Source organism: Streptomyces sp. WI03-4A (assembly GCF_033792105.1).
In the GTDB taxonomy this organism is placed as follows: Bacteria; Actinomycetota; Actinomycetes; order Streptomycetales; family Streptomycetaceae; genus Streptomyces; species Streptomyces collinus_A.
The window spans coordinates 55,875-113,545 of the sequence record NZ_JARAUO010000023.1 but is presented as its reverse complement, the minus strand read 5'-3'; the positions used below and the strand labels follow the sequence as shown (position 1 = coordinate 113,545).

Here is a 57,671-nt window from a genome sequence, read left to right as displayed (position 1 = left end):
CACCAAGTACCCCTGGCCGCGCGGCGCCCATCCCACCGACCCGGCCTCCCGGAAGTTCGGCGTCTACGAGGACGACCGCCCGGTCTTCGACTGGGTCCGCAGCACCGCCCCCGGCACCCGTACCTGCTTCGAGGCCCAGGTCATGGACTGGTCCGACGACGTGGCCTACTCGGTGCACGACGTCGAGGACGGCCTGCACGCCGGTCACATCGACCCCACCTGCCTGCACGCCGAGCCCGAACGGCAGGCGGTGTTCGCCGTGGCCGTCGGCCGGTACGTGCCCGTCGGCACCGACCCGGCGGAACTCGCCGCGGCCCTCGACCGCCTCCAGGACCAGGAGTGGTGGCCGCACGGCTACGACGGCTCCGCGGCCGCCCAGGCCCGCCTCAAGGACGCCACCAGCCAGCTCATCGGCCGGTTCTGCCTGGCCGCCGAGGTGGCGACCCGCGCCGCCTACGGCGGCAGCAGGCTCACCCGGTACGACGCCGAACTCGTCGTCCCCCGCGAGGCCCGCATGGAGTGCGCCGTGCTCAAGGCGGTCGCCGACCGGTACGTCATGCAGCGCGCCGAGCAGGAGCGGCTGCGCGCCGACCAGCGGGTCGTCGTCGCCGAGCTGGCCGAGGCGCTCACCGCCCGCGCCCCGGACGGCCTCGACCCGCAGTTCCGGGCCCTGTTCGACCAGGCGTCCGACGACCACGCGCGCAAGCGGGTGATCGTCGACCAGATCGCCTCGCTCACCGACGCCTCCGCCCGCTCGCTGCACGCGAGACTGACGGGGCGTATCTGAGACGGTCCATGTCCGAGGCAGGGCATGTCCGAGGCGGGGCATATCCGAAAGGAAAGTGACCGAGGGTGGCCTGATCGGGTCACTCCCCCTTCCCGCAGCACGCCGGGTGCGGGACGCTCGCATGTGGCGGCACCCTTACGAGGAGGCATCAAGTGGTCGACGCGGATCAGACATTCGTCATCGTCGGAGGCGGTCTCGCCGGCGCCAAGGCGGCCGAGACGCTCCGGGCGGAGGGCTTCACCGGCCGGGTGATACTGATCTGCGACGAGCGCGACCACCCCTACGAGCGGCCGCCGCTGTCCAAGGGCTACCTGCTCGGCAAGGAGGAGCGGGACAGCGTCTTCGTGCACGAGCCCGCCTGGTACGCGCAGAACGACGTCGAGCTGCACCTCGGCCAGACCGTCGACCGGATCGACCGCACCGCGAGGACCGTGCGCCTCGGCGACGCCGGCACCCTCGTCCACTACGACAAGCTGCTGCTCGCCACCGGCGCCGAGCCCCGCCGCCTCGACATCCCGGGCACGGACCTGGCGGGCGTCCACCACCTGCGCCGCCTCGCCCACGCCGAGCGGCTCAAGGGCGTCCTCACCTCGCTCGGCCGGGACAACGGGCACCTCGTGATCGCGGGCGCCGGCTGGATCGGCCTGGAGGTCGCGGCGGCGGCCCGCGAGTACGGCGCCGAGGTCACCGTGATCGAACCGGCGCAGACCCCGCTGCACGGCGTCCTCGGCCCCGAGCTGGGCAACGTCTTCGCGGAACTGCACCGCGCCCACGGCGTCCGCTTCCACTTCGGGGTGCGGCTCACCGAGATCGTCGGCCAGGACGGCGTGGTCCTCGCCGCCCGCACCGACGACGGCGAGGAGCACCCGGCGCACGCCGTCCTAGCCGCGATCGGCGCGGCCCCGCGCACCGCGCTCGCCGAGGCGGCCGGCCTGGAGCTGGCCGACCGGGCGCACGGCGGCGGGGTCCTGGTGGACGAGCGGCTGCGCACCTCCGACCCTGACATCCACGCGGCCGGTGACGTCGCCGCGTTCCCCCACCCCCTCTTCGACACCCGCATCCGGGTCGAGCACTGGGCCAACGCCCTGAACGGCGGCCCGGCCGCGGCCCGCGCGATGCTCGGCCAGGACGTCACCTACGACCGCGTGCCGTACTTCTTCACCGACCAGTACGACCTGGGCATGGAGTACAGCGGCTGGGCGCCGCCGGGGTCGTACGACGAGGTGGTGATCCGCGGCGACGCGGGCAAGCGGGAGTTCATCGCGTTCTGGGTCCGCGAGGGCAGGGTCCTGGCCGGGATGAACGTGAACGTGTGGGATGTCACAGAGCCCATCCAGCGGCTCGTCCGTTCCCGGGCCGCGGTGGACACCGAAGCCCTCGCCGACCCGCACGTACCGCTCGACGGTCTCGCCTCCTGAGCCCCATGGGGACCGGCACTGTCCGACCGCCCCCGTAGAATTCACCCGTGGCAGGACGGATCAACGACGAGGACGTGAAGGCGGTACGGGACGCGGTCCCGATCGACGCCGTGGTCTCCGAGTACCTCCAGCTGCGCAACGCGGGCGGCGGCAACCTCAAGGGCCTGTGCCCGTTCCACGACGAGAAGTCGCCGTCCTTCCAGGTCAGCCCGAGCAAGGGACTCTTCCACTGCTTCGGCTGCCAGGAGGGCGGCGACACCCTCACCTTCGTCATGAAGGTGGACCACCTCTCCTTCTCGGAGGCGGTCGAGCGGCTCGCCGCCCAGGCCGGCATCACGCTGCGCTACGAGGAGGGCGGCTACAACCCCGCCCACCAGCGCGGCGAGCGCATCCGCCTGGTCGAGGCCCACAAGATCGCTGCCCAGTGGTACGCCGAGCAGCTCGCCACCGGCCCCGAGGCCGAGACCGGCCGGGTCTTCCTCGCCGAGCGCGGCTTCGACCAGGCCGCCGCCGTCCACTTCGGCGTCGGCTACAGCCCCCAGGGCTGGGACCACCTCACCCGCTACCTGCGCGGCAAGGGCTTCACGGACAAGGAGCTGATCCTCTCCGGGCTGTCGCAGGAGGGCCGGCGCGGTCCCATCGACCGCTTCCGGGGCCGGCTGATGTGGCCGATCCGCGACATCGGCGGGGACGTCGTCGGCTTCGGCGCCCGCAAGCTCTACGAGGCGGACAACGGCCCGAAGTACCTGAACACGCCCGACACGGCGATCTACAAGAAGTCCCAGGTGCTGTACGGCATCGACCTCGCCAAGCAGCACATCGCCAAGTCCAGCCGGGCCGTCGTCGTCGAGGGCTACACCGACGTCATGGCCTGCCACCTGGCCGGTGTCACCACCGCCATCGCCACCTGCGGTACGGCCTTCGGCGGCGACCACATCAAGATCCTGCGCCGCCTGCTCATGGACAACGGCTCGGCGCGCGTGATCTTCACCTTCGACGGCGACGCGGCCGGCCAGAAGGCCGCGCTGCGCGCCTTCGAGGACGACCAGAAGTTCGCCGCCGAGACCTACATCGCCATCGCGCCCGACGGCATGGACCCCTGCGAGCTGCGCCTGGCCAAGGGCGATGACGCGGTCGCCGACCTGGCCGAACCACGCACCCCGCTCTTCGAGTTCGCGCTCCGCCAGATCGTGGCCCGCTACGACCTGAACACCCCGGCCGGCCGCGCCGCCGCCCTGGACGAGGCCGCCCCGATCGTCGCCCGCATCAAGAACAGCGGCGCCCAGCACGAGGTCGCCGTCGAACTCGCCGGCATGCTCGGCATCCTCGACACCCAGTTCGTGGTCAAGCGGGTCGCCCAGCTGGCCCGCTGGGCCCGCGAGCGCGGCGGCGGCCGGGGCGGCCCGCAGCAGCAGTCCCGCGCCCCCCAGCAGCAGTGGGAGACCGGCCCCCGCGCCGCGGCCCCGTCCGGGCCGGCCCTCACCCTGCGCAACCCCGTGCACGCCGCCGAACGCGAACTCTTGAAGCTCGCCCTCCAGCGGCCCGAACTCGTCTCCCCGGCCTTCGACGCGTACGGCGCCGACGAGTTCACCGCCCCGCCCTACACGGCCGTGCACCGGGCGATCGCCGAAGCGGGCGGCGCCGAGTACGGCGTCCAGGACGCGCAGGAGTACCTGGTCCGGGTCCGCGAGGCCGCGCCCGACGACGCCGTCCGCGCGATGGTCACCGAACTGGCCGTCGAACCGATTCTGCGCCGCACCGTGGACGAGACGTACGCGGGCACGGTCCTGGTGCAGATCCGCCGCCGCGCCGTGGAGCGACGTGTCCGCGACATCCAGTCCCAGCTGACCCGGCTGTCCACCGGCGGCGACCCCGCCGAGCTGGCCGCCGTGCAGAACGAGATGTGGGTCCTCCAGCAGTACGACCAGGCCCTTCGGGAGCGGGGAGCGGAGGCGCTCTAGCGCTCCGGGCGCCCGGTCCTGCCCGCCACGATCACCAGTGGGTCACGGACCGGACGCAAAAAGTCACCGCACGCCCCTCGTGGCGGGGATGTGTCGTACTCCACACTGGGTGCGGTGCCCGAGTCCTCCGCTCCCGAAGTGCCGCTGCCGGACTGCTGAGCAGCGATCATCCTGGAGGTCGCCCCCGTGCAGACCCAGACCCTCACCCAGACCGACGGCAGTACCAGCGCCACCAGCACCGCCGCGGACGAGTCGGACGCGGAGCCGGACGTTCTCGTGGCCGTGCCGCCCCAGGGCCGAGCCCCCCAGCACCCGGAGGGGGTGCCCGCCGAACCGGCGGAGCCGCCCGCCGAAGCGCTCACGGAAGAAGCCGCCGAAGCCGCGGAGAGCGAGGAACCCGAGGGCCCCGGGGAACTCGACGACTCCGCCGAGCGCGCCGGGGCACCGCTCGCCGCCCGCGCCGAGACCGGCGGCCCCTCCGCCGACCTGTTCCGCCAGTACCTGCGCGAGATCGGCCGCATCCCGCTGCTCACCGCGGCCGAGGAGGTCGAGCTCGCCCGCCGGGTCGAGGCCGGGCTGTTCGCCGAGGAGAAGCTCGGCAGCACCCCCGACCTGGACAGCCGGCTCGCGCACGACCTGGACCGGCTCGTCGTCATGGGCCGGATGGCCAAGCGCCGTCTCATCGAGGCCAACCTGCGGCTCGTGGTCTCCGTCGCCAAGCGCTACGTCGGTCGCGGGCTGACCATGCTCGACCTGGTCCAGGAGGGCAACCTCGGGCTCATCCGGGCCGTCGAGAAGTTCGACTACGCCCGCGGCTACAAGTTCTCCACCTACGCCACCTGGTGGATCCGGCAGGCCATGTCCCGCGCGCTGGCCGACCAGGCCCGCACCATCCGCGTCCCCGTGCACGTCGTGGAGCTGATCAACCGGGTCATCCGCGTCCAGCGCCGCATGCTCCAGGAACGCGGCTACGAGCCGACGCCCGAGGAGGTCGCCGCCCACCTCGAACTGCCGCCCGAGCGGGTCGGTGAGGTGCTGCGGCTCGCCCAGGAACCGGTGTCCCTGCACGCCCCGGTCGGCGAGGAGGACGACGTCGCCCTCGGCGACCTCATCGAGGACGGCGACGCCGCGTCCCCCGTGGAGTCGGCCGCGTTCCTGCTGCTCAGGGAGCATCTTGAGGCGGTCCTCTCCACCCTCGGCGAACGCGAGCGCAAGGTCGTCCAGCTCCGCTACGGCCTGGCCGACGGCCGCCCGCGCACCCTGGAGGAGATCGGCCGGCTGTTCGGCGTGACCCGGGAGCGGATACGACAGATCGAGTCCAAGACCCTCAACAAGCTCCGGGACCACGCCTTCGCGGACCAGCTCCGGGGCTACCTCGACTGAGCCCGGACGCACGGGGGGCCGCCCACCTCGGTGAGCGGCCCCCGTGTCCGTCCCGCCGGCCCGGCCGACCCGGTCAGTCGACCTCGGCGACCGCCTGCGCGAACTGGGCCTTGTACAGCCGCGCGTACGCCCCGCCGGCCTCCAGCAGCTCGGTGTGCGCACCCTGTTCGACGATGGAACCGTTCTCCATCACCAGGATGGTGTCGGCGTCCCGGATCGTCGACAGACGGTGCGCGATGACGAACGAGGTCCGCCCGTCGGCGAGTTTGGCCATCGCCTTCTGGATCAGCACCTCGGTCCGGGTGTCCACGGAACTGGTCGCCTCGTCCAGCACCAGGATCGTCGGGTCGGACAGGAACGCCCGCGCGATGGTGATGAGCTGCTTCTCACCGGCGCTGACGCCCGTGCCCTCGTCGTCGATCACGGTGTCGTAGCCGTCGGGAAGGGTGCGGATGAACCGGTCCGCGTGGGCGGCCCGCGCCGCCTCCTCGATCTCGCCCGGGGTGACCTCGCGCGAGGCGCCGTAGGCGATGTTCTCCGCGATGGTGCCGCCGAACAGCCAGGTGTCCTGGAGCACCATGCCGATCCCGGAGCGCAGGTCGTCCCGGGACATCCGGCGGATGTCCACTCCGTCCAGCAGGATGCTCCCGCCGGAGACGTCGTAGAACCGCATCAGCAGGTTGACCAGCGTGGTCTTGCCCGCACCGGTCGGTCCGACGATCGCCACCGTCTGCCCCGGCTCCACGGTCAGCGACAGGTCCTCGATCAGCGGCTTCTCGGGCTCGTAGCGGAACGACACGCGCTCCAGGCGCACCCGGCCGCGCAGCTCGGCCGGCCGCTCGCCCGGCACCGGGTCCGCCTCCTGCTCCTCCGCGTCCAGGAGTTCGAAGATCCGCTCGGCCGAGGCGACACCCGACTGCACCAGGTTCGCCATCGACGCGACCTGCGTCAGCGGCATCGAGAACTGCCGCGAGTACTGGATGAAGGCCTGCACGTCGCCGATGGACAGCGCGCCCGACGCGACCCTGAGGCCACCGACGACCGCCACCAGCACGTAGTTCAGGTTCGACACGAACATCATCAGCGGCTGCATGACCCCGCTGTTGAACTGCGCCCGGAAGGAGGCCTCGTACAGGGCCTCGTTCTGCTCGGCGAACTGCTTCGCCGACTCCTCCTGCCGCCCGAACACCTTCACCAGGGTGTGTCCGGTGTACATCTCCTCGACGTGCGCGTTCAGCTTGCCCGTGGAGCGCCACTGCTGCACGAAGTGCGGCTGCGACCGCTTGCCCACCCGGGTGGCGACCACGAACGACAGCGGCACGGTCACCAGTGCGACCAGCGCCAGGATCCAGGAGACCCAGAACATCATCACGAGCACGCCGATGATGGTCAGCAGCGAGTTGATGAGCTGCCCCATCGACTGCTGGAGCGTCTGCCCGATGTTGTCGATGTCGTTGGTGGCGCGGGACAGCACCTCACCGCGCTGGCGCTTGTCGAAGTACGACAGCGGCAGCCGCGACAGCTTCGTCTGCACGGACTCGCGCAGCCGGTACATCGTGCGGTTCACCGCCCGGTTCACCAGCCGGGTGGCGACCGCCATCAGCAGACCGGCGACCAGGAACGTGCCGAGCGCGAGCAGCAGCACATGGCCGACGGCCGTGAAGTCGATGCCCTGGCCGGGGGTGAAGTCGGTGCTCTTGAGCATGTCCGCGATCTGGCCCTGGCCGTGGTCGCGCATCGACTGGAGCACCTGCTCCTTGGTGGCCCCGGCGGGCATCCGGCGGCCGATGATGCCGGCGAACACCAGGTCGGTGGCCCGCCCCAGGATCTTGGGGCCGATCACGCTGAGACCCACGCTGATCACCACGCACGCCAGCAGGGCGTAGATGGTGACCCGTTCGGGCCTGAACTGGGCGACGAGCCGTTTGCCCGACCCCTTGAAGTCCATCGAGCGCTGGTCGGGACCGCCCGCCATCATGCGTCCCATGGGCCCGGCCATCAGGCAGCCTCCGCTTCCGTGAGCTGGGAGAGCACGATCTCCCGGTAGGTCTCGTTGCCCGCCATCAGCTCGTGGTGCCGGCCGGTGCCGACCACCCGGCCCTCGTCGAGCACGACGATGCGGTCCGCGTCCCGGATGGTCGCCACCCGCTGGGCGACGATGACGACGGTCGCCTCGGCGGTCTCCCGGGCCAGCGCGGCGCGCAGGGCGGCGTCGGTGGCGTAGTCGAGCGCGGAGAAGGAGTCGTCGAACAGGTAGATCTCCGGGCGCTGCACCAGCGTGCGGGCGATGGCGAGCCGCTGGCGCTGACCGCCCGAGACGTTGGTGCCGCCCTGGGCGATCGGCGCGTCCAGGCCGCCTTCCAGCTTCGTCACGAAGTCCTTGGCCTGCGCGACCTCCAGCGCGTGCCACAGGTCCTCGTCGGTGGCGTCCGGATTGCCGTAGCGCAGGTTGGTGGCGACCGTACCCGCGAACAGGTACGGCTTCTGCGGCACCAGGCCGACCGTCTTCGCCAGGAGCTTCGGCTCGACCTGCTGGACGTCCACGCCGTCCACCAGCACCTCGCCCTCGGTGGCGTCGAAGAGCCGGGGGACCAGCCCCAGCAGCGTGGACTTGCCGCTGCCGGTCGAGCCGATGACGGCGGTCGTCTCGCCCGGCCGGGCCACCAGGGCGATCGACCTCAGCACCGGCTCCTCGGCACCCGGATAGCGGAAGCCCGCGCCCCGGATCTCCAGGTGCCCGTGCCGGCGCAGCTCGGTCACCGGCGCGAGCGGCGGCACCACGCTGGAGTCGGTGCCCAGGATCTCCTCGACGCGCTCCGCGCAGACCTCCGCGCGCGGCACCATCATGAACATGAATGTGGCCATCATCACAGACATGACAATCTGCATCAGATAGGCCAGGAACGCGGTCAGGTCGCCGATCGCCATCCCGCCGCTGTCGATCCGGTGGGCGCCGAACCAGACCACCGCGATCGACGACACGTTCACCACCGTCATGACGATCGGGAACATCAGCGCGAGCATCCGGCCGGTGGCGAGCTGCATGTCGGTCAGCTCGCCGTTCGCCTTCCCGAACCGGCCCTTCTCGTACTCGTCCCGGATGAAGGCGCGGATCACCCGGTTGCCGGTGATCTGCTCGCGCAGCACCCGGTTCACCGTGTCCAGGCGGACCTGCATGGACCGGAACAGCGGCCGCAGCCGGCGCACGATCAGGGTCACGGAGATGCCGAGCACCGGCACCACGGCCACGAGCACCGCGGACAGCGGCACGTCCAGGCCGAGCGCCAGCACGATCCCGCCGACGCACATGATGGGCGCCGAGACCATCAGGGTGAACGTCATCAGGGCCAGCATCTGGACCTGCTGCACGTCGTTGGTCGTACGGGTGATGAGCGACGGGGCCCCGAAGTGACCCACCTCACGCGCGGAGAAGGACTGCACCCGGTCGAAGACGGCACCGCGCACGTCCCGGCCGAGCGCGGCGGCGGTGCGGGCGCCGTAGTACACGGCGCCCATGTTGCAGACGACCTGGGCCAGCGAGATGCCGATCATGAGGGCGCCGAAGGACAGGATGTAGTCCGTGTCCCCCTTCACGACACCGTTGTCGATGATGTCGGCGTTGAGCGTGGGCAGGTAGAGGGTGGCGCAGGTCTGCAGGAACTGCAGCAGCACCAGGAAGGCTATGGGTTTCCTGTAGGGCCTGAGATAGGTCCGCAGAAGTCGTATGAGCACGCTACGTCTCTCGGAGTCGGCGATGGGGCGGGTCGGTGTGCCCTTCGCCCCTATCGTCGGACACTCCACCCGCGTTACCCCAACCGATTAACCCATCGGCGTGCTCCTGCGACCCCGGCGGTTTGCGCCGCTACGGGCGGAACGCCCCGGGGTGGGTCTGCTCCCGCACCGACACGAACTGCTGCCGCACCGCCTGGCCCACGGCCAGGTCGTCGCCCGGCTCCAGGACCTGTGCGGCCGCCCCTTGCCAGGCGGGCGGGTTGCGCGGATCGAGCGCGCCCTGCGACACGCCGAGCGCCCAGGCGGCCTGCCGGGCCGCGCCGATCGCCGCGTAGTCGGCGGGCTGCGGTACGACGACCTGCGCGCCGAACAGCGAGGGCGCCGCGGCCTGCACCGCGGGCAGCTCGGCGGCCTGGCCGAGCAGGAAGATCCGCCGCACCTCCACGCCCCGCCCGCGCAGCACGTCCAGCGCGTCGGCGAGCCCGCACAGCATGCCCTCGAACGCGGCCCGTGCCAGGTGCTCGGCCTTCATCGACTCCCGTCGCAGCCCGGCGAGCGTGCCCGCGGTGTGCGGCAGGTGCGGGGTCCGCTCGCCCTCCAGGTAGGGGAGCAGGACCAGCCCGTGCGAGCCCGGCGTGGACTTCATCGCCAGGTCGGACAGGCTCTCCAGATCCGGCAGCCCGAGGAGTTCGGCGGTGCCGCGCAGGGCGCGCACGGCGTTCAGGGTGGTGACGACGGGCAGGTGCATGCCGGTGGCGTCGGCGAGGGAGGTGATCATCCCGCTCTGGTCGGCGAGCGCCTCGGGATGCACGGCCATCACGGACCCGGACGCGCCGAGCGAGACGACAGCGTCGCCGAGCCCGATCCCCAGCCCGAACGCGGCGGCCATGGTCTCCCCGGTGCCCGCCGAGATCAGCAGGCCCTCCGGGGTGGTGCCGGCCGCGTCCGACGGGCCGATCACCTCGGGGAGCATCGCCTGGTGGCCCAGCGCCAGCTCGACCAGGTCGGGCCGGTAGGCGCCGGTGGCGGCGGACCAGTAGCCGGTGCCGGAGGCCCCACCGCGGTCGGTGGTCCGGCGCACCGGCCGTCCGAGCAGCTGCCACACCAGCCAGTCGTGGGCCTGGAGGAGGGCGGCCGTGCGGCGGGCGTGCTCGGGTTCGTTCTTCGCGAGCCAGCGCAGCTTGGTCACCGGCCGCGCGGCCTGCGGCACGCATCCCACGGCCTGCGCCCAGGCCTCCCGGCCGCCGAGCGCGTCGACGAGGTCGGCGGCCGCGACCTGCGCCCGTTTGTCCCCGCCGGTGATCGCCGGGCGGACCGTGTTGCCCTGCGCGTCCAGTGGGATCAGCGCGTTCTGCTGCGCGGACACGCCGATGGCCTGCACGCCCTCCAGCAGTCCGCCGCCCGCGGCCTCGCCCAGGGACAGCAGCCAGGCCTGCGGGTCAACGTCGCTGGGCCGGCCCCCGTCCGGTGTGTCCACCGGATGCTGGGCGTAGCCCTGCCTGAGCACGGCTCCGGTGTCCGCGTCGCAGACGACGATGCGAGTGAAATCGGGCGAGCTGTCCAACCCGGCGACTATCCCCATGGCCAAAATTCTGCCGTACCGCGGCGCTTGCTTCGGCCGGTGGGCGCGTATCCCCGCGCCCACCGGCCTCGTGAAGCCCGCGCCCTAGGTGTTGCTGGTGCCCCAGTCGTCCTCGGGCGTGCCGTTGACGTTGCGGTCGCGCAGGGAGCGCACCCGCTGGGCCACCGACTCCGGGACCCGGTCGCCGACCTTGTCGCTCATGGTGTGCAGGGCCTTGCCGGCGTAGACCCGGCCCTGCTGGGCGGCCGTCTCGGCGGTGTTGCGGACGGCCGGGTTCTGCGAGATCTGCCGAGCTGACTTCTTCAGCTGCTCGTAACGCTCGCGCCCGGCCCTCGTGCCGAGCACGTAACCGAGGGCCAGTCCGGCGACGAACGTGAGCCGGTAGCGCATGGCTGTCACCCTTCTCCTTGCGTGGGTCTGTGGTGCGGCGTCGGGGCCGAGGGATACCGATTGGCGGAGCACCCCCCTGCTTGCGCTAATGTATGTGTCGCAGCGAGCGCCCGCCCCCTGGCGAATACCCAGGTAGGTACGTTCGATGCAACGAGGCAATCCTCCGTAGCTCAATTGGCAGAGCAGCCGGCTGTTAACCGGCAGGTTACTGGTTCGAGTCCAGTCGGGGGAGCTTCGGTCCTCCGTAGCTCAATTGGCAGAGCAGCCGGCTGTTAACCGGCAGGTTACTGGTTCGAGTCCAGTCGGGGGAGCACGCTGAACGAGGACCCTTCGGGGTCCTTTTTCATGCCCGCGGGAACCGCCCTGGGCTGGCCGAAGTCTCAAGGTCAGGAAGCAGCGCGGAAGCCGACCATCCGAAGCAGGAGATCGTATGAGCGGCTATGCTGCGGCAGACGGCGCGCACACATGTACGCGACACGCCGCTATGGGGCGGTAGCTCAGCCGGTTAGAGCAGCGGACTCATAATCCGTCGGCCGTGGGTTCGAGTCCCACCCGCCCCACCCAGCAGTACAGGTGCAGAATCGATCTGACCTGTGAGCTCGTATGAGTGGTGGTTGCCACACCGCAGGAGTGGCAACCGTTCACCCACTCCGAGCAGCATCCGAAGGACACTCTCCCCGATCACGGTGACGCGCCGCGGCGCCATACTGTGCGCATGGAACGCATAGGGGGCTACCTCGTCGAGCGGAAGCTCGGTGAGGGTGGGATGGGGACCGTGTTTCTCGCGCGGACGCGCGGTGGGCGTGCGGTGGCGCTGAAGGTCGCCAAGGCGGAACTGGCGGCGGACCCGGTCTTCCGCGAGCGGTTCCGCAGCGAGGTGGAGGCGGCCCGGGCGGTCGGCGGCTTCCACACCGCGTCCGTGGTGGACGCGGACGTCGACGGCGATCCGCTGTGGCTGGCGACCGCCTACATCCCGGGCCCGACCCTCGCGGCCCGGCTCGCCGCCCAGGGGGCCATGGACGAACCGCAGTTGCGGGCGCTGGCCGCCGCGCTCGCCGAGGCGCTGGAGTCCATCCACTCCTGCGGTCTGGTGCACCGCGACCTCAAGCCCGGCAACATCGTCATGGCCGACGACGGGCCGCGCGTCCTGGACTTCGGCATCGCCCGGGCCGTCGAGTCCACCCGGCTCACCGCCACCGGCACCGCCTTCGGCACGCCCGGCTTCCTCGCCCCCGAGCAGGCACTCGGCCACGATGTCGGCGGTGCCGCCGACGTGTTCGCCCTCGGCGCCGTCCTGGTGGCCGCGGCCGGCGGCAGCGCCTGGGGCGAGGGCACGCCGATGGGGCTGATGTACCGCTCCGTGCACGAGCCGCCGGACACGTCCGCGGTACCGGTCGGGCTGGTGGACGTGGTGACCGCCTGCCTGGCCAAGGACCCCGCGGCCCGCCCGACCCCCGCCGAACTGCTCGACCGCCTCACCGGGGAGCCGGCCGCCCCGGCCCGGCCGGACGCGCCGTCGCACCCCCCGCTCCTCACAACCGCCCGACCGGCCCCGCGACCGGCCCCGACGCCGCCCACGCACCTCCCGGCGGCCCCTTCGACGCCCTCGCACCTCCCCGCCTCGCCCGGGGCCCCGGCGACGCCCTCGCACCCGGCAGCGGCGGCGACGCCCCCGCAGCAAGCCGCTTCGCCTGGGGCGCCCTCCACGCCCTCGCACCTCCCCGCGTCTCCCGCGGCCCCGGGCACGCCTTCCCACCTGGGCGCGCTTCCTGCGGCCGCGTCGACGCCCCCGCACCCCGCCGCCTCGCCCGCGGCCCCGAGCACGCCCCCGCACCTCCCGGCCTCGCCCGCGGCCCCGGCGACGCCCCCGCATCTGGCCGCGCACCCGACGCCTCCGCACCTCGCGGTGACCTCCCCGGCGTCCGTCGCGCCCCCGCACCTGCCGCCCGCGCCGCCGCAGGCCGGGTACGGGTTCGGGCCGCCGGTGCCGTACGGCGTGCCGGAGGCCGTGCTCGGGGACGGCGACGCCCGCGTCGTCGTGAACGCGGCCGGGGTGGTCCTCGAACTCGGCGGGGTCGCGGCGGACTTCGAGTGGGCGGAGATCGCCGTCGTGCGGCGGACGCCCGCGACGCGCGGCAACCGGCTCACGGTCACCGTCCAGTTGTGGGACGGCGGTGTCTACGACTGCGAGCTGAACGCCCGCCGTTCGGCCCGGCTCACCGAGTGGATCGCACGGCTCGACCCCGTGCTCGGACGGTACCTGCCCCGCCGGTGACGCACCGTCCGACCCGGCCCGTCAAGCGGTTTCGCCAACAGCCGTTCACAGGTCAAGACTTGCTGCCGCATTGGCTTGGACATGCCTTGTCCTGGGCACGGACCTCCTACGGACAACCGCCGCGGGAGCGGTGCCGGACAGAGGAGGGCGTCTCATGGACCGTCGGATCCGGGTACGTGTGAGTCGTCGGCCGGCCGCCCCGCGCGGGCAGGAGATCGACCGCAGGACGCCGTCCGGGCGCATCCTGCCGTACTGACCGTCACCGCTCGCCGCCGGACGGCGGGGCGTGGCGGGCCACCGCCGCGCGCAGGGCCGTCCGCAGCTCCTCGGGCGGCACGGGCCCCTCGGGGGCGGTGCTCGCGGTGACCGCGGCGGCCACCTCGCGCAGCTTGGTGTTGGACCTCTGCGAGGCCTCCCGCAGGATGTCCCAGGCACGCTCCGGGCCGCAGCCGTGGGCGGCCATCAGGATGCCGCGCGCCTGGTCGATCACCGGGCGGGAGTCGATCGCGTGCCGCAGCTGCTCGATCTCCTCGCGCAGCTCCCGCAGTTGTTCCGCCCGTTCGAGGGCCACCGCGGAGCCGGTGCGGTCACGGACCCCGGCCGCCAGCGCGATGCCCAGCGGGTCGGTGACGTCCAGGCCGACCAGTTCCAGGACCCGGCGCGGCTGGCCCCACCAGCCCGAGACCGCGACCGGTATGCCGTGCAGGCGGCCGTACTCGGCCAGCGCGTCGAGGAACTCCAGACCCGCCGTGTCCATGAAGGACACCCCGGACATGTCCAGCTCGATCCCGGTGATGCCCTCCGGGAGGGCGTCGAGGGCGGCCGACAGCGTGTCCGTACAGCCCCGGACCAGTTCCCCGCATGCGTCCAGGAGGGCCCGGCCCTCCTCCGTCCGGCCGCCGACGACCAGCGCGTTCAGCCGCCCGCCGTGCGGTGCTCGTGCCGCTGAGGTCATGCCTCCCCCTCCGTCGGCCCCCATGGCTCGCCCCCTCGCCTGCCCGTTGTGTCCACGGCTACACACAAAGGACTCACGCGAAGGAGGTAAGAAAAGGCGGATCCGGCCGGACCCGGCGCGGCCGTCGGAAGCGACCGCGGTGCCGGGGCCCGCCGCGCCGCGGCCCCCTCGTGCCGAGGCCCGTGGTCCCGCGGCTCGACGTGGTCCCGCTGACCGGACGGGCCGGGGTCCGGTCGGCCGGTGAGGTGAGCCTGCCGACGCGCGGCGTCTGGGAGGGCGTCCTGGAGCGGGCCGTCCGCGACGGCCTTCGTGGACGTGGCGGGCGCCGGTGCCCTCGCGGACGCCGCCCGGCGGCTGGTGCTTGACCGGCCGCCGGCCGCCCTGCCGCGCATGCTGGGCCCGCTGGGGCCCGGCCTCCCGGCGATCGAGGTGGCGGCGGCATGACGGTGACCGCCGAACCCTTCGTGCCCCCCGCCCTCTTCTACGCGGACGCCGGGCAGTACTTCGCGGGGACCGTGCCCTTCGTCCGCGCCGCGCTGGAGGCCGGCGGGCCGGTCGCGGTCGCCGTGCCCGGCGAGAACCTGCGCCTGGTCCGGGACGCGTCGGGCGCGGACGCCGACGCCGTACGGTTCCTGGACCTGCGCGAGGCCGGCCGCACCCCCGGCCGGATCATCCCCGGCGTGCTGCGGGCCTTCGCCGACAGCCGGCCGGCGCGTGCACATCGTCGGCGAGCCGGTCTGGGCGGACCGCGGCCCGGCCGAGCACCCCGCGTGCGCGCAGCACGAGGCGCTGATCAACAGCGCGTTCCAGGGGCGCGAGGTGACGATCGGGAGAGGCCGGATGCCGGGCCGGGGTGCCGCCGGTCCGGCCGGGCGCTCGGGAGCAACGGGCCGCGGGCCGGGGGCGGGTCCGGGGCTACGCCGGGTCCGGCCCGTCCGGGTCGGCGTGCTCAGGCGGCCAGTGGGTCCAGGACCAGCGGCTCGACCTGGCCCTCCAGCATGGCGCCGAGTCCCTGGACGGCGCACACGTCCGGCTGGTCGGCGATGTGCACCGGGACGCCGGTCGCCTCGCGGAGCATCTCGTCCAGGCCGGGCAGCCGGGCCGACCCGCCGACCATCATGATCCCGCGGTCCGCGAGGTCGGCCACCAGATCGGGCGGGCATTCGCGCAGCACCCTCCCGATCCCGTCCAGGACGGCCGTCAGCGGGGTCTGGATGGCGTCGCGCACGGCGGCGGTGTCGACCCGCACGCTGCGCGGGAGCCCGGTGGCCACGTCCCGGCCGTGGATCTCCGTCGAGGCCGGCCCCTGCTCGGTGAGCCCGTTGCCGGAAAGGGCGATCTGCAGTGGCCGTACGGACTGGCTGGGCAGCACCAGCGCGTGCGCGTGCCGCAGGTGCTGCACGATCGCGTGGTCGACGGCCTCACCGCCCACCGGGATCCGCTGGGCGGTCACGATGGACCCCAGGGAGAGCACGGCGACCTGGGTGGCGGCGGCGCCGCACATCATGATCATGGAGGCCTCGGGCCGCTCCACCGGCAGTCCGCAGCCCACGGCGGCGGCGATCAGCGTGTCCACCAGCTCCACCCGCCGCGCGCCGAGCCCGACCAGTGTCTCGACCGTCGCCCGCTGGGCCAGCGGGTCGGCGTCGTGCGGGGTGCAGGCCGCCGCGCGCAGCCGGGGCCTGCGGCGCAGCGTGCGGCGCATCTTGTCGCCGATCAGGTGCCGCAGCATGCGCTGCGCCATCTCGATGTCGACCACCGTGCCGCCGGCGACGGGCCGCACCACCCTGATGTAGTCGGGGGTGCGCCCCGTCATCTGCTCCGCGAACTCGCCGACCGCGATGAGCGCGCCGTTACGGATGTTCATGGCCGCGACCGAGGGCTGGTCCACGACGAGACCGGAGCCCTTCACGTACACCCGGGTGCGGGCCGCGCCCAGGTCGACGGCGAAGTGGCAGCGGCGCAGCTGCTCCAGACTGACGGTCACGGCGGATCCTCCCGAGTGCGCAGGCCTTGGGCGGCCGACCGGTTGGCGGGCCTCTTCCTCCACTCGATACTGCTGCCGGGTGAAGGACGTGCGCCTTCTGGAGGGGGCCGGGCGGGGTGCCGCCGAACGGGGGGTTCGGGCGGTGCGTACGGTGTGTCGCGCCGCCGAAGGGCCCGCCGGGCTGTCAGCCGGGCTCGAAAAGCCGCGCCGGCCGGGAGCCGGACCGCGGCGGTCCGCCCGTCAGGAGCCCGGTGCCGGTTCCGTCGCGGACTTCCAGCTCAGCCGGACGACGAGCTGCCCTTCCGCCGCCCCCTTGGCGATGACCGCGCCCGCCTCCGCGCTCAGCTTCACGCCGAACTCCAGTTCCACCGCGTCGGGGCGCAGGGTGCCGTCACGGAAGACGCGCAGCGCGGACTGGGCGGCCGCGCGCACCCCGTCCAGCGCGCCCTCGAAGGTGCGGGCGGCCTGCGCCGCCGGGCCGCCCTCGCCGCGCGAGACGAGCCGCGTCCCGCCGGTGGGGTCCGTCTCCTCCACCACCACGACGGCGCCGTCGTCGGTGGTGAACTCCATCAGCCTGTTCATGGCGTCGCACGCCCCCCGTGTCCTTGATCCACTACCGGGTCCATTGTGGCGGACGGCCGGTGCGGCTGTCCGCGAATCCGGCCGGGCGGGGACACGGCACTGGCGGGAAGCCGCCAGGGCGCCTTTCCGCCACGACCGCTCAACAGCCCCGCAACACACGGCACATGAGACTCGTCCCAGCACTCGGCGCACCAGGACGGACACCCCCCGGACGAGATGAGGCGTGCATGAGGAGAGGACCAGTCGGACGCGGTGCGGTCCTGCTGTCGGCAGGGCTGGTCGTCGCGGCCCTGACGCCGGCGGCACCCGCGGCCGCGTGGACGACCGTCACCGCGGAACGGCAGGACCCCGGCACCGGAACGCCGGGCAACCGAACTCCCGGCAACAAGACCCCAGCCGAAGCGACCCCCGCCGAAGGGACCCCCGCCGAAGGGACCCCCGCCGAAGGGACCCCCGCCGAAGGGACCCCCTCCAAGGCGACCCCCACCACCGTCACCCTCGTCACCGGCGACAAGGTCAGCGTGACCGACCTCGGGCACGGCAGACGGACCGTCACCGTGCGGCGGCCCGCCGGGGCCACCGGCGCGGTGCGCACGCAGACGAGCGACGGCGACATCACCGTCGTACCCGACGAGGCGCTGCCGTACCTGCGGGCCGGCACCCTGGACCGGCGGCTGTTCGACGTGAGCGGGCTGATCCGGCAGGGGCTGACGGACGCCCGGTCCGGCGCGCTGCCGCTGATCGTGACCTACGGCAGGGGCGCCCGCGTCACCACCCCGGCCGGGACCGAGCGGACCCGGACGCTGCCGAGTCTGCGCGGCGCCGCCGTGGCGGCGCACCGGGGGCGCGCCTTCTGGCGGTCCTTCACGCACGGCCGGAGCGTCGGCAAGGTCTGGCTCGACGGGCGGGTCGAGGCCGACATGGCGGAGAGCAACGGCCAGATCGGCACGCGGGCCGCCTGGGACGCGGGGCTGACCGGCAAGGGCGTCACCGTCGCCGTCCTCGACACCGGCGTCGACCTGAGCCACCCCGACCTCGCGGACCGGGTCGGCACCACCAAGAGCTTCATCGACGGCGAGGAGGTCGCCGACCGCAACGGGCACGGCACGCACGTCACCTCCACCGTCGGCGGCAGCGGCGCCGCGTCCGGCGGCACCGAACAGGGGGTCGCGCCCGGCGCCACCCTCGCGGTCGGCAAGGTGCTCAGCGACCAGGGCTCGGGCAGCGAGTCGCAGATCATCGCGGGCATGGAGTGGGCGGCACGGGACGTGCACGCGCGGGTGATCTCCATGAGCCTGGGCTCGACCGAACCGAGCGACGGCACCGACCCGATGGCCCAGGCGGTGAACGACCTCTCGAAGGAGACCGGCGCCCTCTTCGTGGTCGCCGCGGGCAACACCGGCGCCCCGTCCTCCATCGGCTCGCCCGGCGCCGCCGACGCCGCCCTCACCGTCGGCGCCGTGGACTCCGCCGACCAGGCGGCCTACTTCACCAGCGCGGGCCCCCGCTACGGCGACAACGCCCTGAAGCCGGACGTGTCCGCGCCCGGCGTCGACATCCTCGCCGCCCGCTCCCAGCTCGTCGAAGGCAGCGGCTACTACACCTCCATGAGCGGCACGTCCATGGCGACCCCGCACGTCGCCGGGGTCGCGGCCCTGCTCGCCCAGGCCCATCCCGACTGGACGGGGGCGCAGTTGAAGGACGCGCTGATGTCCAGCTCGAAGCGGCTCGACGCGTCCGCCTACCAGCTCGGCGCGGGACGGGTGAGCGTGCCCGACGCGGTCCGGGCGCGGATCACCGCCACCGGCAGCGCCGACCTCGGCTTCTACAGCTGGCCCTACGACGCCGACCACCCCGTCACCCGGACCCTCACCTACCGCAACGCGTCCGACACCGACGTACGGCTGAGCCTCGCCGTCCAGGGCGCCCCGGACGGGCCGGCCACCCTCGCCGACTCCGCGCTCACCGTGCCCGCGCACGGCACCGCGTCCACCACCGTCACCGGCGACGGGTCGAAGGCACCGGTCGGGGAGAGCAGCGGGCAGATCGTGGCCTCGGGCCCGGACGGCACGGCGCTCGCCCACACCGTGTTCGGGCTGGTCAAGGAGGAGGAGCGGTACACGCTCACCGTCCATGTCCGGGACCGCGACGGCGCCCCCACCGCCGCCGACCTCGCCGTGCAGCGGCTGGCCGAGGGCGAGGACGCCCAGCCCGCGCACGTCGGCGACTCGGGCACCCTGAAACTGCGGCTGCGGCCCGGCACCTACAGTCTGGCCTCCTTCCTCGACGTGCGCGGCAGCCACGGCACCGACTCGCTCGGCCTCGGCTTCCTGGCCGCCCCCGAGACCGTCCTCGACCGTGACCGGGAGGTCACCCTGGACGGCCGCCGGCTGCGCGAGATCAGGGCCGACGTCTCCCGGCGCACCGAGACCCGGCAGCTCCTCATGGAGTACGACCGCAAGGCGAACGGCGCCGACCTGTTCGGCGCGGTCCAGGTGCCCCTCACCTACGACAGCGTCTTCGCCGCGCCCACCGCGAAGGTCACCCGGGGCAGCTTCGAGTACCGCACCGTGTGGCGGCTGGCCGAGCCGCTGCTGACGGTCCGGGGGATCGACGAGGCCACCGTGCAGGCGGGCGGGACGCTCCTGGAAGGACGGACCAGACTGCCGCTGGTCGACGTCGGGGACGGGCCGTTCACGAAGGTCGCCGGCAAGGCGGTGCTCGCCCACCTCGCCGACGGCGCCGACCCGGCCGCGCTGGCCGAAGCGGCCCAGGACGCGGGCGCCAGGGCGCTGTTCGTGACGGACGACGCGCCCGGCCGGCTGATGGCCTGGTGGGGCACGGACGACAACGCAGACCGGCCGCTGCAGATCGCCACGGTCAGCCGGGCGGACGCGGCACGGCTGCGGGCGGCCGGCCGGGCCGACATGGCCGGCACCCGCAACTCGCCCTACGTGTACGACCTGTCCGAGGGGCACCCCGGGGCGATCCCGGACCGGTCCCTGACCTACGCACCCTCGAAGCGCCAACTGGCGTCCGTGCACGTGAAGTTCCATGCCGCCGCGCCGGTGAGCGGCGGCGAGTTCCGGTACTCGCTCACCGACACCTTCCCGATCGGGCTCGGCTTCCAGGAGCGGATCGACCTGCCCGCCGAACGCACCGACTACGTCTCCACCGGCCCCGGCCAGCGCTGGCACGAGTCCGTCACCGTCCGGGACGGCGCGCTGGAGGAACGCAGCGGGCTGGTGCGCTACCACGGCGGGACCCGGCCCGGGCTGGACTGGTTCCGTCCCGTGTGGCACCCCTGGCTCGGCACCGGCCTCGGCTGGGGTCAGCAACGCGCGGGCAACCAGATCCAGTTGAACACGCCGGGATGGGGCGACTCCGGGCCCGACCACACCGGCTTCGGCGACGTGTGGAGCGACGGCAGCGGGATGACCCAGACCACCGCCGTCTACCTGGACGGCACGCGGGTCGACCGCCGCACCGGTTCCGGTGCCTACGTCCGGGACGCGCCCGCCGACGAGCACACCTACAAGGTGGTCACCGACACCGCCCTGGACGCGGACCGTTGGCAGCCCGCCACGAAGGGCCACAGCGAGTGGACCTTCCGGTCGGCGGCCACCCCGGAGGACCACTGGACCAGCCTGCCGCTGATCAACCTCGCCTTCCACCTCGACACCGACCTCGCCGGGACGGTACGCGCCGGACAGCGGCTGCCCGTCGCCCTCGGCGCCGAGTACGTGGCGGGCGCGGCCGGCACCGGCACCCTCGGCGGCGGCCGCCTCGAGGTGTCGTACGACGACGGCGCGACCTGGCGGACGGTCCCGCTGACCACCGGCAGGGGCGCCGCCTGGCACGGCACGCTGACCGTGCCCCGGGGTGCCGCCGGTGTCTCCCTGCGGGCCTCGGCCCGCGACGACAGGGGAGGCTCGGTGACCCAGGAGATCGTCCGGGCGGTGGGCGTCAGGTAGTCCGGGGCGGGGGGTGGTCCGCGGCCTCGACGACGCCGCGGACCACCCCCAGCTCCACCAGGTCCTGCGGCCGGATGCGCAGCTGGTCCGCCGTCGCCTCCACCTCGTGCGGCGGCCGCTTGAGGATGGCCGCCGCGAGTTCCGGCGCTATCACCGAGAAGTAACTGTCCGGCGTGGCCCAGGTGTTGCCCGGCGCGGCCAGTGCCAGCGCCCCGCCGGAGCCGCCCTCCCCGACGACCAGCGTGGTGACCGGCACCCGCGCGCAGGCCAGCGCCGAGAACACGTCGGCGATCGCCGCCCCGGCCCCCTGCCGTTCCGCCTCCGCGTCGTTGGCCGCACCCGGGGTGTCCACCAGGGTCAGCACCGGGATGTCGAGCCGGTCGGCGAGCCGGATCAGCCGGGCCGCGGTCCGGTACCCGGCCGGCCGGGTGGGCGCCCCGGTCTGCGCCGCGTACGCCACCGTACGGCCGTCCCGCGCCCCGAACCCGCACAGCATGCCGTCGGAGTCGACGCCGCCGCAGCGGTCGCCGCCGAGCGCGGCCCGGTGGCTGAAGTAGGCGTCCAAGTAGGCCTCGGCGCGCGGGCGTTCGGGGGAGCGGGCCCGGCGGACGGCCTCCCAGCCGGAGCCGGGCAGCGCGGCCGAACCGAGGGCGCGCGGCGCGGGGGCCTGTGCCGCCGGGCTGGTGAGCAGCCGCAGCCAGGTGCCCAGCACCGTCCGCAGCTCCCCGGGCCGCACCACGGCGTCCGCCGACCCGGCGGCCACCTGGGCCTCGGCCGTGTAGGCGGCCGGGTCCGCGTCCCGGGGCCGAACCCGGGAACCGGCGAAGCCGACCTGGGCGCCGGGCAGGGCCAGGATCACGTCGGCCCCGGCCCCGAGGGTGGCCCAGCCACCGCCGGTCGTCGGGTCGCGCAGCACCGCGATCTGCGGCAGTCCCGCCTCCCGGGTGAGCGCCGACTCCCGGGCCACCCGCTGGAGCTGGGTGAGGGCGAGCATGCCCTCCTGCATCCGGCTGCCGCCGGTGGCGACCAGCGGCACGACCGGCAGCCGGTGGGCCCGGGCGTGCCGGTACGCCGCCTCCAGCCGGTCGCCGGTGCGCTCGCCCAGCGAGCCGCCGAGGAAGCCGAACTCGAACGCGAGCAGCACCGCCCGGGTGCCGCCGACGCTCGCGGTGCCGCAGACGACGGACTCCTCCTCGCCGGTGCGCTCGGCGGCCCGGGCCCGGGAGGCGTCGTACCCCTGCCAGCCGAGCGGGCCGTTCACCGCCGGCCGGCGCGTGGCGACGGCGAGTTCGCCGAACGTCCCCTCGTCGGCGACCAGCGCCAGGACCTCCCGTGCCGACAGCCGCTCAGGCATCGGGCACCAGCGCACGCTTCATGATCTTCCCCATGTCGTTGCGCGGCAGCGCCCGAAGAAGGTGGAGCACGCGCGGCCGCTTGTGCGGGGCCAGCCGCCGGGCCACGTGCCCGGCCAGTTCCTCCAGGGACGCCGGGGCGCCCGGATCCGCCGGGACGATCCACGCCACGATCCGCTCGCCGAGGTCCGCGTCGGGCTCCCCGGTCACCGCCGCCTCGCGCACCCCCGGGTGCTCCAGCAGCGCGTTCTCGATCTCGCCCGCCCCGATCTTGTAACCGCCGCTCTTGATCAGGTCGGTGGCCTTGCGCCCGACGATGCGCACCCCGCCGTCGCTCTCGCGCACGGCCATGTCGCCGGTGCGGAAGAAGCCGTCGGCGGTGAACGCGGCGGCGGTCGCGTCGGGCCGGTTCAGGTACTCGGTGAACAGGTTCGGGCCGCGCACCTGGATCTCCCCGACGGTCTCCCCGTCGTACCCGGCGACCTCCGTGCCGTCCTCCTCCACCAGCCGCAGCTCCACGCCGGGCAGTGGCACCCCGACCGTGCCGGTCCCGGCCGGTCCGTCGGCGCGCACGCTGGTGTTCATCAGCGTCTCCGTCATGCCGTAGCGCTCGATCACCCGGCGGCCGGTCGCGGCCAGGATCCGCTCGTGGTCGTGCACGGGCAGCGCCGCCGAGCCGGAGACCAGCAGCCGGGCCCCGGCCAGGGCCTTGACCAGCTCCGGTTCGTCCGGAAGGGCCTCGGCGATCCGGTGGTACATCGTCGGCACCCCGAACAGCATGGTCGCGCCGTCGTTCAGCTCCCGGGCCACGCCCTCGGTGTCGAACCGGCCCAGGTGCCGCACCGAGCCGCCGCGCCGCAGCGGGCCGAGCACACCCAGCACCAGCCCGTGCACGTGGAACAGGGGCAGCCCGTGCACCAGCACGTCGTCGCCGGTCCACTGCCAGGCGTCGGCGAGCGCGTCCAGCGTCGTGGCGAGAGCCCGGCGCGGGATGACCGCGCCCTTGGGCGGGCCGGTGGTGCCGGAGGTGTAGACGACCAGCGCCGGGTCGGCGTCCCCGGCCCGCTCCTCGGGCACGGTGCCGGCGGCGGAGGCGTCCACCTCGAGCCGGGCCAGGTGGCCGAGTTCGGCGGGCACCCGCGCGCCGGGCGCGGTCAGCACCAGGTCCGGAGCGCTGTCGGTGACGATGTGGGCCAGCTCCCGGCCGCCCGACTTCGGGTTCAGCGGCACCGCGGGCACCCCGGCGAGCAGGGCGCCCGTCACCGCGACGGCGGTCTCCAGCTCCGGAGTCGCCCACACGGCGACCCGGCCGGCGCCGCGGACGCGCCCGGCGAGCGCACCCGCCGCGCCCGCGAGCGCGCCGTAGGTCAGCGACCGTTCGCCGAACCGAAGGGCGACCCGCTCGCCCGGACCGTCCGCCAGGGCGGGGAAGAGGGAGGACACGCGGCGCACTCCTTGGGGCTCGGTGACGGGCTCGGGGACGTCGACACCTTCCTACACCAGCCGCCGCGTTCCGACGACCGTGCTCAGGTCGGCCGCGAGCCGCAATTCGGCCGCCCTGAGCGCCGGATGGCCGAGCCAGTGCAGCCGGGCCCGGTCGATCTCGCCCCCGTGCAACGGCGGCCAGCCGGTCGCCGGGGTGAAGTCGTCGACGACGACCGTCCCGCCGGGGGCGAGCAGCCGCTCGACGTCGGCGGGCGCGTCCCCGGCCGTCTTGCCCTGCCCGCCGCCGTCGAGCACGAGCAGGTCGAACGGCCCGTGCTCCTCGATCAGCCGCCAGTCGCCGCCCAGCACGGTGACCTCGGGGCGGCCGGCGAAGACCGCCGCCGCCGACCGCGCCCGCCCCGGGTCCCGCTCCACGCTGTACAGCCGCACCCCGGGCGCCGCGCCCGAGGCCAGCCAGGCCAGCCCGACCCCCAGACCGGTGCCGGTCTCCCCGATCCGGGCCCGGGCGCCGCCCGCCAAGGCGTGCAGCAGGCGGCCCTGTTCGGGGCGGCAGGAGTACGGGAAGCCGTCGGCACGGGCGGCGGCCAGGGCCGCCGCCACCAGCGGTGGCAGCCCGTCCATGGCGGTGTACGCGTCCGTTCCGGTCAGTGCCATGGCCCCGATCCTGCCCGGATCAGACCGCGGCCTCCACCAGGTCGGCGACGACGCAGCTCACGTTGTCCGGGCCGCCGGCGGCGTTCGCCGCCTCGATCAGGGCGTGCGCGGTGGTGTCCGGGGCCGCGGAGCCGACCAGCAGCGCCAGGATCCGCTCGTCCGGGACGACCGCTGACAGGCCGTCGGAGCACAGCAGGTAGCGGTCGCCCGGCCGGGCCTCGTGCAGCCGCAGGTCCGGCACCGGCGGGGTGTCCGTGCCCAGCGCCTTCAGCAGCAGCGCCCGCTGCGGATGGCTGGCGGCCTCCTCGGGGGTCAGCCGGCCCTCGTCGATCAGGGACTGGACCACGCTGTGGTCGTGGGTGATCCGGAACAGCCCGCCGTCCCGCAGCAGGTAGACCCGGGAGTCCCCGATGTGGACGAGGGCCAGCTTCGACCCGGTCCACAGCAGCGCGGTCAGCGTGGTCCCCGCCTCCTCGCCGTCCGCCGCGAGGTCCAGGACGGCCTCGCTCGCCCCCCGCACGGCGTCCTCCAGCACGTTCAGCACGCTGCCCGCGGCGAGTTCCTCCCCCTCGTCCAGGAACTTCAGCGCCTCCACGGCCGCGCTGCTCGCGGGCGCCCCCGCCGCGCCGTAGCCGTCGGCCACGGCGAGCAGCCTGCGGCCCGCGTACACGGTGTCCTGGTTGGCGGTGCGGACGTGCCCTCGGTCGGAGCGGGCGGCATAGCGCAGTTCCAGCACGGTGGTGGGATCCCTTCTCGAATCGGCCGTCAGCTGGTCGACGAGGAACGCGGCGAGATCCCGGCGCACGGCCGTCTCCGCCTCCACCCGCGCCCAGTACGCCCGGACCTCCCGGGCGGCGTCCGCCCGGTCCAGGGCGCACACCGCGCGGATCTCGGCCAGCGGCATGCCGAGCCGCCGCAGCCAGGCCACGAGCCTGGCCCGCTCCAGCTGCTCCACGGCGTAGTACCGGTAGCCGCTGAAGGGGTCCACCCGTGCGGGCCGCAGCAGATCCAGCTCGTCGTACAGCCGCAGCGCCTTCGGCGACAGCCGGCTCGCCTTGGCGAAGGCGCCGATCGTCAGCAACTCCATGAGCACCTCGCGCTCCTCGTCGTCCGCCACCGATGCTGGGGCTTCCCCGAAGGTGAAGGTCAAACGCGCTGTCGCGGTTCCCCGGCCGGTTGTTAGCCTCGCCGGTGATCGAACCGCCGTACGAAAGGGAGTCCGACGTGCCCCGCATAGCCCTCGCCACCTACGACCCCGGCGCCGAGCCCAGCAAGGACAGGGACCTCCCGGTGCTGGTGGAGGCGCTGCGGGCGGCCGGGGCAGAGGCCGAGGCACGGCCCTGGGACGACCCCGCGGCGGACTGGGGCGGCTACGACCTCGTCCTCATCCGCTCGACCTGGGACTACAGCTGGCGGGCCGAGGAGTTCGGCGCGTGGGTCGACCGTGTGGGCAAGGTCACCCGTATCGCCAACCCGGCCGGGGTCGTGCGCTGGAACACCGACAAGCGCTACCTCGGCGACCTCGCGGCGGACGGTGTGCCCACCGTCCCCACGGCCTACCTCGCTCCCGGCGATCCGGCCGACCTGCCCACCGGCCACGAGTACGTGATCAAGCCGACCTCCGGCGCGGGCGCCCGGTTCGCCGCCCGCTACACACCCGCCGAGCACGACACGGCCGTACGGCAGCTCGCCCGGATGCACGCGGAGGGCTTCACCGCGATGGTGCAGCCGTACCTGCGGAGCATCGACGTCAGCGGCGAACGGGCGCTGCAGTTCTTCGGCGGCCGCCTGCTGCACGCGAGCCGCAAGGGCGCCGTCCTCGCGCCCGGCACCCCCTACGACGCCGACAAGGTCGCCCACCCCGACCTCCGGCGCTGGCAGCCCACCGACGCCGAACTCACGGTGGCCCAGCGGGCGCTGGCCGCCGTGCCCGACGCGTCGGGACTGCTGTACGCGCGGGTGGACCTGGTCGACGGCGACGACGGGCAGCCCCGGGTGATGGAGCTGGAACTGGTCGAGCCGAACCTCTTCCTGTTCCTGCACCCGGAGTCCCTGCCGCGGGTCACGGAGGCGATCATCGCGGCGGCCGCACCGGAGTAGGCACCCGCCCGGGACCGGGGTCCCGCCCCGGGCGGCGGCCCGGTGGGAACTACGGCGTCCCGCCCGCCACCGTCGCCCGGCAGGCGTCCGCGTAGGCACGGACCAGGGGGCGGGTCTCGTCCTCGCGGCGCCAGGCCAGGGCGTAGCGGCTGGGGCCGATGCCGCGGACCGGGCGGGTGGTGACACCGCTCAGGGTGATCAGCGGGGCGTTGCCCTCGGCGACCAGGCAGACGCCGAGGCCTGCGACGAGGGCCTCGTACGTCTCCTCCACCCCGGCGATCTCCGCTCCGATGCGCGGTGGCCGGCCAGCCCGGGCGTCCAGGGCGAGCCAGTGGTCGCGCAGCGGGCCCGCGCTCCTCGGCAGGGCGAGGAACGGCTCGTCCGCCAGCTCCGCGAACGCGACCTCGGCGCGGGTGGCGAGCGGGTGCGTGTCCGGAAGGGCGACCAGGCGGGGTTCCTCGACGAGCACCGTCCAGGCGTAGCGCTCCTCGTCGGGCAGCGGCAGCCACACGAAGGCGACGTCGGCGCTGCCGGCCGCGAGCCCGGCCGTGGGGTCCTCCCAACTCACCTGGCGCAGCCGGGGAGTGGCCCCGGGATGGGCGGTGGTGAAGCGGGAGCGGATGGCCGGCAGCAGCCCGCCCCGGCCAGGACTGGTGCTCATGCCCACCGTGAGCGTGCTGCGCTGCGCCGCCTTGGCGGCCTCCACCGCGGCCGCGGCCCCCTCCCACGCGGCCAGCATCCGGCGGGCGTGCGGCAGCAACGCCTCGCCCGCGACCGTCAGCGCCACCCCGTGCCGGTCGCGCCGGAAGAGCTGGGCCCCCAGGAGGCGCTCCAGTGCCCGGACCTGCTTGCTGAGCGCGGGCTGGGACACGTACAGCCGCTCGGCCGCGCGCGTGAAGTGCAGCTCCTCGGCGACCGCGACGAAGTAGCGCAGGTCCCGGCCGTGGACGTCCGTCGTCATAGCCGTTGGTTATCACCAGGGGTCTTGGACGGGCAACGCCATCGGGCAGCAGGCTGGTTCGCGCCGAGGACGCGGACGGACGCGTACGGGGAACGGGAGTTGCCGTGGACAGGGTATGGCTGGTGACCGGTGCGAGCAGCGGTTTCGGGCGGGCGATCACCGAGGCGGCGGTGGCCGCCGGTGACGTGGTGATCGGCGCGGCCCGGCGCCCGGAGGCGCTGGCGGAGCTGGTGGCCGCGCATCCCGACCAGGTGGAGCCGCTGGGACTCGACGTCACCGACACGGCCGCGATCGAGGGGGCCGTACGGGACGTGGTGGCGCGGCACGGCCGGATCGACGTACTGGTCAACAACGCGGGCCGCACCCATGTCGGCGCGCTGGAGGAGACCACGGAGGAGGAGCTGCGGGACCTGTTCGACGTGCACGTCTTCGGCCCGGCGGCCCTGGTGCGGGCGGTGCTGCCGCACATGCGGGAGCGGCGCTCCGGCGCGATCGTGCAGATGAGCAGCATGGGCGGCCAGCTGTCCTTCGCGGGCTTCGGGGCCTACAGCGCCACGAAGTTCGCGCTGGAGGGCATGTCCGAGGCGCTCGCGGACGAGGCGCGGGAGTTCGGCGTCAAGGTGCTCGTCGTGGAGCCGGGCGCGTTCCGGACCTCCCTCTTCGAGACGGGCCGGGCCGGGGTCAGCGCGGACAGCGGGGTGTACGCCAAGGTCGGCGAGACCCGCGGGTTCGTGTCCGGCGGCGACGGCACCCAGCCCGGTGACCCCGCCAAGGCGGCGGCCGTCATCCTGGCCGCGCTGGAGGCGGAACGGACCCCGCTGCGGCTGCCGCTCGGCGACGACGCGGTGAGCGCGGTCCTGGCCCATCTCGACCAGGTCCGCGAGGACGTCACCGCGTGGGAGAAGCGGGCCCGGGCGACGGGCTTCGACGCCTGAGCGGGTTCAGGCGCGGACGGCGGTCCGCTGGAGCAGCCCCCAGGTGAACTCGGCGACCACCTCGTGCCGTACGCCGTCCCGGCCGGGAGCGGTGAAGGCGAGCCCCCAGCGGGTGGGGGCGGTGCCCTCCAGCGGCCGCGCCGGGGCGAAGGCGCGGGCGGCCTCGTCCACCGTGCAGGACCACGGGGTCAGGTCGTCCAGGGTGCGCAGCGTCGGGGCCGGCGCGCCCGGCGCCCGCACCAGCCACTCGTTCCACACCGCGCCGTCGGGGGAGACCAGCACCTCGAAGCGCAGCTCGGGCCAGAGCGGCAGGGCCCACCGGCGGGCCTCGCAGTCGACGTCCCCGAGGCGGCGCGCGACGACGTCCTCGGGCGGGCCGAGCACCGAGCGGTAGCGGGCGGCCGCGGACCGGGACCTGGGCGAGCGGACCATCGCCTGCCAGCGCTTGTTCGTCTCCCGCATGTCCGCGATCGACGCGCCGAGGCGGCGCCGGGCGTCCTCGACCAGGTCCGGATTGTGGTCGGCCATGCGGCGCAGCAGCACCAGCTGGAAATCGAGTCCCATGGCACCCATGGTGCCCGGCTGCCTCCGGACCATTGCCCGCGCAACCCGCGATGACTAGCCTGTGTTCGCCATGCCGATCGTCTGTTGAAATTTCGAACACAGGCGCTTAGACCCAAGGGAGGGGGCCGGACGTGGGACGCCTCGTGCCTGCCGTGACCCGGGCTCTCGACATACTGGAGCTGTTCCTCGACGGTGACGGGACGCTCTCCGCCCCGGACATCGTGCGCAGGCTGCAACTGCCGCGCACCACCGTGCACGAACTGGTCACCACGCTCGCCGCACGCTCGTACATCGTGCCCGTGCCGGGACAGCCCGGACGGTACCGGCTCGGCGTACGGCCGTACCAGCTCGGCAGCCGCTACGCCGAGCAGCTCGACCTCGCCGCCGAGGGGCAGCAGGTGGCCCGCTCGGTGGCGGAGACCTGCGACGAGACGGTCCACGTGGCCATCCTCGAAGGCACCGACGTCATCTACATCGCCAAGGTCGACTCCACGCACGCGGTGCGCATGGTCTCGGCCGCGGGCCGCCGCCTCCCCGCCCACTGCACCTCCGTCGGCAAGATGCTGCTGGCCTCGCTGCCCGAGCAGGAGCTGGGCGCGCGGATACCGGACGACGCCGAGCTGACGGCGATGACCCCGAACAGCATCACCGATCCGGCCGCGCTGCGCGAGGCCCTGGCGGAGATCAGGCGGCGGGGCATCGCGGTGGAGAGCCGGGAGTCCAACCCGGACGTCTCCTGTGTGGCGGCCCCGGTGCGCGACCGGGCCGGGAGGGTGGTCGCCGCCCTGTCCATCTCGGTCCCCATGATCCGCTGGAGCGAGGAGCGCCGGGCGGAGCTGGAGCAGCTGGCCGCCAAGGGCGCGGCGGAGCTGTCGGAGCGGCTGGGCCACCGGAGCGCGGCATGACGGCCTACGAGGTGGCCGTGCGCGCGCGGGCGGCGCTCGGCGAGGGTCCGACCTGGGACGCGGCGACGGGCCGCCTGCTCTGGCTGGACGTCCTGGGCATGCGCATCCACACCTACGACCCCGCGACGGGCCGCCGTACGGTCCGCACCACCGAGCAGCACATCGGCGCCGCCAAGCCCCGGGCGGGCGGCGGCCTGGTGCTGAACCTGCGGGACGGCGTCGGCCTGCTCGACCCCGACGGCGCCTTCCGGTGGCTGCACCACGAGCCGGTCGCCGGGCGCCGCGCCAACGACGCGGCCGTGGCCCCCGACGGCTCCCTGTGGGCCGGCACCATGCGCTACGACGAGGCGACGGGCGGCGGCACGCTGTCCCGGCTGACCGGCGACGGAGACGTGCGCACGGTCCTGCCCGACGTCACGGTCAGCAACGGCACCGGCTGGAGCCCCGACGGGGGCCTGATGTACTACGCGGACACGCCGACCCGGCGGGTGGACGTCTTCGACGTCGACGGCGACACCGTCCGCGACCGCCGCACGCTGGTGGAGATCGAGGAGGGCGCGGGCTTCCCGGACGGCCTGACCGTCGACGCCGAGGGCTGTGTGTGGGTGGCGCTGTGGGACGGCGGGACGGTGCGCCGCTACACGCCGTCCGGCGAGCTGGACCGCGTGGTCCCGCTGCCCACCCCGCGCACCACGGCATGCGTGTTCGGCGGCCCCGACCTGACCGACCTGTACATCACGACGGCCCACGTGGGCCTGTCCGCCCCCCACCCGCTGTCCGGCTCCGTACTGGTGGTACCAGGCGCAGGCAGAGGCCTACCCCAGCCCCCCTTCAAGGGCTGAACCCACTGCCGCAGGGGCGCGGGGAAACCGCGCGACCAGCCCCCGCCCACCCGCGCCCCGGAACGCACCGCGGCCCCCACACCGCGGCCCGGCGTCAGCCCCGCCCGGCTAAAGAATCCCCGCCGCCTTCATCTCCTCCACGGTCAACGGCGGAGCCCCGAGCGGGGGCAGCAACGGCCCCACCACGGCCGCCAGCAGCACGCTCGGCGCCAGCAGCGCCTCCGCCCCCCGCTCCAGGGCCGTCACATCGGTGACCCGGCGCGCGATGCGGCCGTTGCCCGTGGCGGTGCGCAGCAGCCGGCCGACGTAGGCGGACAGGAGCCGGTCCCGCAGCGTGGGGCCGTTCTCCGTGGCGCCCGGGTAGAACACGTCCGCCCCGATCGCGAGGTCCCAGGCCGCCCGGACCGTACGGCCCACCGCCCGCTGCACGTGCCGGGACAGACCGGGGGAGCCCAGCCCGTGCCGGCCGGTCACGTCCCGCAGGGCCAGGGCCGACCGGGCGGAGACCGCCATCCCGTGGCCGTACACCGGGTTCAGCGCGCACACCGCGTCACCGAGGACCGTGAAGTTCTCCGGCCAGGCCGGCATCCGCTCGTAGTAGTGGCGGCGGTTCGCGGTGGTGCGGGTCACCGACACCCCCGTGAGCGGCTCCGCCTCCGCCAGCAGCCGGCCGATCAGCGGGTGCCGCAGCCGCTCGGCCGCGTACCGGGTGAACTCCGCCTCCGTGGAGGGCACTTCGTCGTTCCGGCCGCCGAACAGCGTGACCATCCACTTGCCGTCCTCCACCGGCATCAGCACGCCCCCGCGCCCGGTCCCCGCGCCCCGCGGGTCGGGCTCGATGTTGACGACCGGGAACCCGTCCCGGGCCTGCTCCGGCGCCCGGAACAGCCGGCTGGCGTACACCAGGCCCGAGTCGACCTCGCGTCGCTCCGGTGCGGGCAGGCCGAGTTCCGCCAGCCAGTGCGGGGCCCGGGAGCCGCGGCCGGTGGCGTCCACAACCAGGTCGGCGCCCAGCGTCCGCACCACGCCCTCGTGGGTGCGCACCTGGGCCCCGGTCACCGCCGCCGCCGTGCCGGCCAGTCCCACCGCCTCGGCCCGCTCGACCAGTTCGATCTCCCCGTCGGCCAGCACCAGCCGCCGTACCACCGAGTCCAGCAGGTCGCGGCTGGCCGGCAGCATGAACGCCGACTCGGCCCACCGCCGGTACCAGCCGTACGGGGACAGCGCCACCATCTCGGTGGTCATCGCCACCCGGTTCACCCCGGCCGCCCGCAGCCGCCCGATCGCCCCGGGCAGCAACTGCTCCAGCGCCCGCGCGCCGCCGGACCAGAGCTGGTGCACGTGCCGGGCCTGCGGCAGTCCCTTGCGCGGCTCGGGCCCGGCGGGCAGCGCGTCCCGCTCGACGAGCGTCACCCGGGCGCCCGTCGAGGCCAGGGCACGGGCCGCGAGCAGACCGGCGAGGGAGCCGCCGAGCACGACGGCGGCGGGCTTGCGTTCACTCATGGACGGCAACGCTCTCTGCTGGGACGGCCGCGAGCGCGCGGACCGCCTCGATCTCGTCGGGACTGCGCAGGGCCCGGGACACGGCCCCGATCTCCTGGAGCAGGTTCGTGGTGTCCGGCCCGGCGGTGGCCGCGGACGGCTCGGGGCCGCGGCTCTTCGCCTCGACGGCGTCGAGGATGCTCACCGCCGACGCCAGCGCCCGGGCCCGCTCCGGCGGGTGCCCGAGGCCGAGCGCCGCCTCGTACGAGCGCCGGCCGAGACCGGTGTCGATGTGCCGGGCCAGCGGCAGCAGCACGTCCCGGATGAAGGTCTCGCGCCGGGTGAGCCGCAGCTCGGGCGTGGCCCGCAGCACGAACGGCACGCCCTCCCCGCCGGCCGTCCGCATCAGCAGGTACAGCGGCCGCAGTTCGCGGTGGGCGAGCCGGACCCGCCAGCGGTCGTGCAGGTACTGGCCGGCGTGCGGAAGGATGAAGCCGACCGCGATCAGGATGGCCGACAGGGCGGCGACGGGCGGGGCGAGGTCGGTGCTCAGCCAGTCCAGGTTCCGCCCGGTCCAGCGCGTGACGACCGCGGTCAGCTTGGACGCGTCGAAGATCAGGTTCAGCACGTAGCCGGCGCCCAGCAGCTTCAGCCCCCAGCGCAGCCAGGCGTCCAGTCCCTCGGTGCGCACCCAGTTCCAGATCAGCCGCGAGGTGATCAGGCAGGCGACGGCGTGCGCGACGAGGTAGAGCAGGATCTCCTCGCGCATGAAGGGAGTGGTGGCGTAGTACGTGTCCAGGTCCCGCAGCCGCTCGGCCGGCGCGTCGGCGAGCAGGAACAGCACCCACAGCGCGACCACCACCCCGGAGTACACGGAGATCACCCACCGCATGGCGCGGCGGGTGGCGGCCGAGCGGTCGGACAGCCCGTTGCGCCAGGTGATGATCAGCAGCAGGCAGGACCCGCAGAACGCGGTGAGCAGCGAATAGCACCAGGGTGCCGAGATGTTGGGCACGCCGGTGAGCCGGTTGACGGCGGCGATCGTGGACGGGGTGCAGAACACGAACACCCCGCAGGCGAGCATCAGCAGCCCGCCGACCGCGCGCAGCAGCGGGTCCCGCCACAGCCGGACGATGGTGGGCAGCTTGATCAGCAGGGCCGTGGTGAGCACGGCGGTGGGGATCCAGAAGGAGATGTAGAACTCGCCGAGGAGGTCGGGCGGGTCGAGTGCCAGCAGGGTCACCGCGCGGCTCCCCCGCGGCCGCGATAGCCGAGCGAACGCTGGACGGGGTCGAGGGGGGAACCGGGCCTGGTGCCGTCGAGGTAGGGCCGGAACACGGTGGCGAGCCGGTGGCCGAAGTCGTCGGCCTCGGCCTCGTCGGCCTCCCGGGAGCCGTTGCGGGCGGCCACCGTCAGGGCCATGTCCCGCCAGCGGGGTTCGCCGGCGAGCGCGCGGGCGGCCGCGGCGCCGGCCAGGTGGTGGTGCCGGTGCCCGGCGTGCAGGTGCCACAACTCGTGTCCGAGGATGACCAGTTGCTGTACCGACTCGGCCCGCTCCTCCACGATGACCAGGTCGAAGTCCTGGAACTCCACCCACAGTCCGGTGACTTCGATCTCGTCCGGGAAGCGCTCGAAGCGCAGCTCCACCGGCCGTCCGGCGCGCCGGACGCTCATCTCCTCGCACAGGGCCCGGCACAGGTCCCGCAATCCGTGCGGTGGTTGCGGGCGCGCGCGGACGGCGGCGGCGAGGTCGGCCGCGAGGGTGCGCATCGCCGAGCCGGGATGGGAGCGGCGCAGTCGTGCGGTGAGCCGTGCCGCCCGCTCTCGCGCACCCGCGACGCTCATCGATCCCCCTTCTCACCGCCGGTGTGCGGCCCGTCCGAGCGTACGCGCCTGGATGTGTCCGCGTCATGCGATCCGGCGACCGTCGTTCAAGGGCGGACCACCGGGCGGACCACCCGTGAAGCGCCTCAGCGGCCGGGCGAGGGCACCGGTGGCACCGGGATCCCGCCGGCCGCCCGGCCCAGCAGGGTCAGCCCCACCTTGCCCGGCCCGGACTGCGAGGTGAACTCCGACAGGACCGCCAGCGCGAGCGTGTTCTCGCCCCGGGTGCGCAGGATGCCGTTCGGCAGGACGAAGGTGTGCTGCGGGCCCACGTTGTTGATGTACTGGCCCATGTTCCAGCCGTTGAGGAAGATCTGCGCCCGGTAGGCCCGGTACGGGTCGTCCTCCAGGGTCAGCCCGATCGAGGCGTCGATGTCGGCCGGCACGGAGAGCCGGAACGTCGTGCGGTACCAGGTCACGCCCTGGCGCCGCTCGGCCCGCGGGAACGTCACCGCCTCCCAGTCCCGGTCCGGGAAGCCCGGCAGGTGCCAGCCCTCCCGCTCGCCGAACAGACCGCCGTTGTTCAGCGGGCCGCGCACCGGGTCCGGCGCCGCCTCGCCCTGGATCCGCCAGGCCACCTCCGGCGAGGCGCCCGTGAAGCGGGCGGCGGTCAGTCCGCGCGCCACCTTGTGGGTGTCCTGCGACTTGCCGTCCTGGTCGTGCTGCATGCGCCGGACCAGGACCGACAGCACGTGCCTGCCGGGCGAGCGCAGCCGCTCGGCCACCGGGAAGACGGCCGTCGCGTCCCAGCTCCCCTTGCGGATCGTGGTGGTCGCGTCGGGCACGGGCAGCCGGTGGGTGCCCAGCGGCTCCCCGTCCAGCCAGGCCATCAGCAGGCCCTGGGTGCCGGCCGTGTAGGAGAGCGAGACCTCCTCGACGCCCGGGGAGCCGGTGAACGTGCCGCGGTACCAGACGTCCCCGTAGTGGAAGCCGTAGTCGTCGGCGAACAGCACCGGCTGGTCCTTCGGGACCGGGGTGACGCTGTACGACGTCGTCCGGTCGGCCCGGCGCCAGGCGGAGTCGTCGAAGTTCGGGCCGGCCTCCGGGTTCTCCGTCCGCGTCCGCCAGCCGCCCAGCGCGGGCAGCGACACCTCCGGCGCGGCGGGCAGCAGCCCGGTGGTCATCAGGCTCCCGGACAGGGTGACCCGGGTCGGCACCTTCCGCCCGTTCCAGACCAGGCTCGCGATCCCGCGCGGGCCCCACACCTCCAGGCTGGTCTGCCCGGTGACGTCACCCGTCAGGTGGATCTCGGAGCCGCGCACCTCGACGTGGCGCAGCAGCGCCGGGCCGTACACCAGCACGGTGCCCGACGGGGTGTCGTACGGGAAGATCCGCACGGCGGTGGCGTCGTCGGCGAAGAGCAGCAGCAGCGGGGTATCGCTCTCGCCCTTCTCGACCATGACCCGGGTCAGTCCGCCCTGGCCGAGGGGCGCGTTGACGTGCAGCTCGTTGCTGTCGTACGCCCAGGCGCCCTCGGGGTCGAGCCGGGTGACGAGCGGCTCCTGGGGGCATTCCAGGACCAGTTCCGCCATGTCGTCCCGGCGCCCGGTGAACAGGGCGATGTCCGTCCGGCCCGCCGTCACGCACAGCATGGGCTGCGCGGTGGAGTACTTCAGCGTCCGCCTGCCGAGGAGGCGCAGCCCGGTGGTGAGCATCCGGGCGTCGCGCGGCGGCACGGTGATCCGGAGACGCCCCGCGGCCGTGGGCAGGCCGGTGGTCACCGGCGCGGCGCCGTCGTTGCGGGCCACGTAGACATGGCTGCCGGTGTCCGGGTTGGTCAGGTGGTAGACCTTCAGGCCCTCGGCCTCGACGTCCGCCGCCCGGTCCAGCCGGGCGAAGTCGGGCACGCGCTGGAGCAGGTGGCCGAGCTGGTGCATCGGGGCGATCTTGTCGGTGACGTTCCGCCCCTCGTCGATCGCCGCCCCGTAGTCGTACGAGGTGTAGACGACCGGCGCGGGCAGCCATCCCCAGGAGGTCCCGCCGAACGTCATGTACACGTTGTGCAGGGTGATGCCGTTGGCCAGGTTGGTGAGGTAGAAGCGGCGCTCGTAGGCCGCGTCCCGGGTGCGCCGGGACTCGGCGTACCCCTTGCCGTCGAACCAGGCCCCGCCCCACGGGTCGAACCAGCCGCCGCCGAACTCGGGCACGAAGCCGGGCGTGCGCGGCGAGGCGGTGGCCCCGCCGGTCGCCCCGCCGGAACCGTAGTGCCCCCAGTCCGGCGGGTTCTGGGCCGGCGACGGGTATCCGTCGAACCCGTACAGCCAGCCGCCCTTCTCCCCGCCGGTGTCGAAGGACCCCGGCGTCCAGTGGCCGTTGCGGCCCTTGTCGTTGTGGAAGAGGGGGACGTCGATCCCGTCCTCGCGGACCTTCTTGTACAGATGGGACATGTAGTCCCGGCCGGCCGCCTCCGTGACGTGGGCGTCGTACTCGTTCTCGATCTGGTAGAGCAGGACCGTGCCCTTGCCCTGCGTGAACAGGTGGCGGCGGGCGATCCGGTTCACCTGGGTCAGCCACTCGTCTACGTGCGCGAGGTAGTCCGGGTCGGCGGTGCGGGCCGTCCCCTTCGCCGCCGTCAGCCAGCCCGGGAAGCCGCCGCCGTCCACCTCGGCGTTGATGTACGGGCCCGGCCGCAGGATGACGTACAGGCCGGTCTCGGTGGCCATGCGCAGGAACAGGTCGAGGTCGCGCACGCCGGTGAAGTCGTAGCGGCCGGGCGCGGGGGAGTGGTAGTTCCAGGCCACGTAGATGCTCACGGCGTTGTAGCCGTGCGCCCGCATCTTCTGCAGCACGTCCCTCCACAGGGCCGGGCTCGGCAGCCGGAAGGGGTGCATCTCACCGGACCACACGACCAGCCGCCGGCCGTCCACCAGCAGCGAGTAGTGGTCGTAACCGACCGTGTGCCGCTCCCCGTCGGCGCCGGGCGGGGCGGGCGCCGGACCCGTCGGCACGCTGCGCGCCGCGTACGCCGAGGGCGCCCCGGGGCCGCCGCTGCCGCCCAGGGCGAAACCGAGCGCGGCAGAGCCGGCCAGGGCACTGAAAGTACGTCTGCTGAGCGCCAAGGTGGATCCTCCCGGGCGATCTTACGGGGGCGCGGTCCGGCCATTCTCCACGCGAACACGCCTCACAATGGACCCATGAGGATCTCGGCGCGGGCGGACTACGCGGTGCGGGCGGTGCTGGAGCTGGCTGTACGGGAGGGTAACGGCCCGGTGAAGGCAGAGGAAATCGCTGCCGTCCAGGACATTCCGCACAAGTTCCTGGAAGGCATCCTCGGCGACCTCCGGCGCGCCGGGATCGTCGACAGCCGGCGCGGCGGGGGTGGCGGCTACCGCCTGGCCCGGCCCGCCGACGCCATCACCGTGGCCGACGTCATCCGCGGGGTGGACGGCCCGATCGTCTCGGTCCGCGGCGAACGCCCCACGGGTCTCACCTACACCGGCACCGCCCGCCCCCTGCTGCCCCTGTGGATCGCCCTGCGCGCCAACGTCCGCCATGTCCTGGAGGGCGTCTCGCTGGCCGATCTGGCGGCGGACGCCCTCCCGGGCCCGGTGCAGGCACTGGCGGCGGAGCCGGGGGCGTGGGAGAACCCGTGAGCCGGTGCGGGCAAGTGAAAACCCCGGTGTGAATGGCCGGAGTTCACCCTGCCGGGCTAGGGCGGGGGTTTCTACGATGCCCATCGCCTCCCCATCCTTCACAGGTTCCACACAGTTTCTTCAAGGTTGAACGGATGGGTCGGAGGTCTCACCCCCCACTCGACAACCGGGAGAAACGATGGCTGGTGGACTCTTCCTGAGCGGCGCCGTAGCCGCTCTGCTCACCACCGCGCTACCCGCTCAGACCTCTTCCCCCGTCTTCGACGACCCGCCGCCGGACAAGATCGTCATCGACGTGGCCACGGTGAACGGCTCGGGCTGCCCCGCGGGCACGGCGGCCGTCGCCGTCTCCCCGGACAACACCGCCTTCACGGTGACCTACAGCAACTACCTCGCCCAGGCGGGCGGCAACTCCGACCCCACCGCCTTCCGCAAGAACTGCCAGCTCAACCTGGTGGTGCACGTCCCGCAGGGGTTCACCTACGCGGTCGCCAGCGCCGACTACCGGGGCTTCCTCTCGCTGCAGCCGGGCGCGACGGCCACCCAGAAGGCCTCGTACTACTTCCAGGGCTCCTCGAACACCGCGGCCAAGACCCACCCCTTCGCCGGCTCCTACAACGACGACTGGCAGGCGACCGACAGCACCGACTGGGCCCAGCTCGTCTGGGCTCCCTGCGGCGTCCTGCGCAACTTCAACATCAACACCGAACTGCGGGTGAACGCGGGCAGCGCGAACCCCGGCAAGGTCAGCTTCATGACGATGGACTCGACCGACGGGGACATCAGCACGGTCTACCACCTGGCGTGGAAGGAGTGCCCGAAGAGCTAGCCGGTCCCTACGCGTGGCCGCGTCACCCGGCCGCCGCCCAGGTCCCGCCGCCCCGGAGCCGTCCGGGGCGGCGGGACCTGTGGGGTACCGGGCGGCCGGAGCGGCCAGGCGCGGCCGCGGGCGGTTCAGCCCGTCTGGCCCATGCCGGCCGCGTTCGGCCAGCTCTGCGCGTTGGGCCAGCCGGTGGCCGGGGCCGGGGAGAGGCCGGTGGCGGGGGCCGGTGCGGGGGGTGCGGTCATCCCGCGGACCTGGGCCGCGGTGAGGCCGCCGCGGGCCGGGACACCGGGCGGGGTCGGACCGGCCACCGCCGCGGGCGCCGGCACGGGCACGGGCGCCGGGGCGGGCACGGGTGCGGGAGCCGCCGGGAGCGGAGCGGGGGCCATCGCAGCCGGGGCCATCGGGACGGGGGCGGGGGCCATCGGGACGGGCGCGGGGGCGGGTGCGGGGGCCGCTGCCGCCGGCGGGAAGGGCGCCGGTACCGGGGCGGCGGGGGCCGGTGCGGGGGCGGCGGGGGCCGGTGCGGGGGCCATCGGCTGCTGCACCGGGAACGCCTGGGCTGCCGCCGGCATCGGCATCCCGCCGCCGGTCGGTGCGGCGGCGGCGGGGAGCGGCATGCCGGTGCCGACGGCCGGGGCGGTGGCGAGCCCCGGGGTGGGGGCGGCCGCGGCGGCCTGGGCGGCCAGCCGCATGCCGGACCCGTTGGTCTCGCTCACCAGCCGGTCCACTGCCGCCGTACCCGAGCTGTAGCTGGTCCCGTTGCCCAGCTCGGGTACGGCGGCTCCCCTCCTGGACCCGTAGAGCACCTGCTCCAGGCCGGACACCAGGCGACGCACGTCGACCTGGGGGCGCACCACGAGTCTCAGGAAGCGGCTGGAGGAACCGATCTTGTTACCGCACTCGCGGACCAGGATCCGGTGCTCGGTGAGCATCCGGTCCCGGACCACCGTGCCCTCGGCGCCGACGGGAAGGCGCACGAAGAGGAAGTTGCCCTGGGAGGGGTAGACGGTGAGGCCGGGCAGCGCGGAGAGCTGGCTCGCCATGTCCAGGCGGTCGCGGCGCACCTGCTGCAGGCTCTGCGCGTACTCCGCGCCGTGCTCGCGCAGCATGAACACGACGTGCTCGGCGAAGGAGTTGAGGTTCCACTTCGGCAGCATCGAGCGGATCTTGCCCGCGAGCGCCGGGTTGGCGACCAGGTACCCGAAACGTATGCCGTGCAGGCCGAAGTTCTTGCCCAGGCTGCGCAGCACCACGACGTTGGGCCGCAGCATCGCCTCCTGGACGACGCTCGGCTCCGCCTCCGCGTCGGCGAACTCCAGGAAGGACTCGTCGACCACCACCAGGTCCAGATCGGCCATCGCGTCCATGAACTGCACCACGGACTGCTTGCGCAGGTAGCCGCCGTCGGGGTTGTTCGGGTTGCAGATCACCGCCACCCGGGTGCCCCGGGCCCGGAGGAACTCGGCGTACTGGGCGAGGTCGAGCGCGAAGCCGTTCGCCTCCTGGAGCGGGAACATGTCGACCCGCTTGCCGGTCTCCATCGGCTGGTCGGTCCAGCGGCCGAAGGTGGGGACGGGGACGGCCAGGGACTCACGGACCAGGAGGTGGTCGATCCAGGTGATCAGCTCCGTCGAGCCGTTGCCCATCGCCACGCACTGCGGGGGGAGCTGGAGCAGGCTGCACAGCTCGGCCGTGATGGTGTCGGCGCTGCTCGGGTAATAGGTGATGATCTCGCGCAACCGGTTCCCCATCTCCTCGAACATGGCCGGGGTGGGGAAGTAGGGGTTGCACGGAATACAGAAGTCGACCGGACCCGTCCCGTCGCTCTCCCGCGCCAGCGCCGCCATCGAAGGGCTGTGCGCGGCGGTGTTGCGGAACAACGAGGTGACGTTGTCAGGCAAGAGGACCTCCGTCGAAGGGTGGCCCGTGCGGGGGAGCACGGGCCACCCATGGATACGGAGGGGACCGCGGTGGCGTTCAACTCACCGGCGGTGTGAGCCGGTTCACGTGCCGAACGTGTGGACCGTGGTCGTCCGGTACGTCTGCCCCGGCCGCAGCACGGTCGACGGGAAGTTCGCGTGGTTCGGCGAGTCCGGGAAGTGCTGCGTCTCCAGACACAGGGCGTCGCCCTGGCGGTAGGTGCGGCCGCCGGTGCCGGTCAGGGTGCCGTCGAGGAAGTTGCCGGAGTAGAACTGCAGGCCCGGCTGGTCGGTGGCGATCCTCAGGGTGCGCCCGGAGCGCGGGTCGCGCAGGGTGGCCACGTGCTCGGGCCCCGCCGTGATGCCCTTGTCCAGCGCCCAGTTGTGGTCGTAGCCCTTGGCCTGCACCTGCTGGACGTGGCCGGCCCGGATGTCCCGGCCGATCGGCTTGGCGCGGCGGAAGTCGAACGGGGTGCCGCCGACCCGGGCCAGTTCGCCGGTGGGGATCAGACCCGCGTCGGTGGGGGTGTAGCGGGAGGCGGCGATCGTGAGTTCGTGGTCCTCGATCGTGCCGCTGCCCTCGCCGGCCAGGTTCCAGTAGACGTGGCTGGTGAGGTTGACGACGGTCGCCCGGTCGGTGGTGGCCTCGTAGCCGATGCGCCAGGCGCCGTGCCGGTCGAGGGTGTACGTCACCTTCGACCGCAGGGTGCCCGGGTAGCCCATCTCCCCGTCGACGCTGGTGTAGTACAGGCGCAGGCCGACGTCGGAGCCCCTGGTGAACGGCTCGACGTCCCACACGTGCTTGTCGAAGCCCTTGGCGCCCCCGTGCAGGCTGTTCTCGCCGTCGTTGACGGAGAGCTGGTAGGCGGTGCCGTCGAGGGTGAACCGGCCCTTGCCGATGCGGTTGCCGTAGCGCCCGATCAGGGCGCCGAAGTACGGGCTCTTCGCCACGTAGTCGTCGAGGTCGGCGAAGCCCGCGACGACGTTGGCGTGGTGCCCGTGCCGGTCGGGGACCTCAAGGCTCTGCACGATGCCGCCGTACGACAGCACCTTGAGCCGGGTGCCGCCGTTCGCCAGCGACCAGCGGTACACCTTGGTGCCGTCGGCGAGCCTGCCGAAGAGGTGCTTCACCGGCTTCCCGCCCGGGACGGCGGCCTGGGCGGTGCCCGAGCCGAGGGTGGTGGCGGCCAGGCCCGCCGCCGCTGCTCCCGCGATGACCGTACGTCTGTTCAGTTCCACTTGCGGCTCCCGTAAAGGAAGGGGCCCCAACCGGCTGTCCGGCGGGGCCCGATCTGACTCACGAACCGGACTTGCGCTTGTTCCACACGTCGAACCCGACCGCCACCAGCAGGGCCAGGCCCTTGATGACCTGTTGCCAGTCGGTGCCGACGCTGAGGAGGTTCATGCCGTTGTTCAGCACGCCGAGGACCAGACCGCCGATGATGGCGCCGAGGACGGTGCCGACACCGCCGCTCATGGACGCGCCGCCGATGAACGACGAGGCGATGGCCTCGAGTTCGAAGTTGACGCCCGCCTTCGGCGAGGCCGCGTTCAGGCGGGCGGCGACCACCAGACCCGCCAGGGCCGCGAGCACGCCCATGTTCAGGAAGACCAGGAAGGTGACCTTCTTGTCCTTCACGCCGGACAGCTTGGCCGCCGGCAGGTTGCCGCCGATCGCGTAGATGTGGCGGCCGAACACCGCGTTGCGCATCACGTAGCCGTAGCCGACGACCAGCGCGCCGAGGATGATCAGCACGATCGGGGCGCCCTTGTAGCTGGCCAGCAGCAGGGTGAGCATGAGGATCGCGGCGACCAGGGCGGTCAGCTTGAGCAGGAACAGCCGGGTGGGCAGGACGTCCAGCGCGAACTCCTGCTGGCGGCGCCGGCCTTGGACCTCCTGCCACACCACGGCCGCGATCAGCACCAGGCCGAGCAGCAGGGTGAGGTTGTGGTAGTTGGTGTGCGGGCCGACCTCGGGCAGGAAGCCGTTGCCGAGCTTCTGCAGCCCGTCGGGGAAGGGGCCGAGGGTCTGCCCCTTGAGCAGGATCTCGGTCAGACCGCGGAAGAGCAGCATCCCGGCCAGGGTGACGATGAACGACGGTATGCCGAGATAGGCGATCAGATAGCCCTGCACCGAGCCGGCCACCGCGCCCACCAGCAGGCACAGCACCAGCGCGACCGGCCAGGACAGCCCGTGCTGCACGGTCAGCACGGCGGCGAACGCGCCGACGAACGCGGTGAGCGAGCCGACCGAGAGGTCGATGTGCCCGGCGATGATCACCAGCATCATGCCGATCGCGAGGATCAGGATGTAGCTGTTCTGCAGCACCAGGTTGGAGGCGTTGCGCGGCAGCAGCAGGTCCCCGTCGGTCCAGATCGCGAACAGCACCACGATCAGGCCGAGCGCGATCAGCATGCCGTACTGGCGCATGTTGCGGCGCAGGCCGTCCAGCATCAGCCGGAGCAGGCCCCCCTCGGCGGCCGGTCCGCTCCTGCCCGGCGGCGCGGGGGCCGGGCTCTTGGCGGTGACATCCGTGCTCATCGGGATACCTCTTTGTCCTTCGTCATATGGCGCATCAGCACTTCCTGCGTGGCCTCGGACCGCGGCACCTCACCGGTCAGCCGCCCGGCGGCCATCGTGTAGATGCGGTCGCACATGCCGAGCAGTTCGGGCAGCTCGGAGGAGATGAAGACGACCGCCTTGCCCTGGGCGGCGAGCTGGTCGATGACCGTGTAGATCTCGTACTTGGCGCCCACGTCGATGCCCCGCGTGGGCTCGTCGAGGATCAGCACCTCCGGACCCGCGAAGATCCACTTGCTGAGGACGACCTTCTGCTGGTTGCCGCCCGACAACTTGCCCACCGGTTCGAAGACGGTCGGCGCCTTGATGTTCATGGAGGTGCGGAAGCCCTCGGCGACCTGCCGCTCCTCGTGCTCGTCGACCACGCCCCGGCGGGCGACCTTGCCCAGTGCGGTCAGCGAGATGTTGCGGTTGATGGTGTCGATGAGGTTGAGGCCGTAGTGCTTGCGGTCCTCGGTCACGTAGGCGATGCCGTGCCGCACCGCCTCCGGGACGGTCTTCGTCCGGATCTCCATGCCGTCCTTCAGGACCGTCCCGGCCGCGTACCGGCCGTAGGTGCGCCCGAAGACGCTCATCGCCAGTTCGGTGCGGCCCGCGCCCATCAGGCCCGCGATGCCCACGATCTCCCCGCGGCGCACGCTCAGGGACACGTCGTCCACGACCTTGCGCTGCTGGTCGATCGGGTGGAAGACGGTCCAGCCCCGGATCTCCAGGGCGGGCGCCGCGCCCTCCTCGGGTTCGTGCGGGGTGCGCTCGGGGAAGCGGTGGTCGAGGTCACGGCCGACCATGCCGGCGATGATCCGCTCCTCCGTCGTCTCCGCGGCCTTCACGTCGAGGGTCTCGATCGACCGGCCGTCACGGATGATCGTCACCGAGTCGGCGACCCGGCGGATCTCGTTGAGCTTGTGGGAGATGATGATCGAGGTGATGCCCTGGTTCTTCAGCTCCAGGATGAGGTCGAGGAGCTTGCCGCTGTCCTCGTCGTTGAGGGCCGCCGTCGGCTCGTCCAGGATCAGCAGCTTCACCGACTTCGACAGCGCCTTGGCGATCTCCACGAGCTGCTGCTTGCCCACGCCGATGTCGGCGACGCGGGTCTCCGGGTGCTCGTCGAGACCGACCCGGCGCAGCAGTTCGGTGCCGTGCCTGAGGGTCTCGTTCCAGTTGATGAGCCCGCGCCTGGCGTGCTCGTTGCCGAGGAAGAGGTTCTCCGCGATGGAGAGGTACGGCACCAGCGCCAGCTCCTGGTGGATGATCACGATGCCGTGCTGCTCGCTGGCCCGGATGTCCTTGAACCCGCAGACCTCCCCCTCGAAGAGGATGTCGCCCTCGTAACTGCCGTACGGGTGGACGCCGGAGAGCACCTTCATCAGGGTGGACTTGCCGGCGCCGTTCTCCCCGCAGATGGCGTGGACCTCGCCCTGCCGGACGGTCAGGGTGACGTCCGACAGCGCCTTGACGCCGGGAAAGGTCTTGACGATCGAGCGCATTTCCAGGACGGGTCCCGCCATGGTCGTGCCTTCCAATCAGTAGGAAACGGGGCGGGTCACTTGAGTTCGGACTCGGTGTAGTAGCCGCCGTCGACCAGCACCTGCCGGTAGTTGCTCTTGTCGACGCTCACCGGCTGCAGCAGGTAGGCGGGGACGACCTTGGAGCCGTTGTTGTAGGTCTTGACGTCGTTGACCTGCGGCTTCTTGCCCTTGAGTGCGTCGTCGACCATGGTGGCGGCGACCTTGGCGAGCTGGCGGGTGTCCTTGTAGACGGTCTGCGTCTGCTCACCGGCGATGATCGACTTCACCGAGGCCAGCTCGGCGTCCTGGCCGGTGACGACCGGCAGCGCCTTGCTGCCGGAGCCGTAGCCGTCCGACTTCAACGCGGACAGGATGCCGATCGAGATGCCGTCGTAGGGGGAGAGCACCGCGTCCACCCGGCCGCTCTTGTAGGCGGAGGTGAGGACGTCCTCCATGCGGTGCTGGGCGGTGGTGCCGTCCCAGCGCAGGGTGGTGACCTTGTTGAGCGCGGTCTGACCGGACTTCACCACGAGCTGCTTCTTGTCGATGTACGGCTGCAGCACGCTCATCGCGCCGCCGAAGAAGTACTTGGTGTTGTTGTCGTCGTTCGAGCCGGCGAACAGCTCGATGTTGAACGGGCCCTTCTTGCCGCTGTCCAGACCGAGCTGATGCACGATGTAGGTGCCCTGGAGCTTGCCGACCTTCTCGTTGTCGAACGAGGCGTAGTAGTCGACGTTCTTGGTGCCGAGGATCAGCCGGTCGTAGGCGATGACCGGGATGTTCGCGTCGGCGGCCTCCTGGAGCACGTTGCCCAGGGACTTGTTGTCGATCGCCGCGACGATCAGTCCCTTCACGCCCTGCGTGATGAGGTTCTCGATCTGCGAGACCTGGGTGTCCGGGTCGTCCTCGCCGTAGACCAGCTTGGTCTTGTAGCCCTTGGACTCCAGGTTCTTGACGACGTTCTTGCCGTCAGCGATCCAGCGCTCGGAGGACTTGGTCGGCATCGCGATGCCGATGGTGGCGCCCTTGGTGTCGCCTCCCTTGTCCTTGCTGCCGCCCGAGCTGTCCTGGCCGCAGGCGGTCAGGGTGAGGGCGAGCGAGGCGGCTCCGGCTATGGCGGCGAGTGCGGCTCTGCGGTTGCGCATGGGTGATCCGTCCTTGGTGGTCTCGTCGTCGAGAGTCAGGGGAGTTGCGGGGCTTGAGGAGGGCTGGGCGGGGAGGGCTAGGCCAGGGGGAAGCGGTGGAGGGAACCGGGCAGCCGGCTGCCGAGCGGCGCCATGTCGCCGCCCGCGCCGTGCCGGGCGAGCAGGTCGAGGGCGAGGCGGCCGCGCCGCACCCGCTCCCGGGCGGTGTCCAGGGTCACGTCCCGCAGGTGGGTGCCCCACGGGTAGATGCCGGGAGCCTTGGACAGACCGAACTTCAGGTAGAGCGGTGCGCCGCGTCTGATCAGCTCGGCGACCTCGTACATCCGCACGTAGCCGCCGAGGTCGTCGGGGGCCTCGATGTACATGTCCATGGGGGCGCCGGACACCCGGCGGATCTCGGTGAGGTGGTCCAGCGTCAGATCGCTGGGCACGTTGACGGAGTCGGCGCCGAGCCGCTCGAAGACGGCGTACGCGGCCGGGTTGACCGGCCCGATCAGCGCCGAGACCTTCAGGGTGGTGTCGGCCGGGATGATCCCCGTCTCCCGCGCCCGGTGCAGGGTCCACAGCACGCCCTCGTCGGCGACCAGCAGGCACTTGACGCCCAGTTCGGTGGCCCGGACGGCGTCCTCGACGCAGCCGGCGACGGCGTCGTGGCCACGGGCGCGCAGCCCGGCCCCTCGCGAGTCGGAGCGCACCGAGCCGCCGATGTCCCACGTGCCGCGCGGGCCGGTGAAGAGGCACAGCTCGATGTCGCGCTCGGCGGTCGCCTCGACCATCTCGGTGATCTCGGCGTCGGTGAGCATCCACACCCCGCTGCCCTGGCTGATCCGGTGGATCGGCACGTCGAGGCGGGAGGACTCCTTGAGCACGACAGCCAGCGCCTCGGGACCCTCGCACGAGGGGATCTCGGTGCGCCAGCGGCCGCCGCCCGGGAAGTTGTGGGCGGAGGCGTCGGCGGGGTCGAGGGCGGGCGCGTCCAGGCCGAGTGCGGCGAGCACTCGCTCGCCGGGCCTGCGGGCTGCCGGGGCGGAAGCGTCGGTCACAAGCTGTCCTTCGTGTTCGGTATTTCGGACAAGGTTCGCGGCTCAGGGCGGAGCGGGGCCTCGGTGGTGTGGTGGAGCGAGGCCGGCCCCGGTGGTACGCCGGTCGGGGCGCCGTCAGGTCACGCCCCGGCCGGCGTACGGTCAGGGGCGGAGCAGCACCTTGCCCACCTTCGGATCCCCGGCCCCCACCAACTCGATGGCCTGCGGGAACTCGGTCAGCGGCAGCTCGTGCGTGACCAGCGGCAATGGGTCGAGCAGTCCGGCGCCGAACACCCGCACGGCGTGCGCCCAGGCGTCCGGCGGTGCCCCGAAGACGGTGTGCACCTCCAGCTGCCTGACCACCAGGTCGGTCGGGTCGAGCCCGTCCGCGCCCGGCGCCGGGATGCCGGTCAGCACCAGCCGTCCGCCGCGCCGGAGCAGTGCGGCGGCGGTGCGGGCCGCGGACGCCGACCCGGCGGTCTCGATCACCACGTCGAAGTCGTCGGGCAGGTCCTGGTCGCGGAGCCGGAAGCCGGTGGCCCCGAACCGCCGGGACAGCGCCTCCCGGTCGTCGCGCGTGCCCACCACGAGCAGCTCCGCCGGGGAGACGGCCCGCAGGAACTGCACGGCGAACATCCCGAGGGTGCCCGTGCCGACCACCGCGACCCGTTCGCCGGGCCGGGCGGCCGCCTTGAGCGCGGCGGCCGCGACGCAGGCGGCCGGTTCCAGCAGGGCGGCGGCGGTGAGGTCGGCGTCGTCCGGGAGCGGGTGCAGCAGCCGGGCGGGCAGGGTGAGCGTGGCGGCCATGGCACCCGGCTGGGTGAACCCGGTCTCCTCGTACCCGGCCGAGCACAGCGTGGTCTCGCCCGCGTGACAGCGGTCGCACACCTGGCAGTTGCGGAAGCCCTCGCCCACCACCTTGCGCCCGACGAGCGAGGCGGGCACCCCGGCGCCCACGGCCCGCACCGTCCCCGACCACTCGTGGCCGGGCGTGAGCGGGTAACGGACGTACCCCTCGGGCCGGTTGCCCTGGTACACCTCGCGGTCGCTGCCGCAGATGCCGACCGCGTGCACGGCGACCAGCGCCTCGCCCGGCGCGGGTTCCCGCGGCGTGTGGTCCTCCACCCGGTGGACGCCGGGCCCCTCGATCAGGACCTGGGCCGTCCGGCCGGTCACTGCGTGCCCTTCGGCTTGCGCTGCTCCCAGCCCTCGGCCCACAGGTCGAACCGGGCCTGCTGCTGCGGGAACTCTGCGGCCGCGTCGGTGTCCAGCTCGACGCCGAGGCCGGGCCGGTCGCTGAGGTGGAAGTAGCCGTCGACGACCTCGGGGGCGCCCTTGACGACCTTCTTGATCTCCGCGTCCGCGAAGTCGTTGAAGTGCTCCAGGATCTTGAAGTTCGGGGAGGTGAAGCCGACCTGGAGGCTCGCCGCCGTCAGCACCGGACCGCCCACGTTGTGCGGGGCGACCAGCATGTAGTGGGTCTCGGCGGTGGCCGCGAGCTTGCGCGTCTCCCAGATGCCGCCGATGTGGCCGACGTCCGGCTGGATGATGTCCACGGCCTGGCTCTCGAACAGCTCGCGGAACTCGATGCGGTCGTGGATGCGCTCACCGGTGGCGACCGGGATGTCCACCTTGGCGGCGACCTTCTCCAGTGCCTTGAGGTTCTCCGGCGGGCACGGCTCCTCCAGCCAGGCCGGCGCGAAGGGTGCCATCTCCCTGGCCAGCCGCACGGCGGTGGCGGGGGAGAAGCGGCCGTGCATCTCCAGCATCAGCTCGGCGTCAGGACCGATGGCGTCGCGCACCGCCTCGATGAGGGAGACGGCGTACAGGGTCTGCTCGTGGTCCAGCTCGAAGTGCCCGGTGCCGAACGGGTCGATCTTCAGGGCCTGGTAACCGCGCTCCACGACGCCCTGCGCGGCCTTGTGGTACGCCTCCGGCGTCCGCTCGGTCGTGTACCACCCGTTGGCGTACGCCTTCACCCGGTCGGTGACCTTGCCGCCCAGCAACTGCCACACCGGGACGCCGAGCGCCTTGCCCTTGATGTCCCAGCACGCCATCTCGACGACCGCGATGCCCGACATGACGATCTCGCCCGCGCGCCCGTAGTCGCCGTACTTCATCCGGCGCACGAGGTCCTCGACGGCGAACGGGTCCGAGCCGAGAATGTGGTTGGCCTCGGCCTCGCGCAGGTAGCCGAGCAGCGCGTCGGTGTGACCGAGCATCCGGGTCTCGCCGACTCCGGTGATCCCCTCGTCGGTGTGCACCTGGACGTAGGTCAGGTTGCGCCACGGCGTCCCGACCACGTGTGTGCTGATTCCGGTGATGCGCACGGCAGTTGCCCCTCGTTGTTCGAGATTTCGTCACACGTTCGAAATGCTGGCGTGACAGTAAGGACGGCGCGGCGGGGGTGTCAATGGGGCGAACAGGTAACAGTTTCGACAAGCATTTCGAGAACCTTTTCGGTCCCGCACCAAACCTTCACAGAGGTCCCTAGGAACGTGACCGGCGGGGAATCTAGTCTTCCGGCGTCATGGACTTCTGCCACCCGTGCCAACGGCACCTCAACGGCGCCCTTGCCTGTCCGGGGTGCGGCGCGCCAGCGCAGTCCGTTCCCGCACACGCGGCCGCTCCTGCCGCACCCACGTACGCGGGCGCGGTCGCCGCGCCGTACGGGCAGCAGACCTTCCCGGAGACACCCGCCCGGCCGTACGACGACCGGGGCGGCCCGTACGACGGCGACCGCTACGAGGACCATGACGGTCATGCCCTTCACGAGGACCACGACGGTCATGACGGCCACGAGGGCCATGACGGGCATGACCCCGGCGAGGACGCGGACGAGCCCCGGGGCCGTTCCGCCCGGCGCGACCGCAAGGCGGCCGCGCACCGGCGCAGGCGGCGCCGCCTCCTGCTGGTGGCCGCCGGGTTCGTGCTGGCGGCCGGCGGTCTGAGCCTTGCCGAACTCGGCACGGACGCCCCCTTCTCGCCCTTCTCGGGTGACAGCCCGGCGGTGACCCGGGACGCCACGGTGGACGGCGGTGCCTCCGCGTCCCCGGACCGGACGGCGGCCCCCCTCGACGTCCCGTCGGGCGCACCCGGCGAGCCGGGTGCCTCCGCCTCCGCGGACGCGTCGGCCTCCGCCTCCGCCTCCGAGTCCCCGAAGGACAAGGCGTCCAAGTCTCCGTCCGCCACCGGTGAGGCGGCCCGGCCGGCCACCACGGGCGGGGGCCCGACGGCCTCGGCACCGGCCGGTCCCGCGCCCTCCCACCCGGCGTCCACCCCGACCTCCGCCCCGACGACCTCCCAGCCGACGCCGCAGCCGTCGCCGACCAGGACGTGCAACCGGTTCCTGTGGTGGTGCACGTAGGCGGACGGCCCCGCCCTCGGCCATCCGGGGTACCGGTGACACCGGCCGGCCCGCGGACCGGTTGAGACGGACGGGTACGTCTCGTCGTACACGAACCCGGGAACGCCCGACGCCGCACCGGGCGTCGCGCACCGAGGAGCAGCGGGCAGCGGCTCAGTCGAGGAGAGCGGATGACTCAGGGGACCACCGTGCACGGCACGGTCGCCGAGGGCTTCGAAGCGGTGCGTGAGGAGTTCGCCGCCTTCGTCAGCGAGGAACGGGAGGACTACGAGGGGCAGCTGTGCGTCCATGTGCACGGCCGGCGGGTCGTCGACCTGTGGGCGGGCGAGGGCGCCGACGGGGACTCGCTGTACGGGGTCCTCTCCTCCACCAGCGGCGCCGCCCACCTCGTCACGGCCCTGCTGGTGCAGGACGGCACGCTGGAGCTGGACCGCAAGGTCACCTACTACTGGCCCGAGTTCGGCGCCGAGGGCAAGGGCGCGCTGACCCTGCGCGACCTGCTCGCGCACCGCGCCGGGCTGGTCGGCACCGACACCGGCTTCAGCGCGGCGGAGCTGGCCGACGACCGGGCGCTGGCCGAGCGCCTCGCCGACCAGCGGCCGTTCTGGCGGCCGGGCACGGCCTTCGGCCACCACGCCCTGGTGATCGGCGCGCTCACCGGTGAGGTGGTCCGGCGCGCGACGGGCCGGACCATCCAGGGGCTCTTCGAGGAGCGGGTCCGCGCTCCCTACGCCCTGGACTTCTTCCTGGGTCTGCCGGCCTCCCGCGAGCCCCGCTTCCGTACCGTCCAGCCGATGCTGCCGACCCCGGCGCAGCAGGCGGTGCTCGACGCCCTGCCGAGCGGCCCGCACGCGCTCGCCGGGATCGCCTTCAACCGGCACGCCCCCGAGCCGACCGACCTGGTGGCCCTGCCGAACGAGCGCCTCGTGCGCGCCAAGGGCCCGGCCTCGGTGGGCGGCGTCGCCTCGGCGCGCGGTCTGGCGGGCATGTACGCGGCCGTCGTCAGCGAGGTCGACGGCAAGGCGCCGCTGCTGAAGGAGGACACGGTCGCGGAGTTCGGCCAGCTGCACTCCGTCGGCCATGACCTCGTGGCGCGCGCCCACAAGGCGTTCGGCCTCGGCTTCCAGGCCACGTCCGACACCTGGTACCCGTGGCTCGGGGCGGGCTCCATCGGCCACAGCGGCGCCGGCGGCTCCCAGGCCTTCGCCGACCCGCGCGGCGGCCTGGCCTACGGCTACACGCGGCGCCGCTTCGCGTTCCCGGGCGGCGCGGCACCGGAGAACGAGCGGCTGGTGCGAGCGGTGCACCGGGCGGCGCTGGCCCGCTGAGAACGGCACGGCGGCCGCACCCCACGTCCAGGGGTGCGGCCGCCGCCGTGCGCAACGATCACTCGCCGGCGAGGGTCACGGTGATGTTCCCGCGGGTCGCCTTCGAGTAGGGGCACACCTGGTGGGCCTTCTCGACCAGGTCGCGCGCGGCGGCCTGCTCGACGTTCGGGATGTGCGCGGAGATCTCCACGATGATCCCGAAGCCGTCCTCGTTCTTGCCGATCCCGACCTTCGCGGTGACGGTCGAGCCGGAGACGTCGGCGCCCTCCTGCCGGGCGACCACGCCGAGCGCGCCCTGGAAGCAGGCGCTGTAGCCGGCCGCGAACAGCTGCTCGGGGTTGGTGCCGGCGCCGTTGCCGCCCATCTCCTTGGGCGGGTTCACGACGACGTCGAGCCTGCCGTCGTCGGTGGCGACCCGGCCGTCGCGGCCGTTCTCCGCGGTGGCGACCGCCGTGTACAGGACGTCGGACTGCTGAATGGGCATGCGGTGTCTTCCTCCTCGGTCCGCCGTGACTCGCGCCCACGATCGACGGCGGATTCGGAAAGAAGTTACCGCATCACGGAAAGCCCGGGCCAGGGGTCAGAGCTTGACGATCATCTTCCCGGTGTTGTCGCCGCGCAGGACGCCGAGGAACGCCTCCACATTGTTCTCGATGCCCTCGACGACCGTCTCGCGGTACTTCAGCGCGCCCGAGGCGACCCAGGGGCCGACCTCCTGGACGAACTGCGGCTGGAGGTCGTAGTGGTCGCCGACCAGGAAGCCCTCGATGCGGCCGCGGGTCTGGATCAGCCGGGCGAGGTTGCGCGGGCCGGGAGCCGGCTCGGTGTTGTTGTAGACGGAGATCATGCCGCAGACCGCGATCCGGCCGCCCTGGTTCAGCGAGCCGATGGCCGCCTCCAGGTGGTCACCGCCGACGTTGTCGAAGTAGACGTCGATGCCGTCGGGCGCCGCCTCGCGCAGCTGCTCGGCCACCGGGCCGTTCTTGTAGTTGAAGGCGGCGTCGAAGCCGTACTCCTCCACCAGCAGCCTGACCTTCTCGTCGGAGCCGGCCGAGCCGATGACCCGGGAGGCGCCCTTCAGCTTGGCGATCTGCCCTACCTGGCTGCCCACGGCACCCGCGGCGCCGGAGACGAACACGACGTCGCCCTCCTTGAAGGAGGCGGTGCGCAGCAGGCCGGCGTAGGCGGTCAGCCCGGTCATGCCGAGGACGCCGAGGTAGGTCGACAGGGGAGCGGCCGAGGCGTCGACCTTGACGGCGTGCTGCGCGTCCAGGGCCGCGTACTCGCGCCAGCCGAAGAAGTGCAGGACGTGGTCGCCGACGGAGAAGCCCTCGGCGTTCGAGGCGACGACCTCGCCCACCGCGCCGCCCTGCATGACCTTGCCCAGCTCGTAGGGGGCGGCGTACGACTTCGCGGCGGACATCCGGCCGCGCATGTACGGGTCCACCGAGAGGTACGCGTTGCGTACCAGGATCTGGCCCTCGCCGGGGGTCGGCACGGGCGCCTCCACCAGGGCGAAGTCCTCGGGCTTCGGCCAGCCGACGGGACGGCTCTGCAGGTGCCACTCGCGGTTGATCATGACGGGACCTTTCCGATTTACTTCAGTACCTGAAACAACCGTGCACGTGAATATTTCATGTTGTCAAGTAAGCGGGTATCCTGACGGCATGGCCACACCGCACACGACCCGTCCGGACGAACTGACCATCGAGGTCGTCCAGCTCATCGCCGAGGTGGTGGCCCGGTACCACGCGGACTACGAGGAGGCCGCCGCCGGGCACTCCCTGACCGGGGCCCAGGCGAAACTGCTCGGCCTGCTGACGCTGGAGCCGCTGCCGATGCGCAAGCTGGCCCAGAAGCTCAGGTGCGAGCCGTCCAACGTGACCGGCATCGTGGACCGCCTGGAGTCCCGGGGCCTGGTCGAGCGCCGCCCCGACCCGGGCGACCGCCGGGTGAAGGTGGCCGCCGCCACGGACGAGGGCCGGGGCGTGGCCCGTGAGCTGCGCGACGGCCTGCGCTTCGCCCGCGAGCCGCTGGCCGGCCTGTCCGACGAGGAGCGGCTGGTGCTGCGCGATCTGCTGCGGCGGATGCTCGACGCCTGAGCGCCCCAGGTAAAGTTTTGGCCATGCGTGATCTCGGGGCGGGGTTCGGTCATCTCCTGGCGGGCCAGCGGTGGGTCGGCCGGCACGGCAGGCAGTACGGGTTCGGGCTGCTGCCCGGCCTGATCACCCTGGTGCTGTACGCGGCGGCGCTCGTCGCGCTCGGCGTCTGGGGCGAGGACGGGGTGGCCTGGGCGACCCCGTTCGCCGACGACTGGTCGAGCCCCTGGCAGGGACTGTTCCGCGGGTTCCTCACCGCCGTCCTGTTCGCCCTCGGCCTGCTGCTCGCCGTGCTCACCTTCACGGCCGTGACCCTGCTCGTCGGCCAGCCCTTCTACGAGAACCTGTCGGAGAAGGTGGACGAGGACGTCTCGCCCGACGGCACCGCGCCCCGGTCGGGCCTCCCGCTCTGGCGTGAGCTGTGGATCTCGGCCCGCGACAGCCTGCGGATCCTGGTCCGGGCCCTGGTGTGGGGCGTCCTGCTCTTCGCCCTCGGCTTCCTGCCCGTCGTCGGCCAGACCGTCGTGCCCGTGCTCGGCTTCTTCGTCACCGGCTTCTTCCTCACCGAGGAGCTGACCTCCGTCGCCCTCCAGCGCCGCGGCGTCGAACTCCGCGCCCGGCTCGCCCTGCTGCGCTCCCGCAAGACCCTGGTCTGGGGCTTCGGCACCCCGCTCGGCCTGGCCTTCCTGGTCCCGTTCGTCGCGGTGTTCCTGATGCCGGGCGCGGTCGCGGGCGCCACCCTCCTCGCCCGTGAGCTGCTGGGCGAGGAGAGCGCGCGGGACGAGGCGGCCGAGGACGGCGAGCCGGTCAGTACCTGAGCGCGGCCGACGCGGCCACCGTCAGGATCGACCGCACCTGGGCGATGATGTCCAGCCGGTTGCGGACGAACTCCGGGTCGGTGACCGTGCCCGTCGCCGGGTCGGTGTTGCCGGCGCCGAACTGCAGCACGGGCGTGTGCAGATGGCCGCCGGGCAGGGTGTCGTGCAGGCCCAGGCGGTCCCGGAGCAGGGTCGCGCGGTAGGCGATCTCGTTGGAGAGGTAGTCCCCGCCGCCGCCCGCACGGGCCGCCGAGCCGGGGGTCGGCCCGTCCGGCCGTACGACGGGGGCCGTGCCGCCCGCCGGGATCTCGGTCACCTCCGTGTGGTCGTACACCGGGAACCGGCCGGTGTCCGCCGCCGTGACGGCCGCGTACGGCAGGGTCGTGGACGTCCACTGGGGCTGTGTGACCGGGTCGGCGACCGGGACGGTCCCGGTGCTCTCGACGTCGTCGTTGTCGGGGAAGCCGCCCCGCCAGGCCCCGTTGGTGCGCTCGACGTCGAAGCGCCCGACCCGGCCCTGGCTCACCGTCATGAACAGGTCGGCCCGGGGCAGGTACGGCCGCAGGGTGCGCTCCACCGTGCCGTCGGCGAAGTCCGCCCAGCGCACCGGGAACACCACGGTCTCCACCCGGGCCGGCCCCCCGGCCGTCTCGATCACCGTGCCGTCCAGCGCCAGCGCGCTCGCCCCCGAGGGGTTGGAGATGCGGATGTCGCGGTCGAGCGTGAACGGGTCGAAGCCGGTGAGCAGGATCCGCCCGAGGTGCGGCTTCCCGGGGAGCCGGACGTCGGTCTGGCCGCGCGAGGTGCGCTCCAGCCGGTCCAGCAGGGACGCGCGTTGGCCGTCGCTGAGCGCGAAGCCCGGCTGCCAGGTGCGCACGTGCCGGGCCATGCCGAGCCGGGCCCAGTACAGCGGCCGGTCGTCGTCCCGCGTCAGGTCGCCGCCCGCGGGGCCTCGCCCCTGCGCCCGGTCCACCGCGCGCCGCCACAGGGCGGCACCCTGCCGGCCGACCACGCGGCGGGCCTGCGCGTAGGTACGGGCGCGGGCCAGGTCGCGGCCGAACCGGGCGGCCGGCTCGTCGAATCCGGAGCGGCGCAGGATCTCCTGGGGCACGGCCCGGTCGAGCCGTCGCTCCTCGGCGGTGGGGGAGGGGGCCGCCGGTGCGGCGGCCGTGGCGGTGGGCGCGGCACCAGGGGCGCACAGTCCGGCCAGCAGGGCCAGTCCGAGTATGCCGAGCCGAACGCGTAAGGCAGTCAAAGGAGTTCGGGTCCTTCCGTCACAGGGGTGGAAGTGCCGTTCTGGTGCCGATACTGCCACGCGTGACGACGGTGACGTCCAGCTCGTCCCGGCGCCGCCCGGCGCGAGAGTGACGGAGCCACAGGTGACGGATGCAGGATGTGAGGGACCCAGAGGGACTTCAGCGAGGAGGTACCACCGTGGCGGAGACGGACGAGGCACGCCGGGAGAACGGCGACGAGGCCCGCGAGGCGGCCGTGGAGGCCGCGCTGGGACGGCTCGGGCTCGACGCCAAGACGCGACTGCTGGCGGGGCAGGACATGTGGACCCTGCCCGCCCTGCCGGAGATCGGCCTGCGCTCCCTGGTCATGTCCGACGGCCCGATCGGCGTCCGGGGGGTGCGCTGGACCGCCGACGACCCCTCGGTCGCCCTGCCCTCGCCCACCGCGCTCGCCGCCTCATGGGACCCGGAGCTCGCCCGCCGCGCGGGCGTGCTGCTCGCCCAGGAGGCCCGCCGCAAGGGCGTCCACGTCCTGCTCGCGCCCACCGTCAACCTGCACCGCTCCCCGCTCGGCGGCCGCCACTTCGAGGCCTACAGCGAGGACCCGTACCTGACGGGCGAGATCGGCGCCGGCTACGTCACCGGCGTCCAGTCCGGCGGCGTCGGCACCACCGTCAAGCACTTCGTCGCCAACGACGCCGAGACCGACCGCTTCACCGTCGACAACCTGGTCTCCGAACGCGCCCTGCGCGAGCTGTACCTGGCCCCCTTCGAGGCCATCGTCGAACGCGCCCGCCCCTGGGGCGTCATGACCGCCTACAACTCGGTCAACGGCACCACGATGACCGAGCACCGCCACCTGGTCGAGGAGGTCCTGCGCGGCGAGTGGGGATTCGACGGCTTCAACGTCTCCGACTGGACCGCCGCCCGCGACACCGTGGGCGCCCTCGCAGGCGGCCTCGACGTCGCCATGCCCGGCCCCGGCACGGTGTACGGCGAGGCCCTCGCCCGGGCCGTCCGGGACGGCCGCGTCACCGAGGCCGCCGTCGACGCCGCCGTACGCCGGGTCCTGCGCCTCGCGGCCCGCGTCGGCGTCCTGGACGGCGCCGACCCGGTGGTCGGTGAACCGCCCGCACCCGTCGACGGCGAGGCCCTGGCCCGGGAGATCGCCCGCCGCTCCTTCGTCCTCGTGCGCAACGAGCGCGGCGCCCTCCCGCTGAAGCCCGGCACCGTGGCCCTGATCGGCGCCGCCGCCCGCGACGCCCGCATCCTCGGCGGCGGCTCCGCCACCGTCTTCCCCACCCGGATCGTCTCCCCGCTCGACGGCCTCACCGCCGCCCTCCCCGAGGGCGCCCTCGCCTACGCCGTCGGCGCCGACCCGTCCACCGAACTCGCCGTCGCCGACCGGGGATTCACCCTCCGCGCGATCTGCCGCGACGCCGCCGGGGGCGTCCTCGGCACCGCCTCCGCGCCGGGCGGGCTGATCCAGTGGATGGGCACCGACCTTCCCGAAGGCGTCACCCACGACACCCTCCACACCGTCGAACTGACCGGTGCCTTCACCCCCCGCGAGTCCGGACCGCACACCTTCGGCATCCGCGGCATGGGCGCGTTCACGCTGACCGTCGACGGCACGACGTACTACGACGACGTCCAGCGCCCCGAGCAGGACAGCCCGTTCGAGGCGCTGTTCGCCGCCCCCGTGCCGCGCGCCCGGGTCGAACTCACGGCGGGCCGCACCGTCGACGTCTCCCTCACCTACGTCGTCCGGCTCCCCGAGGGCCTCCCCCTGAAGGCCGTCGCCTTCGCCCTCGCCCACTCCGCCCCGCCACGCGACCCCGACGAGCTGATCGCCGAGGCCGTCGCGGCCGCCCGCCGAGCCGACACGGCCGTCGTCATGGTCGCCACCACCGACCGCGTCGAGTCGGAGGGCTTCGACCGCACCGACCTCGGGCTGCCCGGCCGCCAGGACGACCTGGTCCGCGCCGTCGCCGCCGCCAACCCGAACACGGTGGTCATCGTCAACTCCGGCTCCCCGGTCGAACTGCCCTGGCGGGAGGAGGTCGCCGCCGTGCTGCT

46 protein-coding genes, 3 tRNA genes and 1 pseudogene (2 of these 50 cut by a window edge) are annotated in these 57,671 nt (G+C 73.2%); 22 read left to right on the top strand and 28 right to left on the bottom strand.

Annotation, left to right across the window (positions count from 1 at the left end; all coding sequences use genetic code 11):
- From PV343_RS23130 to PV343_RS23115, 4 genes are all read left to right on the top strand, one after another.
- On the top strand, positions 1-787 hold the 3' portion of the coding sequence (locus tag PV343_RS23130) for a deoxyguanosinetriphosphate triphosphohydrolase (RefSeq protein WP_319148861.1). Its footprint begins 488 nt before the window's first position; the window shows 787 of its 1,275 coding nt (coding positions 489-1,275); its start codon lies off the left edge, out of view; the stop codon is at positions 785-787.
- Between the two features lie 152 nt (positions 788-939).
- Positions 940-2,205 carry an NAD(P)/FAD-dependent oxidoreductase gene (locus tag PV343_RS23125; RefSeq protein ID WP_319148860.1) on the top strand — a complete coding sequence of 422 codons (1,266 nt, stop codon included), beginning with the start codon at positions 940-942 and terminating at the stop codon, positions 2,203-2,205.
- Positions 2,206-2,252: 47 nt separating this feature from the next.
- Positions 2,253-4,166 (top strand): DNA primase, encoded by a 1,914-nt coding sequence (gene dnaG, locus PV343_RS23120; protein WP_319148859.1) that lies wholly within the window; start codon positions 2,253-2,255, stop codon positions 4,164-4,166.
- A 165-nt stretch (positions 4,167-4,331) separates the two neighbouring features.
- Positions 4,332-5,549, top strand: coding sequence for an RNA polymerase sigma factor (locus PV343_RS23115; RefSeq protein WP_319148874.1), 1,218 nt, complete (start codon positions 4,332-4,334; stop codon positions 5,547-5,549).
- Between the two features lie 73 nt (positions 5,550-5,622).
- Here the strand turns inward: PV343_RS23115 and PV343_RS23110 are convergent, their stop codons facing one another.
- The 4 genes from PV343_RS23110 to PV343_RS23095 all read right to left on the bottom strand — a co-directional run bounded on the left by PV343_RS23110 (position 5,623) and on the right by PV343_RS23095 (position 11,262).
- Positions 5,623-7,548 carry an ABC transporter ATP-binding protein gene (locus PV343_RS23110; RefSeq protein ID WP_319148858.1) on the bottom strand — a complete coding sequence of 642 codons (1,926 nt, stop codon included), beginning with the start codon at positions 7,546-7,548 and terminating at the stop codon, positions 5,623-5,625.
- The gene (locus PV343_RS23105; protein ID WP_319148857.1) at positions 7,548-9,281 is read right to left on the bottom strand and encodes an ABC transporter ATP-binding protein; all 1,734 of its coding nucleotides are present in this window, start codon (positions 9,279-9,281) and stop codon (positions 7,548-7,550) included. The genes PV343_RS23110 and PV343_RS23105 overlap by 1 nt, the downstream gene beginning before the upstream one ends.
- A 130-nt stretch (positions 9,282-9,411) precedes the next feature.
- Positions 9,412-10,863 (bottom strand): FGGY family carbohydrate kinase, encoded by a 1,452-nt coding sequence (locus PV343_RS23100; RefSeq protein WP_319148856.1) that lies wholly within the window; start codon positions 10,861-10,863, stop codon positions 9,412-9,414.
- An 84-nt stretch (positions 10,864-10,947) separates the two neighbouring features.
- Positions 10,948-11,262, bottom strand: coding sequence for a YtxH domain-containing protein (locus PV343_RS23095; protein WP_319148855.1), 315 nt, complete (start codon positions 11,260-11,262; stop codon positions 10,948-10,950).
- Positions 11,263-11,412: 150 nt separating this feature from the next.
- Here PV343_RS23095 and PV343_RS23090 point away from each other — a divergent pair.
- The 4 genes from PV343_RS23090 (at position 11,413) to PV343_RS23075 (ending at position 13,528) form a co-directional block, all read left to right on the top strand.
- Positions 11,413-11,485, top strand: a tRNA-Asn gene (locus PV343_RS23090).
- 6 nt (positions 11,486-11,491) lie between these two features.
- Positions 11,492-11,564, top strand: a tRNA-Asn gene (locus PV343_RS23085).
- 175 nt (positions 11,565-11,739) lie between these two features.
- Positions 11,740-11,813: transfer RNA gene (locus tag PV343_RS23080), tRNA-Ile, on the top strand.
- Between the two features lie 155 nt (positions 11,814-11,968).
- Positions 11,969-13,528: a serine/threonine-protein kinase gene (locus PV343_RS23075; RefSeq protein ID WP_319148854.1), complete on the top strand. Its 1,560-nt coding sequence runs from the start codon at positions 11,969-11,971 to the stop codon at positions 13,526-13,528.
- Positions 13,529-13,787: 259 nt separating this feature from the next.
- Here PV343_RS23075 and PV343_RS23070 read toward each other — a convergent pair whose 3' ends face one another.
- Positions 13,788-14,483 carry an ANTAR domain-containing protein gene (locus tag PV343_RS23070; RefSeq protein WP_319148853.1) on the bottom strand — a complete coding sequence of 232 codons (696 nt, stop codon included), beginning with the start codon at positions 14,481-14,483 and terminating at the stop codon, positions 13,788-13,790.
- A 315-nt stretch (positions 14,484-14,798) separates the two neighbouring features.
- On the opposite strand from PV343_RS23070, the gene PV343_RS23065 reads away from it, so the two are divergent.
- Entirely contained in the window at positions 14,799-14,927 is a 129-nt protein-coding gene (locus tag PV343_RS23065) for a hypothetical protein (RefSeq protein ID WP_319148852.1), read from the top strand.
- Positions 14,924-15,311: pseudogene (locus PV343_RS23060) on the top strand (MEDS domain-containing protein); the annotation flags it as partial. The gene PV343_RS23065 and the pseudogene PV343_RS23060, both read left to right, overlap by 4 nt.
- Positions 15,312-15,432: 121 nt before the next feature.
- Here the strand turns inward: PV343_RS23060 and PV343_RS23055 are convergent.
- Together PV343_RS23055 and PV343_RS23050 are read right to left on the bottom strand one after the other, a co-directional pair.
- The gene (locus tag PV343_RS23055; RefSeq protein WP_319148851.1) at positions 15,433-16,470 is read right to left on the bottom strand and encodes a rod shape-determining protein; all 1,038 of its coding nucleotides are present in this window, start codon (positions 16,468-16,470) and stop codon (positions 15,433-15,435) included.
- A gap of 240 nt (positions 16,471-16,710) precedes the next feature.
- On the bottom strand, positions 16,711-17,052 hold the full coding sequence (locus tag PV343_RS23050) for a CU044_2847 family protein (protein WP_319148850.1): 342 nt from the start codon (positions 17,050-17,052) through the stop codon (positions 16,711-16,713).
- Between the two features lie 227 nt (positions 17,053-17,279).
- Here PV343_RS23050 and PV343_RS23045 point away from each other — a divergent pair, with 227 nt between their 5' ends.
- Positions 17,280-21,026: a S8 family serine peptidase gene (locus PV343_RS23045; protein ID WP_319148849.1), complete on the top strand. Its 3,747-nt coding sequence runs from the start codon at positions 17,280-17,282 to the stop codon at positions 21,024-21,026.
- Here the strand turns inward: PV343_RS23045 and PV343_RS23040 are convergent.
- Genes PV343_RS23040 through PV343_RS23025 form a run of 4 tightly spaced genes read right to left on the bottom strand, consistent with a single transcriptional unit; the run spans position 21,019 to position 25,565 of the window.
- On the bottom strand, positions 21,019-22,380 hold the full coding sequence (locus PV343_RS23040) for a carboxyl transferase domain-containing protein (protein WP_319148848.1): 1,362 nt from the start codon (positions 22,378-22,380) through the stop codon (positions 21,019-21,021). The two genes, PV343_RS23045 and PV343_RS23040, sit on opposite strands and share 8 nt — an antisense overlap.
- Positions 22,373-23,821: an acyl-CoA synthetase gene (locus PV343_RS23035; protein WP_319148847.1), complete on the bottom strand. Its 1,449-nt coding sequence runs from the start codon at positions 23,819-23,821 to the stop codon at positions 22,373-22,375. Before PV343_RS23035 ends, PV343_RS23040 begins: the two co-directional genes overlap by 8 nt.
- A 51-nt stretch (positions 23,822-23,872) precedes the next feature.
- The gene (locus PV343_RS23030) at positions 23,873-24,478 is read right to left on the bottom strand and encodes an O-methyltransferase (RefSeq protein ID WP_319148846.1); all 606 of its coding nucleotides are present in this window, start codon (positions 24,476-24,478) and stop codon (positions 23,873-23,875) included.
- A gap of 19 nt (positions 24,479-24,497) precedes the next feature.
- Complete coding sequence (locus PV343_RS23025) at positions 24,498-25,565, bottom strand: MerR family transcriptional regulator (RefSeq protein WP_319148873.1); 1,068 nt, start codon at positions 25,563-25,565, stop codon at positions 24,498-24,500.
- Positions 25,566-25,702: 137 nt separating this feature from the next.
- Here PV343_RS23025 and PV343_RS23020 point away from each other — a divergent pair, with 137 nt between their 5' ends.
- Positions 25,703-26,578 (top strand): ATP-grasp domain-containing protein, encoded by an 876-nt coding sequence (locus tag PV343_RS23020; protein ID WP_319148845.1) that lies wholly within the window; start codon positions 25,703-25,705, stop codon positions 26,576-26,578.
- A 49-nt stretch (positions 26,579-26,627) separates the two neighbouring features.
- On the opposite strand, the gene PV343_RS23015 is transcribed toward PV343_RS23020, so the two are convergent.
- Positions 26,628-27,539: a LysR family transcriptional regulator gene (locus PV343_RS23015; RefSeq protein WP_319148844.1), complete on the bottom strand. Its 912-nt coding sequence runs from the start codon at positions 27,537-27,539 to the stop codon at positions 26,628-26,630.
- Between the two features lie 104 nt (positions 27,540-27,643).
- Between PV343_RS23015 and PV343_RS23010 the strand changes: the two genes are divergently transcribed.
- On the top strand, positions 27,644-28,474 hold the full coding sequence (locus tag PV343_RS23010) for an oxidoreductase (RefSeq protein ID WP_319148843.1): 831 nt from the start codon (positions 27,644-27,646) through the stop codon (positions 28,472-28,474).
- A 6-nt stretch (positions 28,475-28,480) separates the two neighbouring features.
- Here PV343_RS23010 and PV343_RS23005 read toward each other — a convergent pair whose 3' ends face one another.
- Entirely contained in the window at positions 28,481-29,038 is a 558-nt protein-coding gene (locus PV343_RS23005) for a hypothetical protein (RefSeq protein WP_319148842.1), read from the bottom strand.
- A 131-nt stretch (positions 29,039-29,169) separates the two neighbouring features.
- Here PV343_RS23005 and PV343_RS23000 point away from each other — a divergent pair, with 131 nt between their 5' ends.
- Together PV343_RS23000 and PV343_RS22995 are read left to right on the top strand one after the other, a co-directional pair.
- Entirely contained in the window at positions 29,170-29,943 is a 774-nt protein-coding gene (locus tag PV343_RS23000; protein WP_319148841.1) for an IclR family transcriptional regulator, read from the top strand.
- Positions 29,940-30,785: an SMP-30/gluconolactonase/LRE family protein gene (locus PV343_RS22995; protein WP_319148840.1), complete on the top strand. Its 846-nt coding sequence runs from the start codon at positions 29,940-29,942 to the stop codon at positions 30,783-30,785. The genes PV343_RS23000 and PV343_RS22995 overlap by 4 nt, the downstream gene beginning before the upstream one ends.
- Positions 30,786-30,893: 108 nt before the next feature.
- On the opposite strand, the gene PV343_RS22990 is transcribed toward PV343_RS22995, so the two are convergent.
- The 4 genes from PV343_RS22990 to PV343_RS22975 all read right to left on the bottom strand — a co-directional run bounded on the left by PV343_RS22990 (position 30,894) and on the right by PV343_RS22975 (position 37,210).
- Positions 30,894-32,288, bottom strand: coding sequence for an FAD-dependent oxidoreductase (locus PV343_RS22990; RefSeq protein WP_319148839.1), 1,395 nt, complete (start codon positions 32,286-32,288; stop codon positions 30,894-30,896).
- On the bottom strand, positions 32,281-33,510 hold the full coding sequence (locus PV343_RS22985) for an MAB_1171c family putative transporter (protein ID WP_319148838.1): 1,230 nt from the start codon (positions 33,508-33,510) through the stop codon (positions 32,281-32,283). The genes PV343_RS22990 and PV343_RS22985 overlap by 8 nt, the downstream gene beginning before the upstream one ends.
- Positions 33,507-34,112, bottom strand: a complete 606-nt coding sequence (locus PV343_RS22980) for a toxin-antitoxin system, toxin component family protein (RefSeq protein WP_319148837.1) — start codon at positions 34,110-34,112, stop codon at positions 33,507-33,509. Before PV343_RS22980 ends, PV343_RS22985 begins: the two co-directional genes overlap by 4 nt.
- A gap of 125 nt (positions 34,113-34,237) precedes the next feature.
- Complete coding sequence (locus tag PV343_RS22975) at positions 34,238-37,210, bottom strand: glycoside hydrolase family 35 protein (protein ID WP_319148836.1); 2,973 nt, start codon at positions 37,208-37,210, stop codon at positions 34,238-34,240.
- A gap of 75 nt (positions 37,211-37,285) precedes the next feature.
- Here PV343_RS22975 and PV343_RS22970 point away from each other — a divergent pair, with 75 nt between their 5' ends.
- Positions 37,286-37,744, top strand: a complete 459-nt coding sequence (locus tag PV343_RS22970; RefSeq protein ID WP_319148835.1) for an RrF2 family transcriptional regulator — start codon at positions 37,286-37,288, stop codon at positions 37,742-37,744.
- A gap of 178 nt (positions 37,745-37,922) precedes the next feature.
- On the top strand, positions 37,923-38,573 hold the full coding sequence (locus tag PV343_RS22965; RefSeq protein WP_319148834.1) for a DUF4360 domain-containing protein: 651 nt from the start codon (positions 37,923-37,925) through the stop codon (positions 38,571-38,573).
- Positions 38,574-38,698: 125 nt separating this feature from the next.
- On the opposite strand, the gene PV343_RS22960 is transcribed toward PV343_RS22965, so the two are convergent.
- From PV343_RS22960 to PV343_RS22925, 8 genes are all read right to left on the bottom strand, one after another.
- Positions 38,699-40,471, bottom strand: a complete 1,773-nt coding sequence (locus PV343_RS22960; RefSeq protein ID WP_319148833.1) for a histidinol-phosphate transaminase — start codon at positions 40,469-40,471, stop codon at positions 38,699-38,701.
- A gap of 102 nt (positions 40,472-40,573) precedes the next feature.
- Positions 40,574-41,728: an aldose epimerase family protein gene (locus tag PV343_RS22955; protein WP_319148832.1), complete on the bottom strand. Its 1,155-nt coding sequence runs from the start codon at positions 41,726-41,728 to the stop codon at positions 40,574-40,576.
- 58 nt (positions 41,729-41,786) lie between these two features.
- Positions 41,787-43,031: a multiple monosaccharide ABC transporter permease gene (gene mmsB / locus PV343_RS22950; RefSeq protein ID WP_319148831.1), complete on the bottom strand. Its 1,245-nt coding sequence runs from the start codon at positions 43,029-43,031 to the stop codon at positions 41,787-41,789.
- Complete coding sequence (mmsA, locus tag PV343_RS22945; protein ID WP_319148830.1) at positions 43,028-44,578, bottom strand: multiple monosaccharide ABC transporter ATP-binding protein; 1,551 nt, start codon at positions 44,576-44,578, stop codon at positions 43,028-43,030. Before mmsA ends, mmsB begins: the two co-directional genes overlap by 4 nt.
- Before the next feature lie 35 nt (positions 44,579-44,613).
- Entirely contained in the window at positions 44,614-45,723 is a 1,110-nt protein-coding gene (gene chvE, locus PV343_RS22940; protein ID WP_319148829.1) for a multiple monosaccharide ABC transporter substrate-binding protein, read from the bottom strand.
- Between the two features lie 77 nt (positions 45,724-45,800).
- Positions 45,801-46,766, bottom strand: coding sequence for a hypothetical protein (locus PV343_RS22935; RefSeq protein ID WP_319148828.1), 966 nt, complete (start codon positions 46,764-46,766; stop codon positions 45,801-45,803).
- 141 nt (positions 46,767-46,907) lie between these two features.
- Positions 46,908-47,921, bottom strand: a complete 1,014-nt coding sequence (locus PV343_RS22930; protein WP_319148827.1) for a zinc-dependent alcohol dehydrogenase — start codon at positions 47,919-47,921, stop codon at positions 46,908-46,910.
- Positions 47,918-49,075, bottom strand: a complete 1,158-nt coding sequence (locus PV343_RS22925; protein ID WP_319148826.1) for a mandelate racemase/muconate lactonizing enzyme family protein — start codon at positions 49,073-49,075, stop codon at positions 47,918-47,920. Before PV343_RS22925 ends, PV343_RS22930 begins: the two co-directional genes overlap by 4 nt.
- A 200-nt stretch (positions 49,076-49,275) precedes the next feature.
- Between PV343_RS22925 and PV343_RS22920 the strand changes: the two genes are divergently transcribed.
- Both PV343_RS22920 and PV343_RS22915 read left to right on the top strand, forming a co-directional pair.
- Positions 49,276-50,112 carry a hypothetical protein gene (locus tag PV343_RS22920; protein ID WP_319148825.1) on the top strand — a complete coding sequence of 279 codons (837 nt, stop codon included), beginning with the start codon at positions 49,276-49,278 and terminating at the stop codon, positions 50,110-50,112.
- Between the two features lie 170 nt (positions 50,113-50,282).
- Positions 50,283-51,440 (top strand): serine hydrolase domain-containing protein, encoded by a 1,158-nt coding sequence (locus PV343_RS22915; RefSeq protein WP_319148824.1) that lies wholly within the window; start codon positions 50,283-50,285, stop codon positions 51,438-51,440.
- Between the two features lie 58 nt (positions 51,441-51,498).
- On the opposite strand, the gene PV343_RS22910 is transcribed toward PV343_RS22915, so the two are convergent.
- Together PV343_RS22910 and PV343_RS22905 are read right to left on the bottom strand one after the other, a co-directional pair.
- A complete protein-coding gene (locus PV343_RS22910) occupies positions 51,499-51,924 on the bottom strand; it encodes an organic hydroperoxide resistance protein (RefSeq protein ID WP_319148823.1) in 426 nt (141 codons plus the stop codon).
- 96 nt (positions 51,925-52,020) lie between these two features.
- Complete coding sequence (locus PV343_RS22905; RefSeq protein ID WP_319148822.1) at positions 52,021-53,019, bottom strand: NADP-dependent oxidoreductase; 999 nt, start codon at positions 53,017-53,019, stop codon at positions 52,021-52,023.
- 88 nt (positions 53,020-53,107) lie between these two features.
- Here PV343_RS22905 and PV343_RS22900 point away from each other — a divergent pair, with 88 nt between their 5' ends.
- Positions 53,108-53,542 (top strand): MarR family winged helix-turn-helix transcriptional regulator, encoded by a 435-nt coding sequence (locus tag PV343_RS22900; protein ID WP_020939799.1) that lies wholly within the window; start codon positions 53,108-53,110, stop codon positions 53,540-53,542.
- A 23-nt stretch (positions 53,543-53,565) separates the two neighbouring features.
- Positions 53,566-54,357: an EI24 domain-containing protein gene (locus PV343_RS22895; protein ID WP_319148821.1), complete on the top strand. Its 792-nt coding sequence runs from the start codon at positions 53,566-53,568 to the stop codon at positions 54,355-54,357.
- Here PV343_RS22895 and PV343_RS22890 read toward each other — a convergent pair.
- Positions 54,347-55,612 (bottom strand): pyroglutamyl peptidase, encoded by a 1,266-nt coding sequence (locus tag PV343_RS22890; protein WP_319148820.1) that lies wholly within the window; start codon positions 55,610-55,612, stop codon positions 54,347-54,349. The genes PV343_RS22895 and PV343_RS22890 overlap by 11 nt on opposite strands.
- Before the next feature lie 131 nt (positions 55,613-55,743).
- Here PV343_RS22890 and PV343_RS22885 point away from each other — a divergent pair, with 131 nt between their 5' ends.
- A protein-coding gene (locus tag PV343_RS22885; RefSeq protein ID WP_415923507.1) for a beta-glucosidase family protein crosses the window boundary here: on the top strand, positions 55,744-57,671 show its 5' portion. It continues 568 nt past the right edge of the window; only the first 1,928 of its 2,496 coding nucleotides appear in the window; the start codon lies at positions 55,744-55,746; its stop codon lies beyond the right edge, outside the window.

Excerpts from the sequence above, each read along its gene's own strand:
- PV343_RS23110 (WP_319148858.1), bottom strand. The coding sequence starts at position 7,548 with ATGGCCGGGCCCATGGGACGCATGATGGCGGGCGGTCCCGACCAGCGC.
- PV343_RS23040 (WP_319148848.1), bottom strand. The coding sequence starts at position 22,380 with ATGCCTGAGCGGCTGTCGGCACGGGAGGTCCTGGCGCTGGTCGCCGAC.
- PV343_RS22920 (WP_319148825.1), top strand. The coding sequence starts at position 49,276 with ATGGACTTCTGCCACCCGTGCCAACGGCACCTCAACGGCGCCCTTGCC.
- PV343_RS22900 (WP_020939799.1), top strand. The coding sequence starts at position 53,108 with ATGGCCACACCGCACACGACCCGTCCGGACGAACTGACCATCGAGGTC.
- PV343_RS23015 (WP_319148844.1), bottom strand. The coding sequence starts at position 27,539 with ATGACGACGGACGTCCACGGCCGGGACCTGCGCTACTTCGTCGCGGTC.
- mmsB (WP_319148831.1), bottom strand. The coding sequence starts at position 43,031 with ATGAGCACGGATGTCACCGCCAAGAGCCCGGCCCCCGCGCCGCCGGGC.
- PV343_RS23005 (WP_319148842.1), bottom strand. The coding sequence starts at position 29,038 with ATGGGACTCGATTTCCAGCTGGTGCTGCTGCGCCGCATGGCCGACCAC.
- PV343_RS22895 (WP_319148821.1), top strand. The coding sequence starts at position 53,566 with ATGCGTGATCTCGGGGCGGGGTTCGGTCATCTCCTGGCGGGCCAGCGG.
- PV343_RS23025 (WP_319148873.1), bottom strand. The coding sequence starts at position 25,565 with ATGGAGTTGCTGACGATCGGCGCCTTCGCCAAGGCGAGCCGGCTGTCG.
- PV343_RS22980 (WP_319148837.1), bottom strand. The coding sequence starts at position 34,112 with ATGAGCGTCGCGGGTGCGCGAGAGCGGGCGGCACGGCTCACCGCACGA.
- PV343_RS22915 (WP_319148824.1), top strand. The coding sequence starts at position 50,283 with ATGACTCAGGGGACCACCGTGCACGGCACGGTCGCCGAGGGCTTCGAA.
- PV343_RS23100 (WP_319148856.1), bottom strand. The coding sequence starts at position 10,863 with ATGGGGATAGTCGCCGGGTTGGACAGCTCGCCCGATTTCACTCGCATC.
- PV343_RS23030 (WP_319148846.1), bottom strand. The coding sequence starts at position 24,478 with ATGGCACTGACCGGAACGGACGCGTACACCGCCATGGACGGGCTGCCA.
- PV343_RS22990 (WP_319148839.1), bottom strand. The coding sequence starts at position 32,288 with ATGAGTGAACGCAAGCCCGCCGCCGTCGTGCTCGGCGGCTCCCTCGCC.
- PV343_RS23050 (WP_319148850.1), bottom strand. The coding sequence starts at position 17,052 with ATGAACAGGCTGATGGAGTTCACCACCGACGACGGCGCCGTCGTGGTG.
- PV343_RS23045 (WP_319148849.1), top strand. The coding sequence starts at position 17,280 with ATGAGGAGAGGACCAGTCGGACGCGGTGCGGTCCTGCTGTCGGCAGGG.
- PV343_RS22970 (WP_319148835.1), top strand. The coding sequence starts at position 37,286 with ATGAGGATCTCGGCGCGGGCGGACTACGCGGTGCGGGCGGTGCTGGAG.
- PV343_RS22965 (WP_319148834.1), top strand. The coding sequence starts at position 37,923 with ATGGCTGGTGGACTCTTCCTGAGCGGCGCCGTAGCCGCTCTGCTCACC.
- PV343_RS22905 (WP_319148822.1), bottom strand. The coding sequence starts at position 53,019 with ATGATCAACCGCGAGTGGCACCTGCAGAGCCGTCCCGTCGGCTGGCCG.
- mmsA (WP_319148830.1), bottom strand. The coding sequence starts at position 44,578 with ATGGCGGGACCCGTCCTGGAAATGCGCTCGATCGTCAAGACCTTTCCC.
- PV343_RS22910 (WP_319148823.1), bottom strand. The coding sequence starts at position 51,924 with ATGCCCATTCAGCAGTCCGACGTCCTGTACACGGCGGTCGCCACCGCG.
- PV343_RS23070 (WP_319148853.1), bottom strand. The coding sequence starts at position 14,483 with ATGACCTCAGCGGCACGAGCACCGCACGGCGGGCGGCTGAACGCGCTG.
- chvE (WP_319148829.1), bottom strand. The coding sequence starts at position 45,723 with ATGCGCAACCGCAGAGCCGCACTCGCCGCCATAGCCGGAGCCGCCTCG.
- PV343_RS23075 (WP_319148854.1), top strand. The coding sequence starts at position 11,969 with ATGGAACGCATAGGGGGCTACCTCGTCGAGCGGAAGCTCGGTGAGGGT.
- PV343_RS22995 (WP_319148840.1), top strand. The coding sequence starts at position 29,940 with ATGACGGCCTACGAGGTGGCCGTGCGCGCGCGGGCGGCGCTCGGCGAG.